The following is a 54,212-nucleotide window of genomic DNA, read 5'->3' as shown; positions in this document are numbered from 1 at the left end:
GGGGCCGGAAGCTAGCTGCCGATGTGACCTGCCGGTCATAGACTGCCGAAATGCGGCGCCGATCACGTCTGGCTCGAACCACGGCCGGGCGCGGATACTGTGAGCCAAGGCAATCGCAGATGGGAGCGGGGCTATGAGGTTTCGGTTGTTGCCATACGTGACCGTCGAGGTCGACGACCGAGTGCGGCTGCGGGCACGTAGGGCCGGCGAGCGGCTCCGGATCAACCTCAGGGCCTACCTGCGCAGTGCCGCCGACGAGGTCGAGACCGCCAGCGGCCGGGTCCGCGACCTGTGCGACAACGCGGTGAACCGCGTTGACCTGGCAGTCGCCAACGTCAACGACAAGATCGCCCCCGAGCCGCCTGCCGACCCCGCAGGATCCACCGACGAGCCCCCGAAGCGGCATCTGCAGGTTGTCTAGATCCCGGTACAACCCCGGGCGGCGCGCCAACCGTCAGCGCTCTACGGTTGGAGGGCACTGGCCTTCTCCCCTCTAGAGGGGGCCGACACACTGGCCCGAAAGGGGTTGACGAGGCTTGCTCGGCAACAGTCTTGCGGTGCTGTTCGCCCTGTGCGCAGCGGTCTTCGCGGCTGTCGGCATTGTGGTGCGACAGCGCGCCACCATGGATGTTCCGCCCGAGAAGGGTGTCAGCACAGTCATGCTGCGCACCCTGTTGCGCCGCAGGTTGTGGTGGGCGGGAACCGCGTCCGCGGTGGCCGGGTACGCGTTCCAGGCGCTGGCGCTCGGATTCGGCTCACTGCTGCTCGTCCAACCGGTACTCGTATCGGCGTTGTTGTTCGCGCTTCCGCTCAGCGCCCGCTTGGCCCACCGCCGGGTCAGTCGTGCCGAATGGCTGTGGGCCCTGCTGCTGACCGGGGCGCTGACCGTGTTCGTCGCGCTGGCCAGGGCCAGCACCGGAACCTATGGAGTGTCGGTGGCCACCACGGTCACCGTCGTCGTGGTCTGCGCGGCCGCGGTCGGCCTGTGTGTCCTGGCCGCCACGCGGAGCACCGACTGGCGCCGCGCGGTGCTGCTGGCACTCGCGGTCGGCGTGATGTTCGGGGTCGTCGCGGTACTGACCAAGATCGTGATGCACACGATCGCCGTGGACGGTGTCCTCGCCGTGCTGACCACGCCCGCGCTGTATCTGGTGGTGACACTCGGGGTCATCGCGACGCTGCTGCAGCAGTCGGCGTTTCACGCCGGATCGCTGCAGACCTCGGTGCCGACCATGCTGGTGCTGGAGCCCGTGGTGGCGGTCGTGCTCGGCTCTGTCGTACTGGGCGAGCACCTGTCGATCACCGGTTGGGAACCGGTGGCCCTGTCGGTGGCGATCGGTGCGATGGCCGCAGCCACCATCGCACTGGGCCGTGACGAGGGCGCCTACGAGGAGAAGCTCGAGGCCGAACTGGAGGTCAAGGCGGCCGACCGCTAGGTTCTCGGCGGGTTTCGCCGGAACACCCTGCGCAGGTCCTTTGCGTCACCTTCCAGATGACCCGCGTCGATCGCCTGGTCGACCGTGATCGCGCCGGCAGCGAGGGCGACCACGGTGTCCGGCGATGCGTTCAGGATCGTGCTCGGTCGCGGCTCGTGGGCGGCGGTGGCGTGCGGACCGGTTTGATCGATGCGGAGATTGATCAGGTACCCCTCGACCTCGAGGCCGACGGACAGAGGCGGATCCGCCGTCGTGCCCTGGAGGAGCGCGGGGATCGCGAGGACGAGCCAGCGCGGGTGGAAGTAGTCGTCACCGCGGCCTGTCGCCACCAGCGGTGCGCCCCACCGGCCCAGTGCTTCCATGGGTTCGCGTAATTCGGATCCCCAGCGCGTCAGGGCGTAGACGACCCCTGACTCCCCCAGTTGCCGCTCAAGGATCCCACTGCCTTCCAGGCTCCTCAGCCGCTCCGTGAGCAGGTTCGTGGCGATTCCGCCGAGCGAGCTTTTCAGTTCGCCGTATCGCAGGGGGCCGGGTAGCAGTTCTCGCACGATCAACAGGTTCCAGCGGTCGCCGACGACGTCGAGCGCCCGTGCCAGGGCGCAGAACTGGCCGTAAGAGCGTGAGCCAAAGCGCTTGACTTCATCCATCGTGGTTGATTTTATAAAGTGCGCTACATCGCCGCAAGCTTCGGTCGACCAACAGTCAGGATGGCTTGGGATGCAGATCAATTGGCTCGGTGTCGTGCTCGCCCTCGTCGCGGGCATGGTGGTCGCCGGTGTCTGGTACGGGAAGCTGTTCGTCGAGGTCTGGTGGAATCTCACCGGCATCACCCCGGAACAGTCCAAAGCCGCCAGCAGGCGAAACATGATCCAGCTGTTGATCGCCAACGCGGTCACGGCGATTGGGCTCGCTGCCGCGGTCGCCGTGACCGCTTCGGCAACCGGGAACCACTCGGTGTGGCTCGCACTCGTCGTCGGGTTCGCCGCATGGCTGACGTTCTCGGCGACGACGCTCCTTCAGCACAACGCTTTCGAACTCAAGTCACCCAAGTTGACGGTGATCAACACCGCCTATCAACTCGCGCTCTTCCTCGCGATGAGCCTCGTCATCGGGCTCTTGCAGCCGGCAGCTACGGGTTGATCGTGTGCGCACCGATCTGGCGGCCCCAGACATACTCGGCCATCAGCGGCTGGCCGAGTTCGAAGTGGTTGTACGGCGCGATCGAGGCCCCGCTGTCCATCACCAGGTACGGAGTGGGCCACAGATCTTTGGTGATCGGCTGCCAGCAGCCCGGCCGGCCCTCGGGGCCGCCGGAAACGTTCACCCGCGGCAGATTGTCCGGGTACACCCACGGATTGCCCGCACCGACCAGGAAGTCCTGCAGTTCGAACGCGTAGCCGTTGCGGGTCTGCTGGGCGAACTTGGGCGCGGACTCGGCGTAGTTGTGGATCATGCAGTACAGCGCCGGGCTGTTGCGGTCGAACATCGCGCTGACCGGCAGCAGGTCCTGCGCGCCGCGGACCAGGTACGGCCCACCGCGCTCGAAGATGTCGCCGCCGGTGTTGCCGAAGCCGACCGCCGCCACCAGGGCCTGGTCCAGGTTCCCGCGCTGCTCGTTGAGCGTGCGGGCGGTGGTGACCGCGTTGGTCAGGCCGTCGAACAGGTCCGGGGCCGCGTTGGCGTAGACCTCGCCCAGGTCGGCCAGGCCGGAGATGTCGCGGCGGATCTGGGGCATGCGGGGGTTGAGGTCGGCCAGGATGTCGTTGCCGTTGACGATCGACTGGCCGAACTTGTCGCCCAGGCCGTCGAGGGCCTGCGCGGTGGCGGTCAGGGTCTCGTTGAGCTTGATCGGGTCGATCTGCTCGGAGATCGCGGTGATGGTCTCGAACAGGGTGTTGAACTCCGTGGTCACTCCCGCGGCACGGATCGGTGTGTCGGGGGAGATCCGCTGCGGCGACGGATTGTCCGGGGCGACGAACGAGATGTACTTGTTGCCGAACACCGTGGTGGCCTTCAGCTCGGCGGTCACGTTCTCCGGGATCAGCTTCAGGTACTTGGGCTTGATGTCCAGGGTCAGCCTGGCCTGCTGCTCGCCGTCGACCTCAGCCACGTCCACGGCGGTCAGCCGGCCGATGGGCACCCCGTTGAAGGTGACCTTCGAGCCCGGGTCCATCGACAGACCGGATCGGTTGGACAGCACGGTGAGCTGCGTCTTTTCCTCGAACGCGCCCCGGAACTGCATCCACGTCAACGCCAGCACCGCGACCAGCAGAATGGCCATCCCCGCGCACGCGGTCTTGTACGGCGGGTCGTACCGCCAGTGCTTGAACCGCTGTTCGAAGCGGTCCCGCAGTGTCGCGGTGGATGAGGCCACGCGGCAAACCTCCGAATTATTGACGCAGCCAAAAAACTAAGTTCAGCAAACTGTCCCAAAAAACCAGAGATAAGTGCAACTACTGAGGCCCCGGTGCGGCGAAGATCAAACCGCCGGTACCGGGAGACCCCCGTCACAGCGTAGGCGCTGATCAGGTATTACGACCGCCGTTCACGCCGACGATCTGGCCGGTGATGTAGCCGGCTTCTTCTGAGATCAAAAATGAACACGTGGCAGCAATGTCCTCGGGCTTGCCCATTCGGCGGACCGGTGTGGCCTTGATGGTGTCGCGAATATCGCCGAGTTCGCCCCGGGATTCCGCGGCGCGCAGCATCGGCGTGTCGATGAAACCCGGCGGTACGGCGTTGACGGTGATCCCGGCCGGACCGAATTCCAGCGCCAGCGACTTGGTCAGCCCGTTGACGGCGGACTTGGCGGCGACGTAGTCGGACATGTACGGGACACCGGAGTGCGTGCTCGACGACGAGATGTTGACGATGCGGCCCCAGCCGGCCTCGATCATGTCGGGCAGGGCGGCCTGCACGACATGGAAGACGCCGTTGAGATTGACGTCGATGACTTTCTGCCAGCGCTCGAAGGTGAGGTCGGTGAACGGCGTGAAATCGCTGAGACCGGCCGAATTGACCAGGATCGTGACGGGGCCCAACTGCTCGCGGACCGCCTTGAAGACGGCATCGACCTGGGCCCGGTCGGTGACGTCGGCGGCGTAGGAGTACTCGGCGTCGGTCGCATTGAGGTCGAGGGTGGCGACCCGGTATCCGTCGGCGACGAGGCGGTCGGTGATCGCCTTGCCGATGCCGGATGCGCCTCCGGTCACCAGCGCTGTCTTCTGCTGCGGGGTGGTCATGGGAGTTCCTTTCGGTAATTCATTTGAATATCAATCGTTTTCGTCAGCGCCGGGGAGCGCGCAGGCCGAGGGTGCGGCGCGCCGCGTCGATCAGGTAGCGGGAGAGGTCCTCATCGGAGGTGTCCTCGCCGGCGACGCCCGCGCCCCCGGCGATACCGGAGAACACCATGGCGGCCTTGACCGTCCCCGCCGGGCCCGGATCGACATCGGTCAGCAGGGCCATCTGCCTGTTGATCACGCCGTCCCATTCCGGCCGGTTCCGCAGCGCCTCGTTCACGCTCGGATCGCTGGCCAGAACCGAGACCAGGGCGCGGTTGTGGACCGCCAGTTCGGCGTAGCCGCGCACCATCTGATCGGCGCGGCCGGCGGCGCTGCGCTGTCCCTCGGCTTCTTCGATGACGGTCTGTAGCCGGGTCAGGAACGGTTCGACCACCGCGCTCAACAACTGTTCGCGGGTGCGGAAGTGGTAATAGATCGCCGCCTTGGTGAACCCCAGTTCGTCGGCGATCATCTGCAGCGATGTGCCGGCGAAGCCGTGGCGGGTGATCAGCCGGACGGCGGCTTCGACGAGCCGCTCGCGGGTGGCGTCCACCTGTCCTCCCTTCCGTGTGCATTCTTAGCCGATCTACTTTACGATCGTAAAGTACGTTACTAGTCGATCGTAAAGCAGATCGGCATGTTGGAAGGACTGTGCGGATGCTGACGCCGTTGCCGGCAGAGGATTGGGACGATCAGGCGCGCGAGGCGCTGGCCTCCACGGTGCCGCCGGAGCGGCGCAACCCCGACAACGCGGGAAACGCGCTGTCGACCCTGGTCCGCCATCCGGTCCTGGCCGGCGCGTTCCTGCCGTTCAACACCTACCTGCAGAAGGACTCCACGCTGCCCGAGCGCATTCGCGAACTCGTGATCCTGCGGACCGCGTACCACCACGGTTGCGTGTACGAGTGGGGGCATCACAGCGCGATGGCCGTGCAGGTCGGGCTCACCGAGGACGATGTCGAGTCGACCCGAAGTGGCTCGGCAGCAGACGAATTCGATCAGGCCGTGCTCGACGCGGTAGACGAGTTGCACGCCGGCTCGCGGATCTCCGCGCAGACCTGGGAGCGCCTGGGCCTGCGGCTCGACGACCAGCAGCGGATGGACCTGATGTTTACCTTCGGTGGTTACAGCACGCTGGCTTTCGCCCTCAACACCTTCGACGTCCAACTCGAGGACGGCGCGGGCACCGACGAGTTCTACGCCTCGATGGGGAGCTGAGATGACTGACAACCGGGATTTCTTTCGCGACGAGAGCCTCGTGCCCGACCCCTATCCGTTCCTGGCCGGGCTGCGGGAGCGTTGTCCGGTGCAGCGGGAACCGCATCAGAACGTGGTGATGGTGACCGGCTACGACGAGGCCGTCGCGGTGTGCGGCGACCCTGCGACGTTCTCCTCGGCCACCTCGGTGACCGGACCGTTTCCCGGATTCCCGGTCGCGCTGGAGGGGCATTCCGATCAAGAGGTCAGCGACCTCATCGACAGGCACCGTGACGAACTGCCGATGAGCGACCAGATCACCACGTTCGACCCGCCCACCCACACCGAGCACCGCGCGCTGTTGATGGGGCTGATCACACCGAAGCGCCTCAAGCAGAACGAGGACTTCATGTGGCGGCTGGCCGATCAGACACTGGAGCCCTACGTGACCCGCGGTGGCGGTGAGTTCATCTCCGAATTCGCCGGTCCGTTCACGCTTCTGGTGATCGCCGACCTGCTCGGTGTCCCGGAGGACGACCGCGACGAGTTCGCGGCCCGGATGGGTGGGCACGATCAGGCCGGCATCGGCAGCACCGCCGAGCAGTCCGTCCAACAGAATCCGCTGGAGTACCTGTACGAGAAGTTCTCGGCCTACATCGCCGAGCGCCGGGCGAACCCGCGTGGGGACACCCTCACCGAGATGGCCGCCGCGAAGTTCCCGGACGGCTCGACCCCCGAGGTCATCGACGTGGTGCGGTTGGCCGCCAACCTCTACCTGGCCGGCCAGGAAACCACGGTGCGGCTGCTGAGTTCCGCGCTCAAACTGCTTGCCGAACGCCAGGATCTGCAGGATCTGCTGCGTGCCGAACCCGCCAGGATCCCGAATTTCATCGAAGAGACGTTGCGGTGGGAGAGCCCCATCAAGGGTGACTTCCGGCTGGCGCGCAGCGCGGCCACGATCGGCGGGGTCGACGTGCCGGCCGGGGCCACGCTGATGGTGTGCAACGGTGCGGCCAACCGGGACCCGCGGCAGTTCGAGGACCCGGACACCTTCGACGTCGACCGCCCGAATGCCCGCAGGCACATCGCATTCGGGCGCGGTGTGCACTCCTGTCCCGGTGCGCCACTGGCGCGGGCCGAGGCCCGGGTGTGCCTGGAGCGAATCCTGGCCCGCACCAGCCAGATCCGGCTGTCAGAAGCCGAACACGGCCCGGAAGGCGCCCGCCGGTTCGACTACGTCCCGACGTACATCCTGCGTGGCCTGACCGTCCTGCACCTCGAGGTCACCCCGCGATGAAGGTCCACGTCGACGACGACCGCTGCCGCGGACACGGCGTCTGTGTCGCCGTGTGCCCGGACGTGTTCACCCTGACCGACGGTGGTTACGCCGAGGCGCTCGTCGACGATGTGCCGCCTGAACTGGCCTCCGAGGTGCCCGAAGCCGTCACCGCGTGCCCGGAGCACGCGATCACCTTCGACTAGACCGCCTTGCGCACCCGGGCGGCGGCAGCGTCGGGCATCGGCTCGTAGCGGGCGAACCCCCGCGTGAAGGCCCCGGCGCCGTGCGAGAGCGACCGCAGGTCGATCGCGTAGCGGGTCAGTTCCACCTCGGGAATCTCGGCCTTGACCGCGGTCCGGCCCTCGTCCGCCTTGTCGGTACCGAGCACCCGGCCGCGCCGGCCGGCCAGATCGCTCATCACCGCACCCACCAGATCGTCGGGCACCACCACGGTCACGTCGTCGATCGGCTCGAGCAGGTTCACGCCCGCGGCTGCGGCCGCCTCGCGCAGCGCGAGCCCGCCGGCCATCTGGAACGCGAAATCCGATGAGTCCACGCTGTGGGACTTGCCGTCGACCAGCGTCACCCGGATGTCGACGACGGGGTACCCGCCGTCCCCGTGGTCACCGGCCATGCCCTTCTCCATCTGGGCCCGCACACCCTTCTCGACGCTCGGGATGAACTGGCGCGGTACGGCTCCGCCGACGACCTTGTCGACGAACTCGAATCCGCTGCCCTCGGGGAGCGGCTCGACCTCGATGTCGCACACCGCGTACTGGCCGTGCCCGCCGGACTGCTTGACGTGCCTGCCATGTCCTTTTGCCTTGCCGCCGAGCGTTTCCCGTAGCGGCACCCGCAGCTCGACGGTGTCCACCGACACCCCGTAGCGCCGCGACAGGCCGTCGAGCACCACCCCGGCGTGCGCCTCACCCATGCACCACAGCACGATCTGGTGGGTTTCGGGATTCTGCTCGATGCGCAGGGTGGGATCTTCCGCGGCCAGCCGCTGCAATCCGACCGAGAGCTTGTCCTCGTCGGTCTTGGCGCGGGGCTGCACCGCGATGGGCAGCAGCGGATCGGGCATCGTCCACGGCCGCAGTACCAGCGGATCGGCCTTGTCGCTGAGGGTGTCACCGGTCTCGGCGTGACTGAGCCGGCCGATCGCACAGATGTCCCCGGCCACCACCGAGGGAGCCGGGCGCTGCTGCTTGCCCAGCGGGAAGGACAGGGTGCCGATGCGCTCGTCCTCGTCATGGTCGGCATGCCCGTGCGACCCGGCCGGTGCCACCGACCCGTTGAACGCAGAAAAATGGCCCGACACATGCACGGTGGCGTCGGGCCTGATGGTGCCGGAGAACACCCGGACCAGGCTGACCCTGCCGACATAGGGATCCGACGTCGTCTTCACCACCTCGGCCAGCAGCGGACCCGACGGATCGCAGGCCATCGGCTTGCGGGCGGCGCCACTGGCGGCGAACACCTCCGGCAGGCGGTGTTCGGGCGGTGACGGGAAGCCTCGGGTGGCGATCTCCAGCAGTTCGAGCGTGCCGACCCCGGATCCGCTGCACACCGGGATCACCGGGAAGAACGAGCCGCGGGCCACGGCCTTCTCCAGGTCGGCGATCAACACGGACTCGTCGATCTCCTCGCCGCCGAGGTAGCGCTCCATGAGCGTCTCGTCCTCGGATTCCTCGATGATCCCCTCGATCAGAGAGCCCCGCAGTTCGGCGATCTGATCGTCGTAGGCGCCATCGGGCGGCCGGGTGGTGCGGGTGCCGCCGCTGTAGCAGTAGTACGTGCGGGTGAGCAGGCCGATCACCCCGTCCGCGGCGGGGAAGTACAGGGGCGCCACCTTGTCACCGAAGGCCTGCTGGGCACCGGCCAGGGCATTTGCGTAGTTGGCCCTGGCGTGGTCGAGCTTGGTGATGACGACGGCACGCGGCATGCCGACCGCCGCGCATTCCTGCCACAGCGACTTCGTCGGCTCGTCGACGTTCTCGTTGGCCGCGATGACGAACAGTGCGCAGTCGGCGGCGCGCAGCCCGGCGCGCAGCTCCCCGACGAAATCGGCGTATCCGGGGGTGTCGATCAGGTTCACCTTGATCCCGTTGTGCTGCAACGGAGCCAGTGCCAGGCCGACCGAGCGTTGCTGACTGACCTCGGCGTCATCGAAATCGCACACCGTCGACCCGTCCACCACCGAGCCCGCCCGGGTCAGCACCCCCGCGGCGACCAGGAGCGCCTCCACGAGCGTGGTCTTGCCCGCACCCGACGGGCCGACCAGCACCACGTTGCGGATGGCGGTCGGACTGTCCGCGGTGGGGACTGCCCCGTTGCCGGCTGAGTGCGTCTTGTCCGCCATGGCATTCCTCCTGGTGTACCCGCCCTCCACCATTCCCTGATGTGACCTACGACACAAGACCCGGGGGTGCGGTGATCAGACCTGCCAGGAGGACCAGTGGGTGACGTCGACGGTGATGACCGGACCGTTCAGCGCAATGCGCTCGTACTGCGGGTATTTCGCGCGCAGCAGCCCGTAACCGGTGGCCATCGCGTCACCGCTGTGATGGACCGCGGCCCGTCCGTCGGCCCGTACCCACCACAGGTGCGCCCACTCGTCGGTGTAGTGGTCGACGAGCAGGCTGACCCGGCTGTCGCCTTCGATGTTGGCCAGCCGCCGCAGCCGTTGGGTGGACTTCGGTTTCGCGTCGACCGCGGTGTAGATGGTGGCCGCGGCGTGCGGATCGGCAGGCACGTGGACCGCGAACACCACCGGCACCAGGTGGGGTGCGCCGTCGGCGCCCAGCGTCGCGAGCACCGCACAGGGTGCGCTTGCGAACTGCGCGATGGCGTCGAGCCCGGACATGGCCCCAGGGTAGGCGCACTCCGTTCGGCGGAGGCCTCAGTTGCGGGGATGTCGCGGCTGGGGGGCCACGCTGATCGGCGAGCGGGTGACCGGGGTGCGGGTGACGCCGATCTCGGGCTTCTTGGTCTCGGTGGGCCGGTGGGTGGGTCGGTACACCGGGGCCTGCTGGGTCTCCGGAGGTGGGGCGGGCGGTGGTTCCGGGGGAGCGGGCGGCACGCCCACCCGCAGCGACGGCGACGGCATGGGAGCCGTGGCCGACGGCGAGGGCGACGGTGTCGTCGCCGGTTCGTGGGCAGTCGGTGAATCCCGCAGCAGCAAAAGCACACCCGAGACCACGATGGCACCCGCGGCCACGGCGGCGGCGAGCATCGCGATCACCGCGCGGCGGGTGCGGTACCAGGGCACCGCTGCCGGCTTGAAGCTCCAGCCGTCGAGGTCGAAGCCGCCTCCGAGACCGGGTAGGGACATCACGTGATGCTAACGTCCGGGCCCCGGCGATGCGTCTCACGTTCGGCGGGGTCGCGATAGGGTGCCGGTGCGCGCTTCCCGAGCATCGGAGGAATTGGCAATGATCGCATCCCGGATCGCGACGGTATCCGCCCTCGCCGCGTCGGCCCTCCTCGCGGTGGGCCTGGCGGCGTGCGCGCCGCCGGAGAAGGGCGCCGCCGGTGGCAACACCGACACCGGGGTCAAGGTCGCCGAGGCCAAGTCGGCAGCCGATTTCGGCGGGATGGACAAGCTCGTCGAGGCGGCCAAGGCCGAAGGCGAACTCAATGTGATTGCGTTGCCCCCGGATTGGGCGAACTACGGCGCCATCATCAAGGCCTTCTCCGACAAGTACGGCATCAAGGTCAACTCGGCGCAGCCCGACGGCTCCAGCCAGGAGGAGATCAACGCCGCCAACCAGCAGAAGGGCAAGAGCACCGCGCCCGACGTGTTCGATCTGGGACAGTCGGTCGCGCTGGCGAACACGTCGATGTTCGCTCCCTACAAGGTGGCCACGTTCGACGACATCCCGGAGAAGCTCAAGGACCCCGACGGCACCTGGGTCAACGACTACGGCGGCTTCATGTCCATCGGCTACGACTCGACCAAGGTTCCGCCGATCACCTCCGTCGAGGACCTGCTCAAGCCCGAGTACCACGGCAAGGTCGCTCTCAACGGCGACCCGACCCAGGCCGGCGCCGCGTTCGCCGGGGTACTGATGGCGGCGGTGGCCCAGGGTGGATCGGCCGACGACATCGCGCCCGGCGTCGCGTTCTTCGCAAAGCTCAACGAGGCGGGCAACTTCCTGCCGCTTGACCCGACCCCGGCCACCATCGCATCGGGACAGACTCCCGTGGTGATCGACTGGAACTACCTCAACGGCACCGAAAGTCAGAAGGTCCCCGGCTGGCAGGTGATCGTTCCCCACGAGGCGCTGGTGGCCGGCTACTACTACCAGGCGATCAACAAGGATGCGCCGCATCCGGCGGCGGCCCGGTTGTGGCAGGAGTTCCTGTTCAGCGACGAGGGGCAGAACCTGTACGCCCAAGGCGGCGTTCGCCCGGTCCGCGCCGACAAGATGATCCTGGCAGGCACCGCCGACCGTGCGGCGTTCGGCCAGTTGCCCCCGATCGACGGCCCGGTGACCGTCGCGAGCCAGGCCCAGACCGACACCGCCAACAAGTATCTGGCCGACAACTGGGCCAAGGCGATCGGCTGAGTTCCTCTATGCCGGGTAGTACTTCTCGACGGGATCTGCGGACGGACATCCGCGGGAGAGTCCGGGATGCCCTGCCGCTGCTGCCGTTCGTGGCGGTGGTGACGGTGTTCCTGATCGTGCCCACGGTGACGGTGATCGTCATGGCGTTCTTCGCCGACGGATCCTTCTCGCTGGACCGGATCGCTGCGCTGTTCTCCGGAACCGCCTTGGCGGCACTGGCCAAGAGCATTGTGCTGTCGGCGAGCACGGCGCTGATCGGAGCGGTGCTGGGTGCGGTGCTGGCCTGGTTGATCGTCAGCAGCCCGCCGGCGTCGATGCTTCGGCGCGCGGTGCTGGCCCTGTGCAGTGTGCTCGCCCAGTTCGGCGGCGTGGCACTGGCATTCGCGTTCCTGGCCACCATCGGGCTCAACGGCGTGCTGACCTTGTGGGTCAAGGAGAACCTCGGCTGGGACCTGGCCGGGTCCGGCTGGCTGTACGGACTGCCCGGGCTGATCCTGGTCTACACCTACTTTCAGATCCCGCTGATGGTGATCGTGTTCCTGCCTGCCCTCGAGGGATTGCGCGAACAGTGGCACGAGGCCGCGGTGAGCCTCGGCGCGTCGCAGTGGCAGTACCTGCGGGAGGTCGCCGTGCCCTTGCTGAGCCCGGCCTTCCTCGGTTCGGCACTGCTGTTGTTCGCCAATGCCTTTGCCGCCTATGCCACCGCGGCCGCGCTGGTCAGCCAGGGCAGTCCGATCGTGCCGCTGTTGATCCGCGCCGCACTCACCAGCGAGGTCGTGCTGGGTCAGTCCGGATTCGCCTATGCGCTGGCGTGCGAGATGATCGTGGTGGTGGCCGCGGTGATGATCGCCTACAACGCGCTGGTGCGCCGGACGGCGAGGTGGCTCAAATGAACCGGGTGTACCGGCCGGTTCTCTGGGTGCTCTTCGGCCTGTTCTTCCTGTTTCCCCTGTACGCCATGGCAGATTTCTCCACCCGCGACCTCATCGCCGGTGGGCGCACCGCCGCGGCCTGGCGCAACCTGGTCGTCGATGAAGCGCTCTATCACGCCATCCTGATCTCGCTGCTGCTCGCGGTGTTCACCGTCATCGCGATGCTGGTGCTGCTGGTGCCGACGATGATCTGGGTACGCCTGCGGGCCCGCTGGGCCGGCCGGTTCGTGGAGTTTCTCTGCCTGCTGCCGTTGACCATCCCGGCCCTGGTGATCGTGGTGGGCCTGCGGAACGTATACCTCTGGGTCACTTACCTTCTCGGCGAATCGGCGCTCACCCTGACGTTCGTGTACGTGGTGCTGGTGCTGCCGTTCGCCTACCGGTCGATCGACTCGGCGCTGGCCGCCATCGATCTGCAGACGTTGTCGGAGGCCGCCCGGTCGCTGGGCGCCGGGTGGTGGTCGACGATCGGCCGGGTGATCGTGCCCAACATCTGGTCCGGGATCCTGTCCGCGGCCTTCATCTCCATCGCGGTGGTGCTCGGCGAGTACACCGTCGCCTCGCTGATCGGGTTCGAGACGCTGCCGGTTCAGATCGTCGCGATCGGTAAGAGCGACGGCCCTACTTCGGTGGCGGCCTCACTGGCCACCCTGCTGCTCGGATTCGCATTGTTGTTGGTGTTGGCGGCCCTCACCCGGGGCCGTCGCAGAAGGTCAGGAGTCCAGGCGTGAGCGGCAGTGTCGGTGTGCGGGTTGAACTTCGTGACCTCACGCGCACTTATGGCAACGTCAACGCGCTCGACGGGCTGAGCCTGTCCATCGAGCCGGGGGAGTTGGTGGCACTGCTCGGGCCATCGGGCTGCGGCAAGACCACGGCGCTGCGCATCCTGGCCGGACTGGAGGAGGCCAGCTCCGGGGCCGTGCTGGTCGACGGGCGCGACATCAGCTCGGTGCCGGCCAACAGACGCGATATGGGCATGGTGTTCCAGGCCTACAGCCTGTTCCCGCACCTGACAGTGCTGGACAACGTCGCCTTCGGTTTGAAGATGCGCGGAAAATCCAAGCGGGACAGGCTGTCCCGGGCCGCGGACATGCTCGACCTGGTCGGCCTGGCGGCGCACAAGGGCAAGTTCGCCGGCGAGTTGTCCGGGGGTGAGCAGCAGCGCGTGGCACTGGCCCGGGCCCTGGCGATCGAGCCGAGGGTGCTGCTGCTCGACGAGCCGCTGTCGGCTCTGGACGCGAAGGTGCGCTCCCAGTTGCGCGACGAAATCCGCCGGGTGCAGCTGGAGGTCGGCACCACCACCTTGTTCGTCACGCACGACCAGGAGGAGGCCATGGCCGTTGCGGACCGCGTCGGTGTGATGAGCCACGGCAAACTCGAGCAACTGGCAGCCCCCGCCGTGCTCTATGCCCGCCCGTCGACCCGCTTCGTCGCCGAGTTCATCGGGTTGCACAACAAGGTGCGTGCGCGGGTTTCGGGCGACCGCGCCCGGCTGCTGGGGACGGTGGTGCCTACCCTGCCCGGGTCGGTGACCTCAGGAACGGGGACGGCGATGGTGCGCCCGGAGTCGTTCCGGGTGCGCGCAGATCCGGACGGGCACGCGGTGGTGGAATCGGTGGCGTTCCTCGGCCCGATATCCCACGTGTACCTGTCACTGCCGGACGGCTCGGTGATCCACGCGCAGCTGCCGAGTTCCCGGGCGCGGGCCTTCAGGCCGGGGCTGGTGGTCAGCCTCGCACTGGAGCGTTCGCCGGTGCTGGTGGTCTAGCTCAGGCGTCGGCCCTAGACATCCTTGACGGGCTCGATGCCCAGATCGCGGTAGGTGACCAGTGCCGCGAACGGCACGCCGCGCTTGGCGAACCGGCCCGTCGCGACGTCGCCACGGTCGACCATCGGGATGACGCCGGTGACGACGGCCCCGACGGCGGTCACGCGTTCGTAGGCGATCTCGGTGGAGCCGCCGGTGCTGATCACGTCGTCGACCAGCAGCACGCGGGTGCCGGGCTCGAGGCGGGTGCCCTCGATCCACTGCTCGCGGCCGCGTGCCTTCTGTTCCTTGCGCACCGAGAACCAGGCCTTGCCGGTCACCATCGCGACACCGTGCGCCAGCGGGTCGGCGCCCATGGTCAGTCCGCCGACGGCGTCGAACTCGATGCCGCTCGCGGCCGCCAGATCGGCCACCGCACGGCTGACGATGGCCATCCGTTCGCCGGTGTCGATGGCGAACTTGCCGTCGATGTAGTCGTGGCTCAGCTGCCCGCTGGCCAGCCGGAACGGTTCCTCGCGGTGTTCGTAACCGCGGGTGCGGATCAGGTCGAAGGCGGCTTGCCAGGTCTCCGGGCGCTCAGGCATACCCGCGATCGTATTGCACGGGTCGAGGTGGTCTCAGCCCTGCCTGGCGCGCTGGGCCAACTCGACTGTGGCCGCTCGCAACTCACCGCATGAGCTGATCGGCCCGGCGTAGCCGACCCGGGTGTAGGCCATCCCGCGCTCGGTGGTGACCCGCAGATCCAGGCCGTAGCGGTCGGCGCCGGTGCACACCGCCAGGGTGGTGTCGGGGTAGCCGCCGAGGGTTCGGGCCATGTCGGCCAGCGAATCGGCGTGGTCGGCGTTGAGATGGTCGATCGCGCCCGCGGCGTGGGGCGCGACCGGATCGGGTTCGGCTCCCGAGTAGGCCTCGCCGGTGGTCGAGTCCATCCGGCCGTATCCGCCGACCCAGCGCACCCGGTGCACGCGCAGTACCCAGAGCGAGAAGTCGCTGAAGTCGATGTAGTAGCGGGCAGATGCCACCGCGTCCAGGTGGGCCTGCCGCGCGGCGTCCTGTTCGTCGCCGGCGGGGCGTTCGGCGATCCCGGCCAGCGTGACGCGACTGCTCGCCAACGGATCCGACCCGTCGTCGGGGGCGACGATGGAGATGCTGGCCCGAGGGTCGCCGGCGAGGTTGCGACCGTGCTCGGCCATGTTCGACACGCACAGCACCGGGGCGCCGTCCAGCAGGCCGTAGGTGATGAACGACGCCCACGGGTCGCCGTCGGAGGTGAGCGTGGCGAGGGTGCCCGCGTTGGTCGACGCGGCGACCGTGCGGGCTTCCTCGGCCGCAGACGGACGTGCCCCCTGGGTCACCTCCGTCAACGGGGGAGGAACCGAGGGGGCATCGCCTGGGTCGCCGTGATCGCGCAGCTCAGCCGCCCAGGGCGGCGATCAGATCCTTGATCTGAGCGGTTTCGGCCTCGGTCGCGGGCTCTTCGGCCTCGACGGCCTCGATGAGGTCCTTGCGCAGGCCGACGCCGTTGGCGGCTTCCTCGGTGGACAGCTTCGCGTTGCCGCGCGCGACGTAGAGACGCTGGCCGAGCGTGGCGCTGGGGCCTTCGGCCGCGGTGGTCATCAGCTCGTCGTAGCGGTGCCGCACACCGCTGAGCGCGACGATGACCGACGGGGTGACGCGGCTGCGGCCCGCCGCCTCCGACAGCGACGTCTGCAGCTTGCGGAGACCGCTGAGGACGACGGCGACGCGGTCTGCGTACTCCGGGTCGCCGACCGGCGGCAGCGCGTCGATCGCGGCGACGTACATGTGCATCGCTGCATCAGAAAGTCCAACGATTACTGGTGCTTCACCGTCATTAGGTGCCGACTCACCCACAGGCCATCCCTCGTCGAAAGTTTGTGCTCGCCGGCCCATAGCCGACGAGGAGATCAAATGCGGGAAAAACGTAACCCGTTGCTGTCTCTTATTCAACCGTTAGTTTTTCCGCAAACCCGCCGGTGCGGGCGAATCACGTTGCTGCAGGATCATTTCGGGATGCCACGGTCCGTCCGAGGTTCCGTCCGGGTGTCGAGTGCGGACGAAGTGGGTACGTTGGAAGGCTGATGGACAACGTTCAGGACGATCAGCCACTGGTCGAGCATCCGACCGCTGAGGACTTCAGCCATGCCAGAACGCTGCCGACCGACCGGGACTGGTTCAAGCGGGCGGTGTTCTACGAGGTTCTGGTCCGCGCGTTCTACGACTCCAACGCCGACGGCGTGGGCGATCTGCAGGGCCTGACCCAACAGCTCGACTACCTCAAATGGCTGGGTGTGGACTGCCTCTGGCTGCCGCCCTTCTACGATTCGCCACTGCGCGACGGTGGCTACGACATCCGCGACTTCTACAAGGTGCTGCCGGAGTTCGGCACCGTGGAGGACTTCGTCACCCTGCTCGACGGCGCGCACCGCAGGGGCATCCGCGTCATCACCGATCTGGTGATGAACCACACCTCCGATTCCCACGCGTGGTTCCAGGAGTCGCGGCACAACCCCGACGGCCCGTACGGCGACTTCTACGTCTGGAGCGACAGCAGCGACCGCTACGCCGACGCGCGCATCATCTTCGTCGACACCGAGGAGTCGAACTGGACGTTCGACCCGGTGCGCCGCCAGTTCTACTGGCACCGGTTCTTCTCGCACCAGCCCGATCTGAACTACGAGAACCCTGCCGTGCAGGAGGCGATGATCGACGTCCTGCGGTTCTGGCTGGACCTGGGTATCGACGGGTTCCGGTTGGACGCGGTGCCCTACCTGTTCGAGCGCGAGGGCACCAATTGCGAGAACCTGCCCGAGACCCACGCGTTCCTCAAGCGCTGCCGCAAGGTGGTCGACGACGAGTTCCCCGGCCGGGTACTGCTCGCCGAGGCCAACCAGTGGCCGGCCGACGTCGTCGAGTACTTCGGCGATCCGGGCACCGGCGGCGACGAGTGCCACATGGCCTTCCACTTCCCGCTCATGCCGCGGATCTTCATGGCGGTGCGACGGGAGTCGCGGTTCCCGATCTCGGAGATCCTGGCGCAGACGCCGGCGATCCCGGACATGGCGCACTGGGCGATCTTCCTGCGCAACCACGACGAGCTGACCCTGGAGATGGTCACCGACGACGAGCGTGACTACATGTACGCCGAGTACGCCAAGGATCCACGGATGAAGGCCAACGTCGGCATCCGGCGCAGGCTGGCCCCGCTGCTGGAGAACGACCGCAACCAGATCGAACTGTTCACCGCGCTGCTGCTGTCCCTGCCCGGGTCCCCGATGTTGTACTACGGAGACGAGATCGGGATGGGCGACATCATCTGGCTCGGCGATCGCGACAGTGTGCGCACCCCGATGCAGTGGACGCCGGACCGCAACACCGGATTCTCCACGGCCAACCCGGGGCGGCTGTACCTGCCGCCGAACCAGGACGCGGTCTACGGGTACCAGTCGGTCAATGTCGAGGCCCAGCGGGACAGCTCGACGTCACTGCTGAACTGGACCCGAAGCATGCTGGCCATGCGGGGCCGCCACGACGCATTCGCGATCGGGGAGTTCCGCGAACTCGGCGGTTCCAACCCGTCGGTGCTGGCATATGTGCGGCAGATCGAGGGCAACGGGGATGCGGTGTTGTGCGTCAACAACCTGTCCAGGTTCCCTCAGCCCATCGAACTGAATCTGCAGGAGTGGAACGGGTATACGCCCATCGAGTTGTCCGGCTACGTGGAGTTCCCCAGCATCGGCCAGCTGCCGTACCTGCTGACCCTGCCGGGGCACGGGTTCTACTGGTTCCAGCTCCGTGAGCCCGAGCAAGACCCTGGAGTGCAGCAATGAGCATCGAATTCGGTGACTGGCTCGGCCAGCAACGGTGGTATGCCGGCCGCGGCCGCGAGTTGGTCTCCGCCACACCGGGTTTGGTGGTCGAGCTCGGGCCCGACCTCGAACTCACGTTGCTGAAGGTGTCCTATGCCGACGGTGGCACCGAGCGCTACCAGGTGCTGGTGAAGTGGGATGCCGAGCCGATCGACGAGTACAGCTCGGTGGCCACGATCGGTGGTTCCGACGGGCGGACCGCCTATGACGCCCTCTACGACCAGGACGCGGCGCGGTATCTGCTGCAACTGATCGACCGTTCTGCCACGGTGGCCGGGCTGAGGTGCGGCAAGGAGCCCGGGGCCGTCCTGCCCCTGGATGCCCCGCCCCGGGTGTCGGCGGCCGAACAGAGCAACACCAGTGTGGTGTTCGGGCAGGATGCCGTGTTCAAGGTGTTCCGCCGGATCACCCCGGGCGTGAATCCCGACATCGAACTCAACCGGGTGCTGGCCAGGGCCGGCAACCCGCACGTGGCGACGCTGCTCGGATCGATGGATATCGACTGGGACGGTGAGCCTTTCGCGTTGGGGATGGTGACGGAGTTCGCCGCCAACTCCGCTGAGGGCTGGGATATGGCCACCGCGAGCACCCGGGATCTGTTCGCCGAGGGGGACCTCTACGCGGACGAGGTGGGTGGTGACTTCGCCGCCGAGTCCTACCGCCTGGGCGAGGCGGTCGCCTCGGTGCACGCCTGTCTGGCCGAGCAACTCGGCACCGCGTCGGTGCCGTTCCCGGCGGACCTCATGTCCGCCCGCCTGGCCACCGCCGCAGATGCGGTACCCGAACTGCACCAACATGTTTCATTGATCGAGGACCGCTACCGCAAACTGGCCGACGAGCAGGTGGGCGTGCAGCGGATCCACGGCGATCTGCATCTGGGCCAGGTGCTGCGGACCCCGGAGCGGTGGCTGCTGATCGACTTCGAAGGGGAACCCGGCCAGCCACTGGAACTGCGCCGCAGCCCGGATTCCCCGCTGCGTGACGTCGCGGGCATGGTGAGGTCGTTCGAGTACGCGGCGTATGCACGGCTGGTGGAGCTGGCGGGAGACGACGAGCGGGCCCGGCAGGTGGCTGCCAGGGCGCGGGAATGGGCCGACCGCAACAGCGCGGCGTTCTGCGACGGCTATGCCGCGGTGGCCGGCGTCGATCCGCGCGAGTACGCCGCCCTGCTGGCGGCCTATGAACTGGACAAGGCGGTGTACGAGGCGGCCTACGAGGCCCGGTTCCGGCCCAGTTGGTTACCCATCCCGCTGGGGTCGGTGGCGCGCCTGCTCAGTTAGTCACCTATCTTCATTAGTATGCCTAATCAGCCCACGCGCCGATCGGCGTCCGGTGGGCTGCTGATCGCGGTGCTCGCGGCGGCGGGCATCAGCGTCTCGCTCATGCAGACCCTGATGATCCCGCTCATCCCGCAACTGCCCGCGCTGCTCGACACCAGCCCGGCCAACGCGTCGTGGGCGATCACCGCGACCCTGCTGACCGGTGCCGTCGCAACGCCCGTGCTGGGCCGGCTCGGAGACATGTACGGCCCCAAACGGATCCTGGTGCTGTGCGCCGCGATGCTGTTCGCCGGATCGGTCATCGCAGCCACCACCACGTCGCTGATCCCGCTGGTCATCGGACGCGGCCTGCAGGGATTCGGCGCTCCGGTGATCCCGCTGGGCATCAGCGTGCTGCGCTCCGCCCTGCCCGCCGAGCGGGTGGCCTCGGCGATGGGTCTGATGAGCGCATCGCTGGGCGTCGGCGGTGCGATGGGTCTGCCGCTGTCGGCGGTGATCGCCGAACACTTCAACTGGCATGCCCTGTTCTGGTGTTCGGCCTTCCTCGGACTGGCCTCCGGAGTCCTGTTCGTCCTGCTGGTGCCCGACCTGGAACCGGTGTCGTCGGATCACCGCTTCGACCCGATCGGTGCGCTGGCGCTGGGGGCGGGTCTGGTGATGCTGTTGCTGCCGATCTCCAAGGGCGGGATGTGGGGCTGGGGCAGTGTCACCACGCTCGGCCTGTTCGCGGCGGCAGCGGTGACCTTCGGCGTGTTCACCTGGTGGCAGTACCGCGCGCCCTCGCCGATCGTGGACATGCGGACCACGCTGAAACGTCCGGTGCTGCTGACGAACCTGTCGTCCATCGCGGTGGGCTTCGGCATGTTCGCGCTGTCGCTCGTGGGGCCTCAGCTGCTGGAGATGCCCCGAGAAACGGGTTTCGGGTTGGGGCAGAGCATGATCGCCACCGGCCTGTGGATGGCGCCCGGCGGGCTGGCGATGATGGCGGCCGCACCCGTGGCCGCCCGGGTGGTGGCCGCCAGGGGACCGAAGATCGTGTTGGTGATCGGCAGCGTCATCATCGCCGCGGGCTACCTGGCCGGCATCGTCCTGCTGGGCACGCCGATCGGGGTGATGGTGCTCGGCCTGATCGTCAGCTTCGGCGTCGGGTTCGCCTTCGCGGCCCTGCCCGCCCTGATCAATGCCGCGGTGCCGGTGTCGGAAACCGCGTCGGCCAACAGCATCAACTCACTGGCCCGCTCGCTGGGCACGTCGACCTCGAGTGCGGTGATGACCGCTGTGCTGGCCCAGATGACCGTCACGGTCGCCGGGCACGCGCTGCCGTCGTTAAGCGGCTTCCGCGCCGCCCTGTTGATCGCCGCGGTCGCGGCGGCCGGTGCCGCCCTCATCGCCATGGCGATACCGAAAGGGCCCCGGCCGGACGAACCGACCGGGGCCCCATCAGAACTGGCCTCAGAGGGTGGCGATCTCGTAGCTGTCGAGCTGGCCCACCAGCGTCCGTAGCTGATCGGACGACGAGCCCAGGGTGTGCTCGATCGCGGTCAGCCGGGCGGCGTAGTGCCCCACGGGGTACTCCGCGGTGACACCGATGCCGCCGTGCAGCTGGATCGATTCCTGCGAGATGTGCCGGCCCGACCGTCCGATCTGCAGCTTGGCGCGCGCCGCGATCACCGGGTCGAGCTCACCATCGGCGATGGACATCGCCGCGTAGGTGCCCATGCTGCGCGCCAGCTCCAGCGACATGTACATGTCGGCGGCGCGCTGGGTCAGGGTCTGGAACTTGCTCAGCGTAACCCCGAACTGCTTGCGCTGCTTGAGGTAGTCGGTGGTCAGGCGCAGCGATTCGTCCATCACGCCGACGGCCTCGGCGCACAGCCCGGCCGAGATCCGCACCAGCGCGTTGGTGATCGCGACACCGGCATCGGCGGCCTCGCCGAGCGGCTCGGCGGGTGCGGCGTCCAGGGTGACCTGGGCGCCTCGCTGGCCGTCGAAGGTGCGGTAACCCTGATGCGTGACATCGGCGGCGTCGACCAGGAACAGTCCGGTGCCGCCGTCGGGCAGGGCCGCGCTGACGATCAGCGTGTCGGCGACGTCGCCGGCCAGCACCGGATTCTTGGTGCCGCTCAGGGTCCACCCGTCGCCGCTGCGCGTCGCGGTGGTCGTCACGCCCGCCGTGCCGCGCACACCGGGCTCGGCGTGGGCGAAGGCCAGAATCCGCTCGCCCGAAGCGACTTCGTCGAGCAGTGCGCGCTGGGCGTCGGTGCCGGCTTCGGCGATGATCGCGCCGGGGCCGATCGCGCCGTGCAGTACCGGCTCGGGGGCCAGCCGGCGCCCGAGCTCGTTGAGCACCACCATGATCTCGATCTGGCCACCGGAGTCCTCGTCGAAACCCAGGCCCAGAACGCCGACCTCGGCGAGCTGTTTCCAGATCTGGCGGTCGAACCCGGGCTCGGACTCCACCACCTTGTTCCGCTTTTCGGTGTCGTAACCCGACAACAGGTCACGGGTGGTGTCGGCCAGCAGGGTCTGTTCGTCAGTCAGCTGAAAGTCCATGGCTCAACTCACAATCCGAGAATGGTGGACGAGATGATGGTGCGCTGCACCTCGTTGCTACCGCCGTAGATCGAGGTCTTGCGGTAGTTGAGGTAGTGCGGGGCCGCGTGCTGGGCCCATTCGGGTGAGGCGATGTCGCCGGCCTCGTAGGGCAGCGCGTCCGCGCCTGCGACCTCGACCAGCAGCTCGGTGGCGGTCTGCTGCAGCTGGCTGCCGCGCAGCTTCAGCACCGACGAGGCCGGGCTCGGCTTGCCGTCAGCAGAATCGGAGGTCACCCGCATCTGGGTGAGTTCCAGTGCCAGCACGTCGTTTTCGGCCTCGGCCAGTCGTGCGGCGAACAGCGGGTCGGCCAGCAGGCCGTTGGCCGCGGCGCGTTCCTTGACCTCGGCGAGACGCACCTTGGTCCGGGCCACCTGGGCGATGCCGGTGCGCTCGTTGCCGAGCAGGAACTTCGCGTAGGTCCAGCCCTGGTTCTCCTCGCCGACGAGCTGGTCGGCGGGCACCCGGACGTCCTCGAAGAACACCTCGTTGACCTCGTAGCTGCCGTCGATCAGCTTGATCGGGCGCAGCGTGACACCTGGGGTGTCCATCTCGAAGAGCAGGAACGAGATGCCGGCCTGCTTCTTGGGGGCCTGCGGATCGGTTCGGACCAGACAGAAGATCCAGTCCGCGTGCTGCCCCAGCGTGGTCCAGGTCTTCTGGCCGTTGACCACGTAGCTGTCGCCGTCGCGGACTGCGGTGGTGCGCAGCGAAGCCAGGTCGGAGCCGGCCTCGGGCTCGGAGAAGCCCTGGCACCACCAGATGTCCAGCGCCGCGGTCGGCGGCAGGAAGCGCTCCTTGACCGCCTGCGAACCGAACTCGGCGATCACCGGCCCGACCATCCGGGCGTTGAAGGTCAGCGGCTCGGGGACGCTGGCCAGCTGCATCTCGTCGAGCCAGATCTGGTGCTGGTTGGGCGTCCAGTCCTTGCCGCCCCACTCGACGGGCCAGTTGGGCACCGCAAGTCCGTGTTCATGGAGGATTTTGTGCGCCGTGACGATGCCCTCTTTGCCGATGGGCAACCCGAGCCGATTTCGTTCGCGAATCTCGGCGGGAATCTTCGTCGTGTAGAAGGTGCGCAGCTCATCGCGGAAAGCTGCTTCCTCCGGTGTGAGCGCCAGTTGCATGACCGTCTCCCTGTCGGTGGATCTGTCTGCACACTAAACCACCCGGTTGGTCGGGCGTATCGGGGCTGCTCCTAGCGAACCAGCCGGCGCAACAACAACGAGGCGACGGCCACGCCCAGTACTGCCGACGCGACCAGCACACTGATGTCCAGCACCCAATTGGTCGGGGTGCCGATCAGCAGCCCCCGCAGCGCGTTGACCTCATAGCTGAGCGGGTTGACGGTGGACAGCCAGCGCAGCCAGGTCGGCATGATGTCGACGGGGTACAGCGCGTTGGACGCGAAGAACAACGGCATGGTGATGGCCTGGCCGATTCCCATCAGCCGGTCACGCTTGCGCACCAGCCCGGCCAGCGTCATCGACAGGCAGGCGAAGAACGCCGCGCCCAGGGCCACCACGGCCATCGCCGCCAGGATGCGCAGCGGATTGACCGTCATCGCGATCCCCATCAGGTATGCCAGGAGCACGACGCCGAGGACCTGCACCACCGAGCGCACCCCGGCCGCGAACGCCTTGCCCGCCACCAGTGCCGAGGCCGGCGCCGGGGTGACCATCAGCTTGGCCAGGATGCCGGCGTCGCGGTCCCAGATGATCTGGATGCCGTAGAAGATCGAGATGAACAGGGCCGACTGGGCGATGATGCCGGGCGCCAGAAAGGCCAGGTAGGGCACGCCGCCGGTGTTGACGAGGTGCAGCCGGCTGAAGGTCTGGCCGAAGATCAGCAGCCACAGCGCGGGCTGCACCATGCGGGTGAACAGCTCGGTGCGGTCGTGCCGCAGCTTCTGCAGTTCGACGAGGGCGAAGGCCGACATCCGCCGGGCCATCGCGGGGACCCGGGCCATTCCGCGCGGGGCCATGACCAGAACATCAGCTGACACGGCGGGCCGTCCTCCGGGTCGCGCGCACCTCGCGCATGGCGCCGGGCTGTTGCCCGTCGTCGGTCAGGTCGGAACCGGCGTAATGGCGGAAGACGTCCTCCAGCGTGGCGTCCTCGGATGCGGTCTCCTTCAACACCCTGGCCTTGAGCTCGGCGGGCGTCCCCAGCGCCTGCAGCCGGCCGTGGTGCATCAGGGCCACCCGATCGCACAGGGCGTCGGCCTCACCCATGTAGTGGGTGGTGAGCAGCACCGTCATCCCGAACTCGTCCTGCATCCGGCCGACCTGGGTCCAGACGCTGTCGCGGGCGATGGGATCCAGCCCGACCGTGGGCTCGTCGAGGATCAGCAGCAGCGGGCGATTGACCAGTGCCTGGGCCAGCTCGAGGCGGCGGACCATGCCGCCGGAGTAGGTGCCGGCCACGGCATCGGCCACGTCGAGCAGTTGCATCGCCTCCAGCGCCTGGTCCACCCGCTCCCTGCGTTCGGCGCGGGGCACGTCGTACAGGCGCGCGAACAGCTCGACGTTCTGTCGGCCGGTCAGTGCCGCCTCGATCGAGAGTTGTTGCGGCACATAGCCGATGTTGTGCCGGATGTCCATGGTGTGCCGATCGGTGTCGAGGCCGAAGATCCGCACCTCGCCCTGCTGCACCGGTGTCAGGGTGGTCAGCACCCGCACGGCGGTGGTCTTGCCGGCCCCGTTCGGGCCGAGCAGACCCAGGGTCTCGCCGCGATGGACCTGGAGGGTCAGATCGTCCACGGCGGTGAATCTGCCGTAGCGGTGGGTCAGGTGGCTGCAATCGATGGCCGGGGTGGTCTGGGTGGTCACTCTTCCCCCTTTTCGCCCTCGTGCAACAGCCGGGTGAGTTCGGTCATTACGTCCAATCCGTTTGCCAGGTCCGTGATCTGGCTGTCGTCGAGCTGGGTCAGCGCGGCCGCCAGTGCTGCCCGGCGGGCGGCCCGCGACTCGTCGGCGATCGCCTGTGCGGGCGGGGTGAGTCGCAGGCGGACCACCCGGCGATCCGCGTCGTCGGTGGTTCTGGTCAGCAGTCCGTCGGCGACCAGCCGTGACACCAGGGTGGACGCGGTGTTGGGTACCAGGCTGAGCTCGGCGGCCGATTCGCGCACCGAGATGTCCGGCCTGCGCCCGACCAGGCGCAACAGTTCGCCCTGGGACTGGGTCAACCCGGTGGCGTCGAAACCGCCCCCGGTGGACCGGCGCAGCTGCCTGCGGAACCGGCCGACGACCGAGAACAGCTCGCTGACGAGATCACGCTGTTCCTGCACATTTTCCACAATACCTCTGTAGCAGAGGTATTGCGGATGAGAGAACTGTAGGGGCGCGATGAGAAACCGATTTGAATGAGGTTGGAAGTCTTGCGGCAAAGCCGCTGAGAGGCCGCAGCCGTGGCCGCAGGGTAGTTGCCGCCGCTCTTCGGCTCGTACCCCCCAGCCCGCCCGGCCGGTGACATCGAACAAGCGCTCAATGTCTACTTAGGCGGCCACGGCTGCTACATGCTCAAGGTACCAGACTTCCTGGTTAGGACAGGGACATCCGACTGATGAGCAACTTTTTGAATTGACGTTCAATCTGATTCTGACTGCAGTACGAGGACGGCCCGGGCATCCACTTTCACCGTGTTGCCGGCCGCGACCGCATCGCGTGTGGAGTTTGCCGAAGTGCTGATCGCCGGAACCCAGCGGGCGGCGAATTGTGCCGGTGGTAAAACGAACTCGATCGGTTCGTAGTGCGCGTTGAAGCACAGCAGGAACGAGTCGTCCACCACGCGTTGTCCCCGGACATCGGGATCGGCGATGCCCTGTCCGTTCAGGTACACGGCCACCGACTTGGCATACCCGGTCTCCCAGTCCTCGGCCGTCATGTCCGAGCCGTCTGGTGCGAACCAGGCGATGTCGGGTAGTCCCTCGGTGCCCGCCTCGCGCACCGGCCTGCCGTCGAAGAACCTGCGGCGCCGGAACACCGGGTGTGCCGCACGTAGCGCCGACACCGAGCGGGTGAACTCGATCAGATCGGAATCCGCAGTGGCCCAGTCGATCCAGGAGATGTCGTTGTCCTGGCAGTAGACGTTGTTGTTCCCGCGCTGGGTGCGCCCCAGCTCGTCACCGTGCGAGAGCATCGGAACGCCTTGCGAAAGAAGCAGAGTGGCAATGAAGTTGCGCTGCTGGCGGCCACGCAGCGTATTGACCGCAGGATCGTCCGACGGACCTTCGGCGCCGCAGTTCCACGACTTGTTGTTGCTCTCCCCGTCGCGGTTGTCCTCGCCGTTGGCCTGATTGTGTTTCTCGTTGTAGGACACCAGGTCACGCAGGGTGAAGCCGTCATGTGCGGTGACAAAGTTGATGGAGGCGAACGGGCGGCGGCCCGTCTGCTCGTACAGATCGGCCGAACCGGTCAGACGGTAGGCGAACTCGTCGAGCGTGGCCGGCTCGCCGCGCCAGTAGTCGCGCACGGTGTCGCGGAACTTGCCGTTCCACTCGGTCCACTGCGGCGGGAAGTTGCCCACCTGGTAGCCGCCGGGGCCGACGTCCCACGGCTCGGCGATCAACTTCACCTGGCTGACGATCGGATCCTGTTGCACCAGTTCGAAAAACGCGCTCAGCCGATCCACGTCGTAGAACTCGCGGGCCAGCGTGGCGGCCAGGTCGAATCGGAACCCGTCGACGTGCATCTCGGTGACCCAGTACCGCAACGAGTCCATGATCAGTTGCAGTGAATGGGGATGGCCGACGTTGAGACTGTTGCCGGTGCCGGTGTAGTCCATGTAGTACTGCTTGTCGTCGTCGACCAGCCGGTAGTAGGCCGCGTTGTCGATACCGCGCATCGACAGCGTCGGACCCAGGTGGTTGCCCTCGGCCGTGTGGTTGTAGACGACATCGAGGATCACCTCGATGTCGTTGGCGTGCAGCTCGCGCACCATGGCCTTGAATTCCTGGACGTGACCGCCGGGCGTGCCGGCCGAACTGTAGCGGGGGTCGGGCGCGAGGAACCCGATCGTGTTGTAGCCCCAGTAGTTCGACAGGCCCTTCTCGACGAGCGTGGAGTCGTCGACGAAATGGTGCACCGGCATCAGTTCGATGGCGTTGACCCTCAATGCCTTCAGATGCTCGACGATCACCGGGTGGGCGACGGCGGCGTAGGTTCCGCGCATCTGTTCGGGGATGTCCGGGTGGGTCTGGGTGAGTCCCTTGACGTGAGCCTCGTAGACGACGGTGTCGGCGTACTCGTGACTGGGCGGGTGGTCGACGCCCCAGTCGAAATACGGGTTGATCACCACTGCTTTCGGCATGCTGGTTGCCGAATCGTCGTCGTTGCGGCTGCCCGGGTCGTCGAAGTTGTACGAGAACAGCGGCTGGCCCCATTCGAAGTCGCCTTCTATGGCCTTGGCATACGGGTCCAGCACGAGCTTGTTCGGATTGCAGCGCTGACCGGACGCCGGGTCGTACGGGCCGTGCACCCGGTAGCCGTAGCGCTGGCCGGGTTCGATCCCGGGAACGAAGCCGTGCCAGACGAATCCATCCACCTCGGGCAGCGTCACCCGGGTCTCGCGCAGTGTCCCGGATTCGTCGGGATCGAACAGGCACAGCTCGACCCGGTCGGCGACCTCACTGAACAACGCGAAGTTGGTGCCCGAGCCGTCGTAGGTGGCGCCGAGTGGGTAGGCCTTGCCCCGCCACGTTTCCAGCCCGCTTTGGTCAGCTCGATCCGTGGAAGTCACAAATCGACCATACGGCGCTCGGGCGACTGCGGCCGGTCGAACGGGCGGCGGTACGTTACCGATGTGACCACACGCTCTGAGCCGCCGGAGTACCAGACCCTGCGGGTCACAGTCGAGCAGTCCGTGGCGATCATCACATTGGACCGCCCGCAGCAGCGCAACGCCTTCGGTGGCGGCATGCGCGAGGAACTGGCCGACGCCTACCTGCGTTGCGACGGCGACGACGCCATCCGGGTGATCGTGCTGACCGGCGCCCCTCCCGCGTTCTGTGCGGGCGCGGACCTCGGTGCGGGGGAGCAGACCTTCACCGAGCCCGGCCAGGAATTCAGTGCCGCGGGCCTGTCCGTGCCGGCGTGGACTCTCGGTAAGCCGGTGATCGCCGCGGTCAACGGACACGCCATCGGCATCGGCCTGACTCTCGCATTGCAGTGCGACATCCGGTTTTTCGCCGCGGATGCGCGGTACGGCGTGGTGCAGGCCCGTCGCGGCATGGTCGGCGACGCGTACTCGCACTGGATCCTGCCCCGGCTGGTGGGTCTCGCCAACGCCGCGGAGATCCTGTTGACCGGAGCCACTTTCGACGGGAACCGCGCCGTCGAACTCGGCCTCGGCAGCCGGGTACTGCCGGCCGATCAGGTGCTGGCCGCCGCACTGGAACTCGCCCACGACATCGCGGTCAACACCGCGCCGATGTCGGTCGCGGCCAGCAAGCGGCTGCTGTGGGATTCGTATGACCTCGACCGTGCCGGCGTCGGTGCCCGGGAGACCGAGATCCACCTGCGCTTGATGGAGCACGACGACGCGCGCGAGGGCGTGCGTGCCTACGTCGATCGCCGGGACCCGCGCTGGACGGGGCGGCCCGTCGACCCGACTAGCTGATTTCCACTCCGGCGCTGCGAAGTTCATCGATTGCCGCCCTGGAGGTCTCGGGCGCGACACCGGCGGTCAGGCCGGTCAGCACCCGCGTCCGTAGTCCGGCCCTGACCGCGTCGGCCGCGGTGGCCGCCACGCAGTAGTCGGTGGCGATGCCCACCACGTCCACCGCCTCGACGCCCCGCCGGCCCAGCCAATCCGCCAGCGTCGTCCCCGCGTCGTCGACGCCCTCGAATCCGCTGTAGGCCGCCGAATGGTGGCCCTTCTCGAAGACCGCCTCGACCGCGGCCGGGTCGAACTCGGGATGAAAAGCGGCACCCGGAGTATCGGCCACGCAGTGCCGCGGCCACGAGGTCTGGTAGTCGGGGGTGTCGGAGAAATGCTCACCCGGATCGATGTGGAAATCCTTGGTGGCCACGACATGGTCGTAGCCGTGGTCGGTGGCCAGGAGTGCGGTGATGTCCCGTGCCACCTCGGCGCCACCGGCGACCGCCAGCGAGCCGCCTTCGCAGAAATCGTTCTGCACATCGACGACGATGAGTGCCCGAGCCGGCTTGGACCTCCGCATGATCCCGACGCTACCCGCCGAACAGCAGGTACAGCCCGGTAAAGGTATAGCCGACCATCACCAGCATCGTCGCGAGCTGGCCGGTGAGCTGGTGTTGTTTCGGCAGCAGGCGCAGCGCCCGGTCGTGTGCCGCGATCACGCCGGCGACGTGACCGGCCAGCACGAACCCGACCTTCAGGCTTGCCAAAAGCGTTGGGTGAACGGACAGGAAGTAACTGACCTGCACATCGTGGAGCCCGAACAGCAGGATCACCGTCTGCTGGCCCCGCTCCACCAGATAGGACAGGTAGTGGGCGAACACGTAGCCGATGACGATGGGGATCAGGGAATGCGCCATCAGCCCCGGCAATTCGCGGCGCAGCCGGCGATCGACCCCGCCGGTGGTGCGGGTGGCGACCCAGAACGTGACTGCCACCGTGGTGGCGAAGACCAGTAGACCCGCGGTGCGGATCAGGCTGGAGCCCAACGGGGATCCGGCGTGCGCGTCGACGAAGTTGCGCCACTGGGGCATGGCCGAGAAGCTGTCGAACGCCGTGGAGCCCAACAGGACTGCCAGCACAGCGACGAGCCCCGGTCGCACGGGCATCGAGGGCAGGTGATCGAAAGGGTTGCCGAGCACGATCCGGCCGTCGTGGCGGCGCAACGGTGACACCCGCGAGGCAACCGTGCTGTACACCTCGAACGGGTCGGCGCTCTCCAGCCAGCGCTGCCCGCAGCACAGTGCACCGGCCAGCGTCACCGCAAGGTAGATCAGCAGCCAGTTGCGAATGGCCACAACCGATCCCGGGTCCGGGCTGGCCAGCTCCAGCCACACGAAGGCGAACAGCCCCGCTGCAGCCGGCCAGTAGCCGAGCCGCTCCGGATAGCGCCGGCGGTCAGGCCCGGGCAGGAACCGGTACAGCGCGCGGACGGGAGAGATCAGCCGCCAGACCGGGCCGAACAACACCGAGGCCGCGACCAGTCCCACCCACAGCAGGACATAGAAGACACCCGGCAGCGGATTGGCGCCCGCCGGCCGGGTGACGCCGGTGTAGGCCACCCACCCGGTGAGGGCGAGCGAGAGCAGGCCCACCACCCAGCGCGTCACGGCGGAGTCCACGGTCGTCGTCACCCAGGACGGCAGTGGCAGGCCCGGCTTCTCCGGATCGAACCTCGGCCGTCGCCAGGCCAGTGCCACCACCGCGAAGGTGAACGTCAGCGTCCATGCCGCGCCGATCAGCGCGTAGGTGTAGGGGATCGGGAGATCGGTCGAACCGCCCAGACCATGGGCCAGGACCGCGGTCGACCGGGGCGTCACTGCTGCACTTGCACGCTGGCGATCGTGCGGTTCAGCTGATGCAGCTCGATGTCGAGGGTGCCGGGTACGTCGACGGTGAACTGGAACTGCTGGCCGTTACGCGGCTCGATCTTGAAGCTGTGCTCGGGATTGGAGTGCACGTGCAGCTCGTCGGCGGCATCGCTGTTCACGCGGACCACGATCGGCTCGCCGACCTTGCCCTTCAGCGGCTGGTTGGTCGGGTTGACCTCGCCGCCCTTGATGGTGACGTCGATCATCAGTCTGGTCGGTGCCTGCTGCTGGTTGGTCATGTCCGACGGATTGACCGTGGTGGCCGAAGGAGCGGCGGAACCGGCTGAGCCGTCGGTCTTCTGAGTGTCGCCGGAGCCGCCACAACCGGCCGTCACCAGGGCGAGAGCGGACGCCAGGACGATGACACTGCTTTTGAGGGTGATCACGGTGAACCATCTTCGCCTGAGGAGTGCGGAGTTTCTTCTTGAGCGTCATCTTGGGCTTCGTCGTCGTCGCCGCGGCGCCTGTCCCGCATGGCGACGTACACCACGACGCCCACCACCACGAGGGCCGGCGCGAAGGCAGGCAACGCCAGCAGCAACGTGTGGTCGGCCTGGTATCGGATCATGTGAGCCCGGCGGGTTCACGCCCCGCGGCCAGCTCCCTGGCGTTGATCCGGCCGGCACCCCAGGTCAGCCCCCCGATCAGGATCAGCGTGCACACCAGGACCACCAGCGAAGCCACGTTGTACAGCCAGGTCGGGTGATCGAGGTTGCGTTCGCGCTGCAGGATCGTGATCTCCTGCACGAACTCCCGGGTGCTCGACGACAGTGCTGGCGTCTCGGCGGCACCGATACCCGGATCGGCGGGCAGGAAGATCGGCACACCGGCCATGGTGGTTCCGTCCTGCACGCGCAGCAGGGTCTTCCAACTGCCCGAAACGGGGATGGGCTGCGTCGAGCGGTAGTGCCCCGGGCCCACCTTCTCCAGCCGGTCGATGACCAGGCCGCGATGGTTGGCCAGGCCACCCTGCCACGCCAGGATCGACACCCACTCCGGGTGGTCGCCGACCAGGCCGGCCGGGGTGATCTGGACGTCGGCCGAGGCCATGCGGTGCCCGTTGTCAGCCGGGAGATCTGTCAAAGTGATGGTGGCGCTGGCATTTTGCGGAACCTCGGTGCGCAGGCCGTTGGTCACCGCACCGCCGATCACCAGCACGGTGGCCACCACGATCGAGATCCCCACCGCGGGCCGGGGGAGCGGCTGACCGGTGAGCACCAGCGCCAGCAGCGCACCGCACAGACCCATCGCGATGGCCACCGGGATGGCCATGGCCAGCGCCTCACCCCACATGCTGGTCGGCCATGGATAGTGATAGACCGCACCGATCCACAACGATTCCAGCCACAGCCCGACGGTCGCCACGCCGAGACCGGCCACCGCGCCGAAAAGGATGGGCCGCTTGACAAGCGGGGTCAGCGCGATGAGTTCGACCACCAGTGCCGGGCCGAGGTAGAGCGCGAACCAACTCGTCGGCGCACCGAGTACCGGGCCGACGATGAAGGCCACGGCCCCGCGCAGGGCTATCGCGAACCCGGCAGCGATCAAGGCCGCGCCGGGGCCCAGCACCAGTCGCGCAGCGACCGCGGCCAGCGCCGCCGCCGCCGCGATCATCATCGGCTGCAGCACCAGGCGGAACTGCTCGACGCCGAAGTCGTATTCGATCTGGAACACCGAGAGTCCGATGAACAGGCCGCCGAAGGACAGGAAATAGAGGAACTTGTTGAACTTGCTGTCCTCGCCCACGCTTTCCGGGCCCATTGCGACCCTGCCCTCGTGCTCCAGCAGCAGCACGGCGATCAACGACAACCCCGCACCGCCGATCAGCATCAAATGCGTTGGCCCCCAGAGGGTGACGTCCTGGCCGAAGATGCGGTGCCAGATGTCGTCGAGCGGGAACCCGATGAGGGCGTAGAGCCCGCACAGTGCCATCAGGACACCGCCGACCGGGGCGTACCAGGTGCGGGTGATCCTGATGGCGGCCGGGCCGGGCTTGTCGTAGGGCAGCACGATCGCCATCGAGCCGGCGATGAACAGCAGGAACAGCCCGATCAGGATGAAGTAGTGCGCGGGGTTGGCCAGCGGTCCGGCGTCACGTCCCTTGCCGATGTGCAGGCTGACGTCCCAGATGAAACCGAACAGCGCGCAGATGATGGTCGCGGTGAACAGGAACACCTGCAACGCGACCCACGGTGGCCGGTGGAACTTGCGGCCCAGCCATTCGGCGAAGTTGTTCAGCCAGGTGATGCGCCGGTTGCGGTGCAGGTAGCCGATCCAGAGGAGCGCGACCGTGACGATCAGGGCGACCACCGACATGCCGATCACCTGATCGAGTGCGGCACCACCGCCTTCCGTGCCGGCGGCTGCGGTGAGCGTGACATCCGATGTGCCCATCATGACCTCCGGTCGACCGACTGTGGTGTCGGTGACTGATGTTGCCAGAACAGGCCCGGTCGAAACAGGCGTTCCTGTCAGCTCCACGGCGTGACGGGACGCTCCTTGCGTTCTCCGTCGACGAAGACGTCGACCCGTTCGTCGAAGAAGCAGATGTGGTCGCGGACCTGCACCGCGTCGATCAAGGGCTCGTGATAGGACCAGGCCAGATCGGCGGGTCCACCGGGGAGTGAGTAATAGGTGGCCCGTCCTTTGTACGCGCAGTACGTGACGGTGTCGCTCACGTCGAGGACGGCGGTCACGTCTTCGCGGGGGAGATAGTGGCGGGTGGGTAGTCCGGTCTCGAATAGCAGCATGGGACTGCAGGATTCGGCCAGCACCTTCCCGTCGAGCTCGATGCGGATGCGCCGTCGGCTGCGCCGGATGTCGATCCGGTGGAACGGATCGTGCGGGTGCGCGACGATCGGCTCGTCCTCCTCGCGCCATTCGAAGGTCGCGAAGTCCAGGATCACGTAATCGGCCAGCTCCGGATCGTCCGGCCGAAACGCCGCCGCGGCGCCGGTTTCGTCACCGGCGATGACGTCGTACGCCGTTCCGGGACACGTGTGTGCGGTGAAAGGCACCGACGGGTCCAGAAACCCGGGGATCTCGTCGTCGCCCACATCCCCGCCGGCCGGGACGAGCTGAGCCGCAAATGCCGAACGCGGCACGGCGTACGTCGGCACCACCCGCCGCGGCTCCCAGATCAGGACCGCCTCACCGGTATCGGCGACCGGCTCGCCGCCGAGGCAGATCCGAATTCGTTTGGCAGTGGGCTGGTATCGCAGAGCGTCCAGGTTGCGGCCCAGCAGATCATCCATTTTCACTGCCATCTGGTCATTATCGACTCCGATGGCGGTGGCTGTCTGCTACTTGACGTCGACGTACACCGTGCGCGTGGTGACGGCGCTCAGTGTGTCGGTGCGGCTGAAGTTCGGCCCGGGTCGCACGGCGACGACGGAAGCCTGATCCAGCGGTGAGGATCCCAGGCGGTTGACGATCACGGTGTAGCCCTGGGACTGCAGTTGTCTGATCGTCTGTTGGGCATTGCTGGGGCCATTGGGTGCAGCCTCGGCAAGGCCGGCCGATCCGATGACGGCGGCCGCAAGCCCACCGACGGCGGCAGCGAGGATTCGTGACTTTCGGATTGTGTTTCGCACGGGGGTGTCCTTCTCGTAGTGGTTCGCCCGTATTTCGGTACGCTGCGGTATATCGGTTGAAACCGGCAGCTCAGAAGCTTTAGTTCCGATGGCAGAAATTGATCGACTCGATGACCGGATCTGTGTGAAGCCAGCGAGATTGGCGGCCCTACGGCTACGGCAGCGTGACGGGATCACCTGTGGTCCTACGGTCGCGGTGGTGGCCGGTGCCATGCTGGATCACACCTACAGCGCGGAGTTGCTGAACCCTGACGGTGAGGCCTGGTTCGCTGCCGAGCAGGGCCGAATTCACGCCGCCGTCAACCGAATCTGGCCACGGCAACTGGGGACCACGCCCGCGGGGATGGCCCGCGCGCTGACCGACCACAGTGCGAAACGCGGAGTGGCCTACCGATGGCGGCGTTTCCGCGGTGCCCGCGATGCGTTGTCGGATGTGAGGAGTGCCGTCGACGGGGGCTGGCCGGTGGCGATGCTGATCGGCGAGCGGGGAATTCCGCGGCACTGGGTGTTGCTCGTCGGTGCAGGCCAGGATGTTCTGGAGTGCTACGAACCGTCCTCGGGCAAGGTGCTGCCGATCGATCCCGCCGCGGTGCGGGGCGCGCGGCTCACCGGGCTGGGTTTTCCCCGGCCGTTCGCCTTTGTCCTACCGTCGAGGGATGGCCCGGAAATACGCGACCGCTGACACCGTGGGTATCGAGCAACTCCTGGACTTCGTGCGCCCGAGACACCACATGGTGCTCACCACGTTCCGCGCCGACGGCTCGTTGCAGACCTCACCGGTGACGGGTGGGGTGGACGATCAGGGCCGGATCGTGATCGCCAGCTATCCGCAGCGGGCGAAGGCCGCCAACCTCCGGCGCAGGCCCCGGGCCAGCGTGACGGTGCTGTCCGAGGAGTTCAACGGACCGTATGTGCAAGTCGACGGTGACGCCGAGGTGATCGGACTGCCGGATGCGGCGGAGCCGCTGGTCGACTACTTCCGGGCGGTGGCCGGTGAACACCCGGATTGGGATGAGTATCGGCAGGCGATGGTGGATCAGGGCAAGTGCCTGATCCGGATCACCCCGGTCCGGTGGGGCCCCGTTGCCACAGGTGGCTTTCCTCCGGCGTAGACGCCGCCCGACGCGTTGCGTTGGATAGCAGGTCAAACTATAGTCTGGACACATGTCCAGAGGGTTCGGAGTCGACGCGTGAGCGTGTATTCCCAGCTCAGCACGTCTCCGGCCGTCGGGTGATCTGATTATGCGTATCGCGTTGCTGTCCTATCGGAGCAAGACTCATTGCGGTGGCCAGGGCGTCTACGTGCGCTATCTGAGTCGCGGGCTTGCCGAACTCGGCCATGACGTCGAGGTGTTCTCCGGCCAGCCCTACCCGGAGGGCCTTGACCCCCGGGTGAAGCTGACCAAGGTTCCGAGCCTCGACCTCTACCGTGAGCCGGACCCGTTCCGGGTGCCCCGGCCCAGCGAGATCCGCGACCGGATCGACGCGCTCGAGCTGGCCACGATGTGGAGCGCCGGGTTCCCGGAGCCCAGGACCTTCACCATGCGCGTCGCCCGGATCCTGGCCGACCGCCGCGACGAGTTCGACGTGGTCCACGACAACCAGAGCCTGGGCTCGGCGCTGCTGAAGATCGCCGAGAGCGGTCTGCCGGTCGTGGCCACCGTGCACCACCCGATCACCCGCGACCGGGTCGTCGAGATCGCCGCCGCCAAGTGGTGGCGCAAGCCGCTGGTCCGGCGCTGGTACGGGTTCGCCGAGATGCAGAAGAAGGTGGCCCGCAAGATCCCCGAGCTGCTCACCGTGTCGTCGTCCTCGGCCGCCGACATCGCCGAGGACTTCGGGGTGGTGCCGGGGCAGCTGCACATCGTGCCGCTGGGCGTGGACACCGAACTGTTCAAGCCGAGCGACCACCGGGTGAGCGGCCGGATCATCGCGATCGCCAGTGCCGACGTGCCGCTCAAGGGCGTCAGCAATCTGCTGCATGCGGTGGCCCGGCTGCGGGTCGCACGCGATCTCGACGTGCAGTTGGTGTCGAAGCTCGAACCGAACGGGCCGACCGAGAAACTCATTGCCGAGCTCGGCATCTCCGACATCGTGCACAGCTCCAGCGGGCTGAGCGATGAGGAGCTGGCGGCGCTGCTGGCCTCCGCCGAGGTGGCGTGCATCCCGTCGCTGTACGAGGGCTTCTCACTGCCCGCGGTCGAGGCCATGGCCAGCGGCACCCCGATCGTCGCGAGCCGCGCGGGCGCACTGCCCGAGGTGGTCGGGGACGACGGGGCCTGCGCCCGCCTGGTGCGCCCGGCCGACGTCGACGAGCTGACCGCCGTCCTCGGCGAACTGCTCGACTCGCCGCTGGAGCGCCGCAGGCTCGGCGCGGCCGGCCGGCAGCGGGCGCTCGATGTCTTCAGTTGGGAATCGGTTGCCGCACAGACGGTATCGGTGTACGAGATGGCCCTGGGCCGGGCAGGAAAGGTGACGCAATGCTGACCGTCGATTTCGATCGTCTCGGTGTCGGACCGGGCACCACGGTGATCGACGTCGGCTGCGGCGCGGGCCGGCACACCTTCGAGGCCTACCGGCGTGGAGCGAACGTCATCGGGTTCGACCAGAGTGCATCCGACCTCAACGACGTCGACACGATGCTGCAGGCCATGCGGGAAGAGGGCGAGGTCCCGCTGTCGGCGAAGGGCGAGGCCGTCAAAGGTGACGCGCTCGACCTCCCGTATCCCGACGCCAGCTTCGACTGCGTCATCGCCTCGGAGATCCTGGAGCACGTCCCCGAGGACGACCGGGCCATTTCCGAGCTGGTGCGTGTTCTCAAACCCGGCGGCTCGCTGGCCATCACGGTTCCCCGCTGGCTTCCGGAGAAGCTCTGTTGGCTGTTGTCGGACGAGTACCACGCCAACGAGGGCGGCCACATCCGCATCTACAAGGCCGACGAACTGCGTGACAAGGTTCTGGCGCACGGGCTCAGGCTCACGCATACCCACCACGAGCACGCGCTGCACTCGCCGTACTGGTGGCTCAAATGCCTTGTCGGCACCGAGAAGAACGACCACCCCGCGGTCAAGGCCTACCACCAGCTGCTGGTGTGGGACATGATGGGCCGGCCGTGGCTCACCCGCACGGCCGAGTCGCTGCTGAACCCGGTGATCGGCAAGAGCGTGGCGCTCTACTTCCGCAAGCCCGCGTTCCGCGCACCGGAATCCGACGGGTAGGCACCAGCAGTGCTAGTTCCCGAGATCCCCGGCGTGCCCGGAGTTTTGACGCCAGACGACTGCCTGCAGACGGCGCGTTCGATTGCCGCCACCCAGGAATCGTCGGGAGCCCTGCCGTGGTTCGACGGTGGTCACACCGACCCGTGGGATCACGTGGAGAACGCCATGGCGCTGACCGTGGCGGGGTTGATCGAACCGGCCCGCGCGGCGTTCGACTGGTGCCGCTCGGTGCAGCGCGCCGACGGCTCCCTTCCGATCCAGCTGCGCAACGGCGTCATCGAAGATGCCAACAGTGACAGCAACTTCTGTGCCTACGTGGCCACCGGGGTCTGGCACCACGTGCTGATCACCGGGGATCGGGCCTTCGCCGAGCTGATGTGGCCGGTGGTGACCCGGGCGCTCGACTTCGTGCTGGGCCTGCAGGCCTCCGGCGGCGAGATCTACTGGGCGGCAAGCCCGTCCGGACCGGTTGAGGAGGCGCTGCTGACCGGCTGCGCCAGCGTGTACCACAGCATCAGGTGCGGGCTGGCGCTCGCCGATTACCTCGACGATCCCCAGCCGGAATGGGAAGTCGCCGTCGGCCGTCTCGGTCACGCCATCGCCGCTCATCCAGAGGCGTTCTCCGCCAAGGACACCCATGCGATGGAGTGGTACTACCCGGTGCTAGGCGGCGCCCTGCGCGGGGCGGCGGCCCGAGTGCGGATCGACGACCGGTGGAACGACTTCGTGGTGCCCGGACTCGGCATCCGGTGCGTCGACCACAGGCCCTGGGTCACCGGCGCGGAGACCTGCGAGCTGGTGATGGCCCTGGATGCGATCGGTGACACCCGACGGGCCCACGAGCAGTTCGCTGCCATGCAGCACCTGCGCGAGGACGACGGATCCTATTGGACCGGACTGGTTTTCGCCGACGGCAAGCGCTGGCCCGAGGAGCGCACCACCTGGACCGGCGCCGCCATGGTCCTGGCCGCCGACGCGCTGTCGCAGACCACCGCGGCCAGCGGCATCTTCCGCGGCGAAGGATTGCCGCGCGGCCTGGAGGGCGAGTACGACTGCGAGTGTGTGGCGGGCAGGAAAGCCGGCGAGCGCTAGCTCTGGAGTCAGCAGGCACGCGGAGTCGGAGGTGATGACTTGGTGGGCTTCCCTCCCTTACAGGGCTTGAGTGACCTATGGCAAAGATCTGCGGCGCGCGTGATCGGTATGAGTCACTCGGACCGCTATCGTGACGGTCGAGGCTAAGTAAAATGGGGAGGCTACCGTGGCACCGCGTGCGTTCATTAGTTTCGAAATGGAAGATCGCTGGGCGCGAGATTTTCTCGTACAGCACGCGAAGGATCGACGAAATGACATTGAGTTTGTCGATTACTCGGTGCAGAATCCCTGGGATAGCTCATGGAAAACGCAATGCAAAGAGAGAATCGCTCGGACGAAGGGCACAATTGTATTAGTTGGCCCTACGACGTATGCGTCCGAAGCAGTGCTGTGGGAGATCCAGGAAACTATCCGGCAAGGGCATTACATATTTGGCGTTCAGATCAATGCCGACAAGACGCACGTCATACCGCAGGGGCTTAGTGCTCAGAATGTCATCCGTTGGAATTTTGATCAGATCGTTAAGTGGCTGGCTACGTGGACATGAACTACCTCGATGTGGTCGGTAAGCGCATACGAGATCGAGTTCCCCGGTCGGAAATCCCAAATGAACGTGACACCGACCTTCTGTTTCGTATCTATGCTGTGCTGCTGCTGGCCAAGGGGCTGCAAGTAACGACGGAGGATGTACACAACGCCTGGGTCGCTTGGATGTCCGAAATAGACCCGACGCATGCATCATTAATTCCTTTTGGCGATCTCGATGCCAGCACTGCCGCTGATGATGAGCCGTATGTGGTAGCGATTAAGTCGGTCGTTGCAGACGAAGAGACGCACAAATGACCGATGAACCAGATCCCATAGACGCGACACTTTTTCCGAACGGGGTTCCAACCTCGAAAGAAGACATTGAGCGCACCGTTGAACTTTACAAATTGATGGTATCAAGTTCTGAATCACTCGTTGCGAGAAGGCAGGGCGTTAACACATTTTTTCTTACCGCCCACGGGGCGATATTAACTGCCGCGGGCTTGTTGCTAGGCAATGGAGCTTCCCAGACTCTGAGGAATTGGGGCCTGCTTGTGTTAGCGATGACGGGCATAGTGCTGGCCATTGCGTGGCGGAGCCTGATCAGATCCGCTGGACAACTTAATACCGGAAAATTTGTCGTGATTAATCGAATCGAAAAGCTATTGCCAGCCTCTGTGTATTTCGCGGAGTGGAAAGCGCTGGATGAGGGCAAAAACCCGAGGAAGTATCAGAGCTTCACGTCTCGCGAAACTTGGGTGCCCACAACATTTCAGACTATCTATATAGTTGGAGCGCTGGCGGATGCCATTTTCCTGTCGCATGAATTCATCGCGAAAGCCGCGCAATCGCTGCTGTGCTACCTGTAGTCGCGCACTCGGCGCCGAGTTGCACGGGTGAGATGGCCGCGCGACATCCCAGCCCCGGCGACCTCTAGTCCAGTTGCCCCGGCTCGCCGGAGGTCCGCTCCAGCACCCGCATCGAACCCATCACGGCCACTTCGTTGAACGCGCCGGTTGCCAGTGCGCGCTGGTAGATGTGGAACGGCGCCTGGCCGCCGTCGTTGGGATCGGGGAACACGTCGTGGATGATCAGCGCGCCGCCCACCTCGACCCAGCGGGCCCAGCCGTCGAAGTCCCGCCGTGCGGCCTCCTCGGTGTGGCCACCGTCGATGAACAGCAGCCGTAACGGAGTCCGCCATCCGCGGGCCACCACGGGTGAGCGGCCGACCACGGCCACCACGTGCTCGTCCAGGCCTGCGGCGTCCAGGGTGTGGCGCATCGTGGGCAAGGTGTCGAACAGTCCGGTGACCGGATCGACCATGGTGGTGTCGTGGTACTCCCAGCCGGCCTGATGCTCTTCCGAGCCGTGGTGGTGGTCGACGGTGTACAGCACTGAGTCCGATTCCTGCGCGGCCGCGCCCAGCATCACCGTCGACTTGCCGCAGTAGGTGCCGATCTCGACCCCGACCCCGCCGCGCAGGTAGCGCAGGCCGGCGTCGTAGAGCGCGCGGCCCTCATCGGCGGGCATGAAGCCGGTGACCTGCTCGGCGAGGGTGAACAGGCGCTCGGCGCGGGGCGGCAGGGCGGTGTCAGCGGTGCTCATGAATGCACAACCTACCGTTGCTGGCCATTGGTTGTTGTAGTAGCGTCCGGACACGTGTCTGATGCGGCCCTGGAGTCGACGCGCCGCCGTCTGAGTGCCCGGCAGGCCGACACCGTGGAACGTCTCGGTAGGGCCGCGGTGGAGCTGATCATCAGGGACGGCTTCGCCGGGCTGACCGTGCGCCGCGTGGCCGCCGAGGCCGGGGTCGGGGCAGCGACCGCCTATACCTACTTCTCGTCGAAGGAACACCTCGTGGCCGAGGTGTTCTGGCGCAGACTGTCTGCGGCTCCGCTGGCCGCACACGAGTCGGCCGACCCGGCCACCCGGGTGGTCGAGGTGCTGCAGCACATCGCGTCGCTGGTGGCCGACGAACCCGAGTTCGCAGGCGCGGTGACCAACGCCCTGCTGGGCAAGGATCCCGATGTGGACGCGCTGCGGCAGCGCATCGGCGCCGACATCCGGGGCAGGCTGGTCGCCGCGCTCGGGCCGGATGTGGACATGGACGTGATCGAAGCGCTGGAGTTGCTCTATACCGGCACCCTGGTGTGGGCCGGGATGGGATACGAGACCTACGCCGGCGTCTCGCGTCGGCTGGAGAAGTCAGCGCGGTTGTTGCTCAGTTAGAGCGGGTGATGGCTGATCACTGCGCATCGTGGAATACCAGTAGGTGAGCGCAGCCGCGGTGAACTCGACGGCGGTTGACACCACGAAAATCCAGTGCGGCATACCCGTATCGACCATCGAGATCACTCGTGCAACCGCGAGAAGCGCCATGGTCGCCGCGAGGAAGCGCAACAGGGCCGACGGAATCGGCCACTGACGTGTCGCCCAGACGTAGCTACAGCCGAACGCGATCAAAAGTGCCCCACCCGCCCGGGTTTCGGTATCCAGACTCGGATTGACCTCGTTTCCTCCGGGGATCGTGTCGATGGGGAAAAGAACGCGACCCGCGCCCAAGGCAATCAGCGCGATTCCTGTGACGGCACCGAGGATTCTGAGGATCTTGATGATCACGGTGACCCGCTCAAACCGTCAGGATGGTCTTGAGAGCATCGCCGTAGCAGTGTTCGCGCAGGGCGGCGGGGGCGTCGTCGAACGAGGCGATGTTTGTCGTCACCAGTTCGGGCTGAAGTTCGCCGGTGGCAATCATTCCGAGGACGTCGGGCATCACGGAGCGCACGTGGGCGCGGCCTACGTGCAGCGTGACATTGCGTACGTAGCAGGCCGCCAGCGGCACGCTGGCCTTGCGGTGTAGTGACCACACACAGGTGCAGATGCCGTCGGGAGCGGTATGCCGCAGAACGTGGCGTAGTCCTCCGGGAGTACCGGTGGCATCCACAGTCAGCGCTGCCGTTGGCCATGTCCGCGGCCGGTGCGGGTCCCAGGCTTGAAAGCCCAACTCCTCGGCGCGTTCACGCAGTACAGGCCACGTGTCCACAACGCCGATGCGCCGAGCTCCCAATGCTCGGGCGATCAATGCGGTGAAGAGCACAGCGCTCGACGTGAACGGGTGGTTGCGTTCCAAACGGCCCACGATCAACACCTCGGCGTCGGGGTCGGCGGCCAGCAGGCCGGGAAGGTGGGGCGCCACCTGCCGGTAGGCGTCGCTGATGTTGTCTGCAACACCTGCCGCGGCAGCCGCATCGACACCGCTGGGGAGTCTCACCAGCATGGCGTCGGCGAACGGCACCGCCATCAGGTCAGCGAGGGCGCCACCCCATAACCCGCCCGAAATTCCGAACCCATACATGGATGTCGGCGGTACCGCCATGCAGCTCGCGGTGTGGCCGCACCGGCATGAACTGCAGGCCCCGCAGCTGATCTGGAAGGGAACCACGACTCGATCGCCGACCCTAACGGTACTCACCAGCTCGCCCACCTCGACGACTTCGGCGGCGCATTCGTGCCCGAGGTGCAGGGGTAGGGGAAAAATGGTGCGGCCCAATATCATCGCTCGATCGACGTCACATGTGGCGACGGCGAGCGGACGTACCAGCGCGCCGTGAGGGCCTGGGAGGACGGGACTCCGCACCGCACGCCACCGAAACTCCCCGCCGGCAGACACCACCAGGCTCCGCATCCGTTCGTGGTTGCGGTTGCGTGGCCCGCGTGCCAGCCGAGTGATGCGCTCGACCCGCATCGGCAGGTCACGGGCCAGCGGCAGCTTTGCGGCGGCCAACGCGTCAGGCGTCAACAACCTCGCATAGTGGCCAACCCGACTACGCGGCCGGATCCGATGGGTGTTCAGCACGACCTTCTCGGCAACCATTACCCACCTTTCGGGAACGACTTCGTTCCAGTTTCATATCAGGAACCGTGATGTGTCAATATCGAAGTGTGCAGCCAGGGACGCGGGCTTATCGGGGAGTAGCGCCACTCGAGCGGGTCGAGCAGCGGCGTGTGCAAATCGTCGACGCGGCTGTCGACGTGTTCGGAACCGTGGGATACGGCGCCGCCACCGTCGACCACATCTGCGCGCGAGCGGGATTGTCCAAGCGGTACTTCTACGAATCCTTCACCGACCGAGAGGCTCTACTGCTCGCCTGCTACGAGCGCTGCGCCGACGAGATTCACGGCGCGATGGTGAGCGCCGTGGTCGAGGCGGACGACACTGTCGACGCCCAGTTGCGCGCCGCTCTCACAGGCTATTTCGGTGCGATCGACGCCGATCAGCGGAGAGCGCGGATCACCCTGCTCGAGATTTTGGGGGTCAGTCCCACCGTCGATGCCGCTTACGCGGCCCAAACCGAGCGGTTTGCCAGTTCCGTCGAAGTCTTGGCTGACAGTTCCTTCAAGGCCAGTGCGCTCGCAAAGCCCCAATTGCACATCATCGCGCAAGGCCTCATCGGGGCGATCACCACGATTGCGACGCAGTGGCTACTGGATCACCGCCGCCGCCCGCGCGCACAGCTGATCGACGCCGCCCACGTGCTTGTCCTGGCTGTTCTGGATCGGCTGTCCAGCACCCCAAAGTGATACGACGCAGTTCTTATTTTGAGGCGGGTGCGGGGCCCAGGATCGCCGTCGACGCGGCAACCGCGGGTCCGTAGATGTCGTGGATGTCGCCACCGTCCTCGACGATCAGCGCGGTCAGTTCGCGTAGCCCGCCCAGCAGGATGATGGCCATCGGCTCGGTGAGCCGGGGCAGGCCGGCACGCCCGAAGCCGGCGCTGCCGCTGAGTTCGATCAGCAGATCGGTGAGTTCGCGCAGGGCCGCACGCTGTAGCGGGCGGGCCCTGCTGCCCAGCGCGGGAAGTTCGCGGATCCAACTCAGGGTGATCGCCGGGGCGGCGGCGATGTGGTCGACGTAGGCGCCGACCGCCTGCCCGATCTGATCCGTCCAGGCGGCCTCGGGGTCGACGGCGGCTGAGATGCCGTCGACGAGTGCGGCGTTGTTGGCGCGCAGGAGTTCGAGGAAGCCGTCCTCTTTGGTGCCGAACTGGTCGTAGAACGTGCGCTTGGAGGTGCGGGCGTGGCGGACGATGTCGGCCACCGTGGTCTCGCGATAGCCCTTGTCGTTGATCGCCGCTGCGAGCCCGTCGAGCAACCGCAGCCGGTAGGTATCAGCCGGAGATTCGGCATGGCTGACTGCGGTCATGGTGGCTGACCCCCTTGCGCTGCCTGGTACCTGGGAGTACCGTACCTCATAACGATTGGTACTGGGCGGTACCAGGACTGGCGGGAGATGGTATGACCGAGCTTGCAGCTGCTGAGAAGACCACCGAGAACCCCATTGAGAGCACAGCACCGGGCCGGATACCGCCGCCCGCGCGGGTTCCGAAGCCGCTGCAGGCCATCGGCTTCGCCGTCGCCAGGCGCTGGGTGGTCAAGCAGATCGCGCGCCGTCAGGGCGACGTGTTCAGCCTCAAGCTCCCGATCTTCGGCCCCACCGTGATGATCGCCGACGCCCAGCTGGCCAAGCAGCTCTTCACGGCCAACACCGAAGACGTCGGCAATATCCAGCCCAACCTGAGCCGCATCCTGGGATCCGGATCGGTGTTCGCCCTCGACGGCACCGATCACCGTCGCCGTCGCAAGCTGCTCACCCCGCCGTTCCACGGCAAGAGCATCAAGAACTACGAGCAGATCTTCGAAGAGGAGACCCTGCGGGAAACGGCGAACTGGCCACAGGGGCAGGAGTTCGAGACGCTCGAGCCGATGATGCGGATCACCCTCAACGCGATCCTGCGTGCGGTGTTCGGCGCCGACGGTGAACAGCTCGACGAGCTGCGCCGCATCATCCCGCCCTGGGTCACCCTGGGTTCCAGGCTCGTGGTGGTGCCGACCCCGACCCGGACGTTCGGCCGGTTCAGCCCGTGGGGCCGGCTCGCCTCGTACCGCCGTCGCTACGACGCCGTCATCGACCGGCTGATCGACCGTGTCGAAGCCGACCCCGACTTCGACAAGCGCGACGACATCCTGGCGCTGCTGTTGCGCAGCACGTACGAGGACGGATCGGCCATGTCCCGCAAGGACATCGGCGACGAGCTGCTGACCCTGCTGGCGGCCGGGCACGAGACCACGGCATCGACCCTGGGCTGGGCCTTCGAGCGGATCAGCCGTCACCCGCAGGTGCTGTCCGGACTGGTGGCCGAGGCCGCCACCGACGGCAACGAATACCGTCAGGCCACCATCCTGGAGGTGCAGCGCAACCGCACCGTCATCGACTTCGCCGGCCGTCACGTCTACGCACCGTCGATCCGGCTGGGCGAGTGGGAGATTCCGCGTGGGCACTCGATCATCGTGGCCATCTCCCAGATCCAGGAAGCCGAAAAGGAGTTCGCCGATCCGGACCGGTTCGACCCGCAGCGATTCGTCGGCAGCCGGCCCGGGCTGGGCTGGCTCCCGTACGGCGGCGGCACCCGGCGCTGCGTCGGGGCGGTGTTCGCCAACGTAGAGATGGATGTGGTCCTGCGAACGGTGCTGCGCCACTTCGTCATCGAGACCACCACCGCACCGGGAGAGAAGGTGCACTCCCGCGGCGTGGCCTACACCCCCGCGGCGGGCGGGCGCATCGTCGTACGTCGCCGCGCCACGCCGCTGGGGGCCTGACCCGCTCTACTGGCTCGCGGTCTGCCGCTTGGGCAGCTTCCATCCCGCGCGCGGGAAGTGGCAGGTGTAGCCGTTCGGGTAATGCACCAGGTAGTCCTGGTGCTCGGGTTCGGCGTCCCAGAAGTCACTCGCCGGGGTCACCTCGGTGACCACCTTGCCCGGCCACAGTCCCGACGCGTCCACATCGGCGATGGTGTCCAGCGCGACGCGCTTCTGCTCGTCATCGAGGTAGAAGATCGCCGACCGGTAGCTGCTGCCGACGTCGTTGCCCTGCCGGTCCTTGGTGGACGGATCGTGGATCTGGAAGAAGAACTCCAATAGCGCCCGGAAATCGGTCTGAGTCGGGTCGTAGACGATCTCGACGGCCTCCGCGTGGCCCGGATGATTGCGGTACGTCGGATGGTCGTTGCGGCCGCCCGTGTAGCCGACCCGGGTGGAGACCACGCCGGGCTGCTTGCGGATGAGATCCTGCATGCCCCAGAAGCAGCCGCCCGCGAGGATCGCTGTCGAATAGTTGCCCATGTGCCCCATTGTGCTCCGTGATTACCGTGGTGGTCATGCGTGTAGTTGCAACCTCGGCCGTCGCCGGTTTACTCCTGCTGGCCGGATGCCCCACCGCGGCGGCAGAACCGAACCCGGTCGCGGTGCCCGAGGTGGCGCCTGATCCCGGCCGGACGCTGTTCACCGACAACCCGGCGATCGTCGACCCCCACATGACCACGATCGAATCCTTCAGCCGCGACGGGGACGGCCTGCGGGTCAACTTCACCGCGGGTACCCCGGATTGCTTCGGCGTGCACCTGGTCACGCAGGAGACCGCCGACGCGGTCACGATCGAGCTTCGCGGTGGAACACCGCCCGAGTCCGTCGGCCGCATGTGTATCGCGCTCGCGGTACACGGCGCCGCGGAGGTGACGCTGCAGGCCCCGCTGGGTTCCCGGCAAGTGCTCACGGTGCAGTGACAGGCCTCGACAAAGGCCGGTAGAACGTGTTCTAGTTTTGGGGTGACGAGCAGCCCCTTCAGCCGCGAGGAACTCGCCGCTGCCTTCGAAACGTTCGAGCAGACCGTCGACCGGGCCGCGCAGACCAAGAACTGGGATGTGTGGGCCGACCACTACACCGTCGACGTCGACTACATCGAGCACGCCGTGGGCACCATGAAGGGCCGCGAGCAGGTGCGGCCGTGGATCTGGAAGACCATGACCACCTTCCCTGGCAGTTACATGACGGCGTTCCCGTCGCTGTGGCACGTGATCGACGAACCCACCGGGCGGATCATCTGCGAGCTGGACAACCCCATGCGCGACCCCGGTGACGGCACCATCATCACCGCCACCAACATCTCGATCCTGACCTACGCCGGCGAGGGCCTGTGGTCACGGCAGGAAGACGTCTACAACCCCCTGCGATTCGTCTCCGCGGCGCGTAAATGGTGCCGCAAGGCCGCTGAACTCGGGACGCTGACCGAGGAAGCCGAGCAGTGGTGGAAGCAGTTCGGGGGCGGCAAGTGAGCGCCAAGCTGGTCATCGGGGCCAACGGATTTCTCGGCTCTCATGTGTTGCGGCAACTTGTCGCCGCCGATGACGGGTCGGAGATCCGGGCCATGGTGCGGCCGAACGCCAACACCATCGGCATCGACGATCTCGACGTCGAACGGGTACTCGGGGATGTCTTCGACACCGAGGCCCTGCGCGAGGCGATGACCGGCTGCGACGTCGTCTACCACTGCGTCGTCGATGCCCGTGGCTGGTTGCGCGACCCCGCGCCGCTGTTCCGTACCAACGTCGAGGGCACCCGCAACGTGCTCGACTCGGCCGCCGGGTTCCCCGAATTGCGAAAGTTCGTCTACACCAGCAGCTACGTCACCGTCGGCCGCAAGCGCGGAAAGCGCTCGACCGAAGCCGACGTCGTCGACGTCTCGAAGGTGACGCCCTACGTACGGTCGCGGGTAGAGGCCGAAGACCTGGTGCTGCGGTACGCGCGTGAGCGTGGTGTGCCCGCCGTCGCGATGTGCGTGTCGACCACCTACGGCAGCGGCGACTGGGGGCGGACCCCGCACGGTGCGATCATCGCCGGTGCCGCGTTCGGCAAGCTGCCGTTCGTCATGAGCGGGATCGACCTGGAAGCCGTCGGAATCGACGATGCGGCCAAGGCCATGCTCCTGGCCGCTGACCGGGGCACTCCGGGTGAGCGCTATCTGATCTCGGAGAAGATGATCAGCAATGCCGAGGTGGCGCGCCTGGCCGCCGAGGCCGCCGGCGTCGCGCCTGTCGAGCGGTCGATTCCGCTGCTGGTGTCCTATGCGCTGGCCGCGGCGGGCACCATCAAGGGCAAGCTGCGTGGCACAGATGAGCGTTTGTCACTGGAATCCCTGCGGCTGATGCGGGCCGAAGCCGAGCTCGATCACTCCAAGGCTGTGCGTGAACTCGGTTGGCAGCCAAGGCCTGTCGAGGAATCGATCGCAGAAGCGGCGAAGTTCTGGGTCGGCCTGCGCGCCGCCAAACGCGCGCAGAAGAGCAGCTGAACACCACGCCGACGGGTGTTAAGCCACTGGGCGGCAAGCGTATTGCGGCCTAACCTGGCGATATGACCGACAAGCTTAAAGTCGACCTGTCCGGGGCTCCGCAGACCATGTTGGCGACGTTCTACGCCAAGGCGCTCGACGCCGGGATGCCCAACCCGATCCTCGGTGACCAGATGGCGAAAGAGATCGCCGACCGCATCGACTATGACTGGAGCCGTACTTCGATCACCGAGGCGACGTCACCGTCGGTGACCACCCGCAGCGCACACTTCGACCGGTGGACCCGCCAGTTCCTCGCCGTGCACCCCGACGCCGTCGTGCTGCATCTGGGCTGCGGATTGGATGGTCGCTTCTTCCGGCTGCGGCCGGGACCCGGTGTCGAGTGGTACGACATCGACTATCCCGACGTCGCGCACCTGCGCGAGCAGCTCTACCCGTCGGCCGAGCACTACCACGTGGTGGCCGCCTCGGTGACCGACCCGGCCTGGCTGCGTGACGTTCCCGCCGACCGGCCGACCCTGATGATCGGCGAAGGCCTCACCATGTACCTCACCGAACACGACGGCGTCGCGCTGCTGCGCCGCATCGTCGACGGATTTCCTTCCGGGGAGCTGCAATTCGATGCGTTCAACACCCTCGGTATCAAATCGCAGTGGAGCAACACCGTGGTGCGCCGGTCCGGCGCCAAACTTCACTGGGCCATCAACAAGCCCGAGGACATCCTGCGTGCGGTACCGGGCACCAGGCTGTTGGCGTGGACATCGCCCTTCGATGACAAGGTGTTCAATACGCTGCCCTGGTACTACCGGATGATGCTGGCCGTCATGAAACCTGTACCCGTGCTGCGATACATGGCGCAGTATCACCGCTACGCGTTCTGAGTGTCAGGGGACCAGCACCGACGAGCCGACGCTGCTGCCCGACTCAAGCTCGCGATGCGCGTGTGCGGCTTCGCTGAGGGGGTAGCGCTGGTTGATGGGGACCGTGATGCGGCCACTGGCGACATGTCCGAAGAACTCGCCGGCCAGCTCGGCGCGGTCGGCCGGGTCGGCGATGTAGTCGGCCAGGGCCGGCCTGGTCACGAACAGTGATCCTTTGGCGGCCAACTGCATTGCGTCAATCGGAGGGATCGGACCCGACGCGGTGCCAAAGCACACCAGCAGGCCGCGCCGGGCGAGGCAATCCAGTGAGCGGTGGAACGTGGCAGCTCCGACGCTGTCGTAGACGACGGGCACGCCTCGTCCGTCGGTCAGTTCGCGCACCCGATTGACGAGGTTCTCCCGGGTGTGCACGACCACCTCGTCGCATCCGTGCGCTCTCGCCACGGATGCCTTCTCCTCCGAAGACGCACTGCCAATCACCTTGATGCCCAACAGATGTGCCCACTGGCAGAACAACAGACCGACACCGCCGGCCGCGGCATGGAGCAATACGGTGTCGCCGGAGCGAAGCGGATAGATGCGTCGCAGGAGGTACGCGGCGGTCAATCCGCGCATCGTCGATGCCGCGGCGGTGTCGAAATCAATCTCGTCGGGTAGGGCGATCAGATGCTCGGCGGGCATCACGCGTTCGGTGCTGTAGGCGCCCAACGGGCTTCCGGTGTAGGTGACCCGGTCGCCGGGAGCGAAATCTCGCACATCTGCGCCGACGGCCTCCACAACACCCGCTGCCTCGACACCGATGCCTGAGGGGAGTGGCGCCGGGTACAAACCGGTCCGGAAATAGATATCCGCGAAGTTGAGCCCGACCGTCACGTGACGTATCTTCACCTGGCCGGTGCCGGGGTCTCCAGCGGTGACCTTTTCCCAGTGCAAAACCTCTGGGCCGCCCGTCTTCGCGAACCGCACGCCGTACGCCACCTGCTGGAACCCTTCTGCCGCCGGCTTTGACGATAGACGGGGTCAGGGTGGTAATACTTATCTCCAAGGGACATCTTTCTGATCATTTGGAGTCATCGGCATGGAGAACCGTGAGCTGCAGACCCGGTACGCCGCGCTCACCGGGTTCCTGGATGTGGCCGGCGAGATCGGGGTGGATGCCGGAGAGTTGTTCGCCCGGGCCGGGCTCGACCTGGTCGGACTGACTCAGCCGGACCGATGGGAGTCCGCGGAGGCCGTCGCCGGTCTGCTCGAGGACGCCGCGGCGTGTTCCGGGTGCGACGATGTGGGATTACGCCTGGCAGAGAACCGGCACCTGACCAACCTCGGTCCGATGAGCCTGGTGATCAGGGACGAACCGCGCCTCGGCGACGCGGTGCAGACCTTGATCCGCTACAGCCACATGCTCAACGAAGCGCTCCGAGTCCGAGTTGTCGAAGCCGGCGAGATCGCGACCGTCCGGTTGGAGCTGAACGTCGGAGGCTCAAGGCCGCCAAGGCAATCCATCGAACTGGCCGTCGCAACGTTGGTCGCGATATTGACCGAGCTGGCCGGCGCGAGCTGGCACCCGCTGGCCACGTGCTTCAGTCATCCGCAGCCATCCAACATCGACCGGCATCGCCGACTACTCGGCCAGAATCTGAGTTTCGACGGCGATTTCAACGGCATTGTTCTGCGCTCGACCGACCTCGATATCGGCAACGCCCTGGCCGACCCCTCGTTTCTGTCCTACTCGCAACAACTCCTCAAGCCTCGGTCCGACCCCGCGGACGCCGTCATCGTCGCTCGCTCAAGAGAAGTCATCGAACTGCTGCTGCCCGCGGGACGGTGCTCCGTCGACCACGTCGCACGGAGCCTCGGCACCAACCGCCGAACTCTCCACCGGCAACTCCAAAGCGCCGGAACGACATTCACAGAGCTGCTCGACACCACCCGCGTCGACCTGGTCGAACATCTCCTCACCAATCACAACAACTCGCTCACCGACATCTCGGTCATGCTGATGTTCTCGACGCCGGGGAACTTCACCCGCTGGTTCCGGCAGCGCTTCGGCGTCGCTCCGCGCACCTGGCGGCAACAGGAGACCGCCCCGAAATGACGCGATGTACGGTCGCGAAGTTTGCTGGCGACTGCGGCTCGGCCTGAACGGCGGCCTGCCGGCCGGTTTCTGGAGTCGAGCGGCGCCGCGCCTGATCGGGCGTCATCACCCGATCTCAATTCTTCCCGTCATTTTCGGCGCTCTGACCAGCGAAAATAGACAATGACGCCGACCGGATTTTCGGAAGAGAGTGTTACCGATCGGTAACTAGCGAGTATGTTGTCCCGGTCACATCCCCTCTCGGCCGGCAAGGAGCCGCTCAATGTACGTAGCTGATCGACGCATCGGTTCATCTCAACGCAACTCGAAGGGCATCGCCCTGGTCGGCGCAACTGCCATCGCAGCGGCGTCCATCGGGTTGATGCCGCAGGTGACCCAGCTCCCGGATCCGGTCAAGGTGAGCACCGCAGCCACACAGCTTGTGGCGCAGGTGAATCCGATTGAGACCCTGATGGAGGCGTTGCAAGCGACCGCTGCCAACGTGCAGACGGTCGCCAACAACTGGCAGGCCAGGCCGGCCCCGCTCATGCAGCAGGTTGCCGCCAACTGGCTGAACTACGCCCAGATCGTCACCAAGTCGCTGACTTCCGAGATCACGACCATCGACCGAATCGGGGGGCAGCTGACCGACCCCGCGTTCATTCAGGCGTTCATCAGCAACATTCAGCAGGGCAACATCCAGGCGGCGTGGAACTCCATTCACAGCAAGCTGGTTGCCGCCGGATTCCTGTTGATCGCACCGCTGACGAACATGGCCAACATTCCGGCCTACATGCTGACAAACATGGCCGCGGCAGTGAAAGTGCTGGCCGGCAGTGGCTTGAGCGCGATCGGCACGGCGGCTCTGTCCGCATTCCTCGGCACCGGCGCGGCATTTGCCGAAGGACTGCAGGGTGCGGTCGACGCGGCCAAGGAGGGCGATGCACTGGGTGCGCTGGAGAATGTGGCAAACATTCCTGGCTTGCTGGTGGATGACGTGCTCAACAATCCGACCGGGGGGCTGCTGAGCCCGACCGGACTTCTCGGCCAGCTGACCACGCGCATTCCTCAGCTCATCGCGGCGGGCATCGTCGCACCCGGCGCGCAGAACATTTTCAAGGGCGGAACCCTGGACGCCGGGTTCGCTTCCCTGTCGGACAGCGTCGACAAGCTGGTCGCTGCGATCGGCGCCGGGTTGGGCATTCCTGCCGGCGCAGCGACCACGGTGAACACCGTGTCGGCCCCCAAGGCGCTTTCCGCCAAAGTCCCCGTGACCAAGACGACGTCGGATCCGGCGTCGGTGCCCTCGCTGACCACCTCGGCGACCAACGCGGTGACGCTCACGGTCGGCGCCGACACCAACACCGACACCGACACCGACACCGCGCCGCGTGTTGCCACGGTCAAAGCCCCTGCCGCAGAGGTTGATTCGCCGGTAGTTTCCCCGGTCCGGTCGGCGGTCAAGACGCGCGCGAGCGCGCCGCAGCCCGGCAAGGTGGCGGCCAAGTTGAGAGCCAAGGTGGCGGCGAAGGTCAGTGAGCGGGCCGGCTCGTCGGCCCCGGATGCGTCGAACAAGAAGCCGGGCGGTACGCGGAAGGCCTCCGCGTCGCACGACGGCTGACGGTACTGAAAAACGAAGAGGGGCAGCCCGTTCCGGGCTGCCCCTCTTTTTCTGTCCGTGTCAGCGGCCGCTGTGGCGAACGGTGTTGTCCACCTTGGGAACCATCGGCTTGGGGTGCAGCTGATCGAGCCAGTTCAGGTGGTCCACACCTGCCGAGATGGTGACGGTGCTGGGAGGTGCGACGTGAGCGGGCTCGGCGGCCAGAGCCGGTGCGGCCAGCCCCAGGACGGCTGCACTCAGTCCGCTGGCGGCGATGACGGCGAATCCGAACTTCTTCATTTCCCTGCTTCTCTCTGTCTGGACCGGCGGCCGTTTCTGGTGCTCTTCGTGCCGGTTATGACTGTGTAAACCGAGAGCTCAGAGCATCAATTTCCGATGGCAGAAATTGATCGCCTCATGGCAGAAAGAAGCATGTTCAAGCGGTTTCGTGCGGCACCCGCATGCCGAGAACGGGTTGGCGGGGACCGCCCAGGTTGAACTCGGAACACCAGGGTGAGTGGCCGTGCCGGTCCTGCCAGACGACCTGTAGCGCGCGGATGTCGTAGCCGCACAACTCCACTGCGAAGCAGAGATGGGCGGTGGGCTCGCTGACTTCGACGAATTCGGCGAACCAGTCATCGGGCAGCGTGATCGTGTCGCCGGGGGCGGGTTCGGTCTCGTTCACCATGTATTCCGCCACTGCGTTCAGCAGCTTCCACGTCATCAGGGGCTCCAGTCCGGTGATCAGCAGCTCCGGTAGCCCGGCCTCGCTGAGCCCGATGGTGTAGCCGAACGGCCTGCGGTCGTGCTCGACGTATTGCACGGCCCAGCCCCGCTTGAAGGTCTTCTCCCGCAGGCACTCTAGATAGTCCTGTCTGGTTGCCTCGGGGTGATCACAGATCCAGCACATCAGGTTCCCCTTTCGTTGGTGCTTGGCCGTCACGTTCCTCCCGGGGTACGACATGTCCGGCGGGGCTCAGAGGTTGTCGGTGGGCTCGATTATGCTCGAACGTATGTTCGATACCGATTCTGATGTGGTGCTGATCGACAGGATCAGTGCCACGGCGCGGGAGGAGTCGGTGGCGATCGCGGCTCGGTTGGCGGCGATCGGGGCGTTGGACTCCCTGCGCGAACAGGAGCTGATCGAATCGATTTTCTGGCGTACTGATCCGTTCGAGGAGGTGGCGGCCGAAGTGTCTGCGGCGTTGCGGATCAGCCAGGGCCGCGCGAGCACGCAGGTTCACCGTGCCCGGGTGTTGCGCGACAAGTTGCCGTTGGTGGCGGCGCGGTTCGC

At 66.7% G+C, this 54,212-nt stretch carries 64 protein-coding genes (1 of these 64 running past the window's edge); 33 read left to right on the top strand and 31 right to left on the bottom strand.

Annotated elements, in window-relative coordinates:
* The 3 genes from TX88_RS01220 to TX88_RS01210 form a co-directional block, all read left to right on the top strand.
* Window positions 1-15: the end of a histidine phosphatase family protein gene (locus tag TX88_RS01220; RefSeq protein ID WP_044514038.1), read on the top strand. The gene continues 678 nt to the left of window position 1, outside the view; only the last 15 of its 693 coding nucleotides appear in the window; its start codon lies beyond the left edge, outside the window; its stop codon occupies window positions 13-15.
* A 118-nt stretch (window positions 16-133) separates the two neighbouring features.
* Entirely contained in the window at window positions 134-421 is a 288-nt protein-coding gene (locus TX88_RS01215; protein WP_044514036.1) for a hypothetical protein, read from the top strand.
* A 115-nt stretch (window positions 422-536) separates the two neighbouring features.
* Window positions 537-1,436 carry a DMT family transporter gene (locus tag TX88_RS01210; RefSeq protein ID WP_044514035.1) on the top strand — a complete coding sequence of 300 codons (900 nt, stop codon included), beginning with the start codon at window positions 537-539 and terminating at the stop codon, window positions 1,434-1,436.
* On the opposite strand, the gene TX88_RS01205 is transcribed toward TX88_RS01210, so the two are convergent.
* Window positions 1,433-2,083: a winged helix-turn-helix transcriptional regulator gene (locus TX88_RS01205; protein WP_044514033.1), complete on the bottom strand. Its 651-nt coding sequence runs from the start codon at window positions 2,081-2,083 to the stop codon at window positions 1,433-1,435. The two genes, TX88_RS01210 and TX88_RS01205, sit on opposite strands and share 4 nt — an antisense overlap.
* 70 nt (window positions 2,084-2,153) lie before the next feature.
* On the opposite strand from TX88_RS01205, the gene TX88_RS01200 reads away from it, so the two are divergent.
* Window positions 2,154-2,576 carry a DUF1761 domain-containing protein gene (locus TX88_RS01200; protein WP_044514031.1) on the top strand — a complete coding sequence of 141 codons (423 nt, stop codon included), beginning with the start codon at window positions 2,154-2,156 and terminating at the stop codon, window positions 2,574-2,576.
* Here TX88_RS01200 and TX88_RS01195 read toward each other — a convergent pair.
* From TX88_RS01195 to TX88_RS01185, 3 genes are all read right to left on the bottom strand, one after another.
* Complete coding sequence (locus TX88_RS01195; RefSeq protein ID WP_084621954.1) at window positions 2,566-3,717, bottom strand: MCE family protein; 1,152 nt, start codon at window positions 3,715-3,717, stop codon at window positions 2,566-2,568. The genes TX88_RS01200 and TX88_RS01195 overlap by 11 nt on opposite strands.
* Before the next feature lie 244 nt (window positions 3,718-3,961).
* Window positions 3,962-4,678: an SDR family NAD(P)-dependent oxidoreductase gene (locus tag TX88_RS01190; RefSeq protein ID WP_044514030.1), complete on the bottom strand. Its 717-nt coding sequence runs from the start codon at window positions 4,676-4,678 to the stop codon at window positions 3,962-3,964.
* Window positions 4,679-4,721: 43 nt separating this feature from the next.
* On the bottom strand, window positions 4,722-5,270 hold the full coding sequence (locus TX88_RS01185; protein WP_044514028.1) for a TetR/AcrR family transcriptional regulator: 549 nt from the start codon (window positions 5,268-5,270) through the stop codon (window positions 4,722-4,724).
* 104 nt (window positions 5,271-5,374) lie between these two features.
* Between TX88_RS01185 and TX88_RS01180 the strand changes: the two genes are divergently transcribed.
* Genes TX88_RS01180 through TX88_RS01170 form a run of 3 tightly spaced genes read left to right on the top strand, consistent with a single transcriptional unit; the run spans window position 5,375 to window position 7,396 of the window.
* A complete protein-coding gene (locus TX88_RS01180) occupies window positions 5,375-5,935 on the top strand; it encodes a carboxymuconolactone decarboxylase family protein (protein ID WP_044514027.1) in 561 nt (186 codons plus the stop codon).
* 1 nt (window position 5,936) lies between these two features.
* Window positions 5,937-7,211, top strand: coding sequence for a cytochrome P450 (locus TX88_RS01175; protein ID WP_044514025.1), 1,275 nt, complete (start codon window positions 5,937-5,939; stop codon window positions 7,209-7,211).
* A complete protein-coding gene (locus TX88_RS01170) occupies window positions 7,208-7,396 on the top strand; it encodes a ferredoxin (RefSeq protein ID WP_044514023.1) in 189 nt (62 codons plus the stop codon). Before TX88_RS01175 ends, TX88_RS01170 begins: the two co-directional genes overlap by 4 nt.
* Here TX88_RS01170 and TX88_RS01165 read toward each other — a convergent pair.
* The 3 genes from TX88_RS01165 to TX88_RS34115 all read right to left on the bottom strand — a co-directional run bounded on the left by TX88_RS01165 (window position 7,393) and on the right by TX88_RS34115 (window position 10,527).
* Window positions 7,393-9,555 carry an elongation factor G-like protein EF-G2 gene (locus TX88_RS01165; RefSeq protein WP_044514022.1) on the bottom strand — a complete coding sequence of 721 codons (2,163 nt, stop codon included), beginning with the start codon at window positions 9,553-9,555 and terminating at the stop codon, window positions 7,393-7,395. The genes TX88_RS01170 and TX88_RS01165 overlap by 4 nt on opposite strands.
* Before the next feature lie 75 nt (window positions 9,556-9,630).
* The gene (locus TX88_RS01160; protein ID WP_044514020.1) at window positions 9,631-10,059 is read right to left on the bottom strand and encodes a TIGR03668 family PPOX class F420-dependent oxidoreductase; all 429 of its coding nucleotides are present in this window, start codon (window positions 10,057-10,059) and stop codon (window positions 9,631-9,633) included.
* Window positions 10,060-10,095: 36 nt separating this feature from the next.
* Window positions 10,096-10,527 (bottom strand): hypothetical protein, encoded by a 432-nt coding sequence (locus TX88_RS34115; protein ID WP_049924806.1) that lies wholly within the window; start codon window positions 10,525-10,527, stop codon window positions 10,096-10,098.
* A gap of 100 nt (window positions 10,528-10,627) precedes the next feature.
* Between TX88_RS34115 and TX88_RS01150 the strand changes: the two genes are divergently transcribed.
* From TX88_RS01150 to TX88_RS01135, 4 genes are read left to right on the top strand one after another with little or no spacing between them, the layout of a single operon-like run.
* The gene (locus TX88_RS01150) at window positions 10,628-11,764 is read left to right on the top strand and encodes an ABC transporter substrate-binding protein (RefSeq protein WP_044514016.1); all 1,137 of its coding nucleotides are present in this window, start codon (window positions 10,628-10,630) and stop codon (window positions 11,762-11,764) included.
* Window positions 11,765-11,772: 8 nt separating this feature from the next.
* The gene (locus tag TX88_RS01145; protein ID WP_044514015.1) at window positions 11,773-12,657 is read left to right on the top strand and encodes an ABC transporter permease; all 885 of its coding nucleotides are present in this window, start codon (window positions 11,773-11,775) and stop codon (window positions 12,655-12,657) included.
* Window positions 12,654-13,427 (top strand): ABC transporter permease, encoded by a 774-nt coding sequence (locus tag TX88_RS01140; RefSeq protein ID WP_044514013.1) that lies wholly within the window; start codon window positions 12,654-12,656, stop codon window positions 13,425-13,427. Before TX88_RS01145 ends, TX88_RS01140 begins: the two co-directional genes overlap by 4 nt.
* On the top strand, window positions 13,424-14,464 hold the full coding sequence (locus TX88_RS01135; RefSeq protein WP_044514012.1) for an ABC transporter ATP-binding protein: 1,041 nt from the start codon (window positions 13,424-13,426) through the stop codon (window positions 14,462-14,464). The genes TX88_RS01140 and TX88_RS01135 overlap by 4 nt, the downstream gene beginning before the upstream one ends.
* Window positions 14,465-14,478: 14 nt before the next feature.
* Here the strand turns inward: TX88_RS01135 and pyrE are convergent, their stop codons facing one another.
* From pyrE to TX88_RS01120, 3 genes are read right to left on the bottom strand one after another with little or no spacing between them, the layout of a single operon-like run.
* The gene (gene pyrE / locus TX88_RS01130; protein ID WP_044514010.1) at window positions 14,479-15,048 is read right to left on the bottom strand and encodes an orotate phosphoribosyltransferase; all 570 of its coding nucleotides are present in this window, start codon (window positions 15,046-15,048) and stop codon (window positions 14,479-14,481) included.
* 33 nt (window positions 15,049-15,081) lie between these two features.
* On the bottom strand, window positions 15,082-15,819 hold the full coding sequence (locus TX88_RS01125) for a HugZ family pyridoxamine 5'-phosphate oxidase (protein WP_244438311.1): 738 nt from the start codon (window positions 15,817-15,819) through the stop codon (window positions 15,082-15,084).
* Window positions 15,820-15,877: 58 nt separating this feature from the next.
* Window positions 15,878-16,267 carry a hypothetical protein gene (locus TX88_RS01120; RefSeq protein ID WP_044518973.1) on the bottom strand — a complete coding sequence of 130 codons (390 nt, stop codon included), beginning with the start codon at window positions 16,265-16,267 and terminating at the stop codon, window positions 15,878-15,880.
* A gap of 296 nt (window positions 16,268-16,563) precedes the next feature.
* Between TX88_RS01120 and treS the strand changes: the two genes are divergently transcribed.
* From treS to TX88_RS01105, 3 genes are read left to right on the top strand one after another with little or no spacing between them, the layout of a single operon-like run.
* Complete coding sequence (gene treS / locus TX88_RS01115; RefSeq protein ID WP_044514006.1) at window positions 16,564-18,312, top strand: maltose alpha-D-glucosyltransferase; 1,749 nt, start codon at window positions 16,564-16,566, stop codon at window positions 18,310-18,312.
* Window positions 18,309-19,631, top strand: a complete 1,323-nt coding sequence (locus TX88_RS01110) for a maltokinase N-terminal cap-like domain-containing protein (RefSeq protein WP_044514005.1) — start codon at window positions 18,309-18,311, stop codon at window positions 19,629-19,631. The genes treS and TX88_RS01110 overlap by 4 nt, the downstream gene beginning before the upstream one ends.
* A gap of 18 nt (window positions 19,632-19,649) precedes the next feature.
* Entirely contained in the window at window positions 19,650-21,134 is a 1,485-nt protein-coding gene (locus TX88_RS01105) for an MFS transporter (protein ID WP_044514003.1), read from the top strand.
* Here TX88_RS01105 and TX88_RS01100 read toward each other — a convergent pair.
* The 6 genes from TX88_RS01100 to glgX all read right to left on the bottom strand — a co-directional run bounded on the left by TX88_RS01100 (window position 21,084) and on the right by glgX (window position 27,929).
* Window positions 21,084-22,184: an acyl-CoA dehydrogenase family protein gene (locus TX88_RS01100; protein ID WP_044514002.1), complete on the bottom strand. Its 1,101-nt coding sequence runs from the start codon at window positions 22,182-22,184 to the stop codon at window positions 21,084-21,086. The genes TX88_RS01105 and TX88_RS01100 overlap by 51 nt on opposite strands.
* A gap of 8 nt (window positions 22,185-22,192) precedes the next feature.
* Entirely contained in the window at window positions 22,193-23,350 is a 1,158-nt protein-coding gene (locus tag TX88_RS01095) for an acyl-CoA dehydrogenase family protein (RefSeq protein ID WP_044514000.1), read from the bottom strand.
* 71 nt (window positions 23,351-23,421) lie between these two features.
* The gene (locus tag TX88_RS01090; protein ID WP_209447015.1) at window positions 23,422-24,207 is read right to left on the bottom strand and encodes an ABC transporter permease; all 786 of its coding nucleotides are present in this window, start codon (window positions 24,205-24,207) and stop codon (window positions 23,422-23,424) included.
* Window positions 24,208-24,217: 10 nt separating this feature from the next.
* Complete coding sequence (locus tag TX88_RS01085) at window positions 24,218-25,054, bottom strand: ATP-binding cassette domain-containing protein (RefSeq protein ID WP_044513998.1); 837 nt, start codon at window positions 25,052-25,054, stop codon at window positions 24,218-24,220.
* Window positions 25,051-25,521, bottom strand: a complete 471-nt coding sequence (locus tag TX88_RS01080) for a MarR family winged helix-turn-helix transcriptional regulator (protein ID WP_044513997.1) — start codon at window positions 25,519-25,521, stop codon at window positions 25,051-25,053. Before TX88_RS01080 ends, TX88_RS01085 begins: the two co-directional genes overlap by 4 nt.
* A gap of 290 nt (window positions 25,522-25,811) precedes the next feature.
* Window positions 25,812-27,929, bottom strand: coding sequence for a glycogen debranching protein GlgX (glgX, locus tag TX88_RS01075; protein ID WP_110917988.1), 2,118 nt, complete (start codon window positions 27,927-27,929; stop codon window positions 25,812-25,814).
* Window positions 27,930-28,025: 96 nt separating this feature from the next.
* Between glgX and TX88_RS01070 the strand changes: the two genes are divergently transcribed.
* A complete protein-coding gene (locus tag TX88_RS01070) occupies window positions 28,026-28,841 on the top strand; it encodes an enoyl-CoA hydratase/isomerase family protein (RefSeq protein ID WP_084621750.1) in 816 nt (271 codons plus the stop codon).
* Here TX88_RS01070 and TX88_RS01065 read toward each other — a convergent pair.
* The 7 genes from TX88_RS01065 to TX88_RS01035 all read right to left on the bottom strand — a co-directional run bounded on the left by TX88_RS01065 (window position 28,834) and on the right by TX88_RS01035 (window position 34,332).
* Window positions 28,834-29,403 (bottom strand): isochorismatase family protein, encoded by a 570-nt coding sequence (locus TX88_RS01065; RefSeq protein WP_044513994.1) that lies wholly within the window; start codon window positions 29,401-29,403, stop codon window positions 28,834-28,836. The genes TX88_RS01070 and TX88_RS01065 overlap by 8 nt on opposite strands.
* A gap of 10 nt (window positions 29,404-29,413) precedes the next feature.
* Entirely contained in the window at window positions 29,414-30,700 is a 1,287-nt protein-coding gene (locus TX88_RS01060; protein ID WP_044513992.1) for a membrane protein, read from the bottom strand.
* Entirely contained in the window at window positions 30,697-31,137 is a 441-nt protein-coding gene (locus TX88_RS01055; RefSeq protein ID WP_044513991.1) for a hypothetical protein, read from the bottom strand. Before TX88_RS01055 ends, TX88_RS01060 begins: the two co-directional genes overlap by 4 nt.
* Window positions 31,134-31,319 (bottom strand): hypothetical protein, encoded by a 186-nt coding sequence (locus TX88_RS01050; protein WP_044513989.1) that lies wholly within the window; start codon window positions 31,317-31,319, stop codon window positions 31,134-31,136. Before TX88_RS01050 ends, TX88_RS01055 begins: the two co-directional genes overlap by 4 nt.
* On the bottom strand, window positions 31,316-33,145 hold the full coding sequence (locus TX88_RS01045) for a hypothetical protein (RefSeq protein WP_167333286.1): 1,830 nt from the start codon (window positions 33,143-33,145) through the stop codon (window positions 31,316-31,318). The genes TX88_RS01050 and TX88_RS01045 overlap by 4 nt, the downstream gene beginning before the upstream one ends.
* Window positions 33,146-33,222: 77 nt before the next feature.
* Window positions 33,223-34,017, bottom strand: coding sequence for a DUF427 domain-containing protein (locus TX88_RS01040; RefSeq protein WP_044513986.1), 795 nt, complete (start codon window positions 34,015-34,017; stop codon window positions 33,223-33,225).
* A 36-nt stretch (window positions 34,018-34,053) separates the two neighbouring features.
* A complete protein-coding gene (locus TX88_RS01035; protein ID WP_044518970.1) occupies window positions 34,054-34,332 on the bottom strand; it encodes a hypothetical protein in 279 nt (92 codons plus the stop codon).
* A 136-nt stretch (window positions 34,333-34,468) separates the two neighbouring features.
* Between TX88_RS01035 and TX88_RS01030 the strand changes: the two genes are divergently transcribed.
* The 8 genes from TX88_RS01030 (at window position 34,469) to TX88_RS34110 (ending at window position 40,051) form a co-directional block, all read left to right on the top strand.
* Complete coding sequence (locus TX88_RS01030; RefSeq protein ID WP_044518969.1) at window positions 34,469-35,026, top strand: cysteine peptidase family C39 domain-containing protein; 558 nt, start codon at window positions 34,469-34,471, stop codon at window positions 35,024-35,026.
* Entirely contained in the window at window positions 35,001-35,456 is a 456-nt protein-coding gene (locus tag TX88_RS01025; protein WP_044513984.1) for a PPOX class F420-dependent oxidoreductase, read from the top strand. Before TX88_RS01030 ends, TX88_RS01025 begins: the two co-directional genes overlap by 26 nt.
* Window positions 35,457-35,586: 130 nt before the next feature.
* On the top strand, window positions 35,587-36,831 hold the full coding sequence (locus tag TX88_RS01020) for an MMP alpha-(1->4)-mannosyltransferase (protein WP_044513983.1): 1,245 nt from the start codon (window positions 35,587-35,589) through the stop codon (window positions 36,829-36,831).
* The gene (locus TX88_RS01015; RefSeq protein ID WP_044513981.1) at window positions 36,825-37,562 is read left to right on the top strand and encodes a class I SAM-dependent methyltransferase; all 738 of its coding nucleotides are present in this window, start codon (window positions 36,825-36,827) and stop codon (window positions 37,560-37,562) included. The genes TX88_RS01020 and TX88_RS01015 overlap by 7 nt, the downstream gene beginning before the upstream one ends.
* 9 nt (window positions 37,563-37,571) lie before the next feature.
* The gene (locus TX88_RS01010) at window positions 37,572-38,654 is read left to right on the top strand and encodes an MMP endo-(1,4)-3-O-methyl-alpha-D-mannosidase (RefSeq protein WP_209446939.1); all 1,083 of its coding nucleotides are present in this window, start codon (window positions 37,572-37,574) and stop codon (window positions 38,652-38,654) included.
* A 166-nt stretch (window positions 38,655-38,820) separates the two neighbouring features.
* Entirely contained in the window at window positions 38,821-39,201 is a 381-nt protein-coding gene (locus TX88_RS33030) for a TIR domain-containing protein (RefSeq protein ID WP_084621749.1), read from the top strand.
* A complete protein-coding gene (locus TX88_RS33025) occupies window positions 39,180-39,497 on the top strand; it encodes a DUF7701 domain-containing protein (RefSeq protein WP_209446938.1) in 318 nt (105 codons plus the stop codon). The genes TX88_RS33030 and TX88_RS33025 overlap by 22 nt, the downstream gene beginning before the upstream one ends.
* Window positions 39,494-40,051: a RipA family octameric membrane protein gene (locus TX88_RS34110; protein WP_044513978.1), complete on the top strand. Its 558-nt coding sequence runs from the start codon at window positions 39,494-39,496 to the stop codon at window positions 40,049-40,051. The genes TX88_RS33025 and TX88_RS34110 overlap by 4 nt, the downstream gene beginning before the upstream one ends.
* Window positions 40,052-40,115: 64 nt before the next feature.
* Here TX88_RS34110 and TX88_RS00995 read toward each other — a convergent pair whose 3' ends face one another.
* Window positions 40,116-40,787, bottom strand: coding sequence for a class I SAM-dependent methyltransferase (locus TX88_RS00995; RefSeq protein ID WP_044513976.1), 672 nt, complete (start codon window positions 40,785-40,787; stop codon window positions 40,116-40,118).
* Window positions 40,788-40,841: 54 nt separating this feature from the next.
* On the opposite strand from TX88_RS00995, the gene TX88_RS00990 reads away from it, so the two are divergent.
* Window positions 40,842-41,411, top strand: coding sequence for a TetR/AcrR family transcriptional regulator (locus TX88_RS00990; RefSeq protein WP_044513974.1), 570 nt, complete (start codon window positions 40,842-40,844; stop codon window positions 41,409-41,411).
* Here the strand turns inward: TX88_RS00990 and TX88_RS00985 are convergent.
* Both TX88_RS00985 and TX88_RS00980 read right to left on the bottom strand, forming a co-directional pair.
* A complete protein-coding gene (locus TX88_RS00985; protein ID WP_044513973.1) occupies window positions 41,388-41,801 on the bottom strand; it encodes a DUF4345 domain-containing protein in 414 nt (137 codons plus the stop codon). The genes TX88_RS00990 and TX88_RS00985 overlap by 24 nt on opposite strands.
* 10 nt (window positions 41,802-41,811) lie before the next feature.
* Window positions 41,812-42,867 carry a zinc-dependent alcohol dehydrogenase gene (locus TX88_RS00980; RefSeq protein WP_044518967.1) on the bottom strand — a complete coding sequence of 352 codons (1,056 nt, stop codon included), beginning with the start codon at window positions 42,865-42,867 and terminating at the stop codon, window positions 41,812-41,814.
* A gap of 239 nt (window positions 42,868-43,106) precedes the next feature.
* Here TX88_RS00980 and TX88_RS00975 point away from each other — a divergent pair, with 239 nt between their 5' ends.
* A complete protein-coding gene (locus TX88_RS00975) occupies window positions 43,107-43,763 on the top strand; it encodes a TetR/AcrR family transcriptional regulator (protein ID WP_044513971.1) in 657 nt (218 codons plus the stop codon).
* 13 nt (window positions 43,764-43,776) lie between these two features.
* Here TX88_RS00975 and TX88_RS00970 read toward each other — a convergent pair whose 3' ends face one another.
* Window positions 43,777-44,385, bottom strand: coding sequence for a TetR/AcrR family transcriptional regulator (locus tag TX88_RS00970; protein WP_044513969.1), 609 nt, complete (start codon window positions 44,383-44,385; stop codon window positions 43,777-43,779).
* A gap of 77 nt (window positions 44,386-44,462) precedes the next feature.
* Between TX88_RS00970 and TX88_RS00965 the strand changes: the two genes are divergently transcribed.
* Window positions 44,463-45,839, top strand: a complete 1,377-nt coding sequence (locus TX88_RS00965) for a cytochrome P450 (protein WP_409365869.1) — start codon at window positions 44,463-44,465, stop codon at window positions 45,837-45,839.
* Between the two features lie 6 nt (window positions 45,840-45,845).
* Here the strand turns inward: TX88_RS00965 and msrA are convergent, their stop codons facing one another.
* Window positions 45,846-46,361 (bottom strand): peptide-methionine (S)-S-oxide reductase MsrA, encoded by a 516-nt coding sequence (gene msrA / locus TX88_RS00960; protein ID WP_044513966.1) that lies wholly within the window; start codon window positions 46,359-46,361, stop codon window positions 45,846-45,848.
* 35 nt (window positions 46,362-46,396) lie between these two features.
* Between msrA and TX88_RS00955 the strand changes: the two genes are divergently transcribed.
* The 4 genes from TX88_RS00955 to TX88_RS00940 all read left to right on the top strand — a co-directional run bounded on the left by TX88_RS00955 (window position 46,397) and on the right by TX88_RS00940 (window position 49,244).
* Window positions 46,397-46,801 (top strand): hypothetical protein, encoded by a 405-nt coding sequence (locus tag TX88_RS00955; RefSeq protein WP_044518966.1) that lies wholly within the window; start codon window positions 46,397-46,399, stop codon window positions 46,799-46,801.
* 42 nt (window positions 46,802-46,843) lie between these two features.
* A complete protein-coding gene (locus TX88_RS00950; RefSeq protein WP_044513965.1) occupies window positions 46,844-47,350 on the top strand; it encodes a nuclear transport factor 2 family protein in 507 nt (168 codons plus the stop codon).
* On the top strand, window positions 47,347-48,363 hold the full coding sequence (locus TX88_RS00945) for an NAD-dependent epimerase/dehydratase family protein (RefSeq protein ID WP_044513963.1): 1,017 nt from the start codon (window positions 47,347-47,349) through the stop codon (window positions 48,361-48,363). Before TX88_RS00950 ends, TX88_RS00945 begins: the two co-directional genes overlap by 4 nt.
* Before the next feature lie 62 nt (window positions 48,364-48,425).
* Complete coding sequence (locus TX88_RS00940; RefSeq protein ID WP_044513961.1) at window positions 48,426-49,244, top strand: class I SAM-dependent methyltransferase; 819 nt, start codon at window positions 48,426-48,428, stop codon at window positions 49,242-49,244.
* Window positions 49,245-49,247: 3 nt separating this feature from the next.
* Here TX88_RS00940 and TX88_RS00935 read toward each other — a convergent pair whose 3' ends face one another.
* Complete coding sequence (locus TX88_RS00935; protein WP_044513960.1) at window positions 49,248-50,222, bottom strand: quinone oxidoreductase family protein; 975 nt, start codon at window positions 50,220-50,222, stop codon at window positions 49,248-49,250.
* 100 nt (window positions 50,223-50,322) lie between these two features.
* On the opposite strand from TX88_RS00935, the gene TX88_RS00930 reads away from it, so the two are divergent.
* A complete protein-coding gene (locus tag TX88_RS00930; protein WP_044513958.1) occupies window positions 50,323-51,339 on the top strand; it encodes an AraC family transcriptional regulator in 1,017 nt (338 codons plus the stop codon).
* A 262-nt stretch (window positions 51,340-51,601) separates the two neighbouring features.
* On the top strand, window positions 51,602-52,939 hold the full coding sequence (locus tag TX88_RS00925) for a hypothetical protein (RefSeq protein WP_044513957.1): 1,338 nt from the start codon (window positions 51,602-51,604) through the stop codon (window positions 52,937-52,939).
* 60 nt (window positions 52,940-52,999) lie between these two features.
* On the opposite strand, the gene TX88_RS00920 is transcribed toward TX88_RS00925, so the two are convergent.
* Together TX88_RS00920 and TX88_RS00915 are read right to left on the bottom strand one after the other, a co-directional pair.
* Entirely contained in the window at window positions 53,000-53,218 is a 219-nt protein-coding gene (locus TX88_RS00920) for a hypothetical protein (protein ID WP_044513955.1), read from the bottom strand.
* Window positions 53,219-53,354: 136 nt separating this feature from the next.
* Window positions 53,355-53,828 (bottom strand): DUF4262 domain-containing protein, encoded by a 474-nt coding sequence (locus TX88_RS00915; RefSeq protein ID WP_044518965.1) that lies wholly within the window; start codon window positions 53,826-53,828, stop codon window positions 53,355-53,357.
* Window positions 53,829-53,850: 22 nt separating this feature from the next.
* Between TX88_RS00915 and TX88_RS00910 the strand changes: the two genes are divergently transcribed.
* Window positions 53,851-54,212, top strand: a 362-nt coding sequence (locus tag TX88_RS00910) for a DUF222 domain-containing protein (RefSeq protein WP_244438309.1), incomplete at its 3' end; no start/stop codon positions are given.

Origin of the sequence: Mycolicibacterium septicum DSM 44393 (assembly GCF_000455325.1) — a bacterium.
GTDB lineage: Bacteria > Actinomycetota > Actinomycetes > Mycobacteriales > Mycobacteriaceae > Mycobacterium > Mycobacterium septicum.
This window is presented reverse-complemented; position numbering and strand designations above follow the sequence as displayed.

What these genes read in the sequence shown, in the direction of transcription:
- TX88_RS00930 (WP_044513958.1), top strand. Translation starts at nt 50,323, where the DNA reads ATGGAGAACCGTGAGCTGCAGACCCGGTACGCCGCGCTCACCGGGTTC.
- TX88_RS01215 (WP_044514036.1), top strand. Translation starts at nt 134, where the DNA reads ATGAGGTTTCGGTTGTTGCCATACGTGACCGTCGAGGTCGACGACCGA.
- TX88_RS01165 (WP_044514022.1), bottom strand. Translation starts at nt 9,555, where the DNA reads ATGGCGGACAAGACGCACTCAGCCGGCAACGGGGCAGTCCCCACCGCG.
- treS (WP_044514006.1), top strand. Translation starts at nt 16,564, where the DNA reads ATGGACAACGTTCAGGACGATCAGCCACTGGTCGAGCATCCGACCGCT.
- TX88_RS00975 (WP_044513971.1), top strand. Translation starts at nt 43,107, where the DNA reads ATGTGTCAATATCGAAGTGTGCAGCCAGGGACGCGGGCTTATCGGGGA.
- TX88_RS00980 (WP_044518967.1), bottom strand. Translation starts at nt 42,867, where the DNA reads ATGCGGAGCCTGGTGGTGTCTGCCGGCGGGGAGTTTCGGTGGCGTGCG.
- TX88_RS01195 (WP_084621954.1), bottom strand. Translation starts at nt 3,717, where the DNA reads ATGGCCATTCTGCTGGTCGCGGTGCTGGCGTTGACGTGGATGCAGTTC.
- TX88_RS01200 (WP_044514031.1), top strand. Translation starts at nt 2,154, where the DNA reads ATGCAGATCAATTGGCTCGGTGTCGTGCTCGCCCTCGTCGCGGGCATG.
- TX88_RS00955 (WP_044518966.1), top strand. Translation starts at nt 46,397, where the DNA reads ATGCGTGTAGTTGCAACCTCGGCCGTCGCCGGTTTACTCCTGCTGGCC.
- TX88_RS01110 (WP_044514005.1), top strand. Translation starts at nt 18,309, where the DNA reads ATGAGCATCGAATTCGGTGACTGGCTCGGCCAGCAACGGTGGTATGCC.
- pyrE (WP_044514010.1), bottom strand. Translation starts at nt 15,048, where the DNA reads ATGCCTGAGCGCCCGGAGACCTGGCAAGCCGCCTTCGACCTGATCCGC.
- TX88_RS01025 (WP_044513984.1), top strand. Translation starts at nt 35,001, where the DNA reads ATGGCCCGGAAATACGCGACCGCTGACACCGTGGGTATCGAGCAACTC.
- TX88_RS01065 (WP_044513994.1), bottom strand. Translation starts at nt 29,403, where the DNA reads ATGCGGAGGTCCAAGCCGGCTCGGGCACTCATCGTCGTCGATGTGCAG.
- TX88_RS01020 (WP_044513983.1), top strand. Translation starts at nt 35,587, where the DNA reads ATGCGTATCGCGTTGCTGTCCTATCGGAGCAAGACTCATTGCGGTGGC.
- TX88_RS01160 (WP_044514020.1), bottom strand. Translation starts at nt 10,059, where the DNA reads ATGTCCGGGCTCGACGCCATCGCGCAGTTCGCAAGCGCACCCTGTGCG.
- TX88_RS01205 (WP_044514033.1), bottom strand. Translation starts at nt 2,083, where the DNA reads ATGGATGAAGTCAAGCGCTTTGGCTCACGCTCTTACGGCCAGTTCTGC.
- TX88_RS01180 (WP_044514027.1), top strand. Translation starts at nt 5,375, where the DNA reads ATGCTGACGCCGTTGCCGGCAGAGGATTGGGACGATCAGGCGCGCGAG.
- TX88_RS01095 (WP_044514000.1), bottom strand. Translation starts at nt 23,350, where the DNA reads ATGCAACTGGCGCTCACACCGGAGGAAGCAGCTTTCCGCGATGAGCTG.
- TX88_RS01050 (WP_044513989.1), bottom strand. Translation starts at nt 31,319, where the DNA reads ATGATCCGATACCAGGCCGACCACACGTTGCTGCTGGCGTTGCCTGCC.
- TX88_RS01015 (WP_044513981.1), top strand. Translation starts at nt 36,825, where the DNA reads ATGCTGACCGTCGATTTCGATCGTCTCGGTGTCGGACCGGGCACCACG.
- TX88_RS01175 (WP_044514025.1), top strand. Translation starts at nt 5,937, where the DNA reads ATGACTGACAACCGGGATTTCTTTCGCGACGAGAGCCTCGTGCCCGAC.
- TX88_RS01190 (WP_044514030.1), bottom strand. Translation starts at nt 4,678, where the DNA reads ATGACCACCCCGCAGCAGAAGACAGCGCTGGTGACCGGAGGCGCATCC.
- TX88_RS01045 (WP_167333286.1), bottom strand. Translation starts at nt 33,145, where the DNA reads ATGGGCACATCGGATGTCACGCTCACCGCAGCCGCCGGCACGGAAGGC.
- TX88_RS00915 (WP_044518965.1), bottom strand. Translation starts at nt 53,828, where the DNA reads ATGTGCTGGATCTGTGATCACCCCGAGGCAACCAGACAGGACTATCTA.
- TX88_RS01040 (WP_044513986.1), bottom strand. Translation starts at nt 34,017, where the DNA reads ATGGCAGTGAAAATGGATGATCTGCTGGGCCGCAACCTGGACGCTCTG.
- TX88_RS34115 (WP_049924806.1), bottom strand. Translation starts at nt 10,527, where the DNA reads ATGTCCCTACCCGGTCTCGGAGGCGGCTTCGACCTCGACGGCTGGAGC.
- TX88_RS01150 (WP_044514016.1), top strand. Translation starts at nt 10,628, where the DNA reads ATGATCGCATCCCGGATCGCGACGGTATCCGCCCTCGCCGCGTCGGCC.
- TX88_RS34110 (WP_044513978.1), top strand. Translation starts at nt 39,494, where the DNA reads ATGACCGATGAACCAGATCCCATAGACGCGACACTTTTTCCGAACGGG.
- TX88_RS00920 (WP_044513955.1), bottom strand. Translation starts at nt 53,218, where the DNA reads ATGAAGAAGTTCGGATTCGCCGTCATCGCCGCCAGCGGACTGAGTGCA.
- TX88_RS01120 (WP_044518973.1), bottom strand. Translation starts at nt 16,267, where the DNA reads ATGTACGTCGCCGCGATCGACGCGCTGCCGCCGGTCGGCGACCCGGAG.
- TX88_RS00995 (WP_044513976.1), bottom strand. Translation starts at nt 40,787, where the DNA reads ATGAGCACCGCTGACACCGCCCTGCCGCCCCGCGCCGAGCGCCTGTTC.
- TX88_RS01100 (WP_044514002.1), bottom strand. Translation starts at nt 22,184, where the DNA reads ATGGACTTTCAGCTGACTGACGAACAGACCCTGCTGGCCGACACCACC.
- TX88_RS01145 (WP_044514015.1), top strand. Translation starts at nt 11,773, where the DNA reads ATGCCGGGTAGTACTTCTCGACGGGATCTGCGGACGGACATCCGCGGG.
- TX88_RS00970 (WP_044513969.1), bottom strand. Translation starts at nt 44,385, where the DNA reads ATGACCGCAGTCAGCCATGCCGAATCTCCGGCTGATACCTACCGGCTG.
- TX88_RS00925 (WP_044513957.1), top strand. Translation starts at nt 51,602, where the DNA reads ATGTACGTAGCTGATCGACGCATCGGTTCATCTCAACGCAACTCGAAG.
- msrA (WP_044513966.1), bottom strand. Translation starts at nt 46,361, where the DNA reads ATGGGCAACTATTCGACAGCGATCCTCGCGGGCGGCTGCTTCTGGGGC.
- TX88_RS00940 (WP_044513961.1), top strand. Translation starts at nt 48,426, where the DNA reads ATGACCGACAAGCTTAAAGTCGACCTGTCCGGGGCTCCGCAGACCATG.
- TX88_RS01170 (WP_044514023.1), top strand. Translation starts at nt 7,208, where the DNA reads ATGAAGGTCCACGTCGACGACGACCGCTGCCGCGGACACGGCGTCTGT.
- TX88_RS01090 (WP_209447015.1), bottom strand. Translation starts at nt 24,207, where the DNA reads ATGGCCCCGCGCGGAATGGCCCGGGTCCCCGCGATGGCCCGGCGGATG.
- TX88_RS01140 (WP_044514013.1), top strand. Translation starts at nt 12,654, where the DNA reads ATGAACCGGGTGTACCGGCCGGTTCTCTGGGTGCTCTTCGGCCTGTTC.
- TX88_RS01105 (WP_044514003.1), top strand. Translation starts at nt 19,650, where the DNA reads ATGCCTAATCAGCCCACGCGCCGATCGGCGTCCGGTGGGCTGCTGATC.